A 57,671-nucleotide genomic window follows, 5' to 3' on the forward strand; every position below is an offset into this window, starting at 1 on the left:
ACAAACTGCCGCCGAACCAGGGCGCGGTTGACCTGCCGGGGCTGATGCGCGTCTGCCGTCAGCACGGCCTGCGTACCCTGGCCATTCGCGCCAGCCGCATCGAAGACATCGCCGCTGCCATCGCCATCGACATCCCTGTGCTACCGCCCTCGGGTGCCCGCGAGCGTCCGCTGGAGACGCCGGAAGTCGAAGTCAAAAAGAAGCCGGAAAAGCCGCCTGAGCCGAGCGTCAAACCGACCCGCGTAATCACCACGCCAGTACGTGGTGGCCAGCAGATATATGCCCAGGGTGGCGATCTGGTCGTGGTCTCATCGGTCAGTCCGGGGGCGGAACTTCTTGCCGATGGCAACATCCATGTATACGGCCCGATGCGCGGCCGTGCGCTGGCCGGCGTCAAAGGTGACACCAAGGCACGGATTTTCTGTCAGCAATTGAGCGCTGAACTGATCTCCATCGCCGGTCATTACAAGGTCTCCGAGGATTTGCGTCGCGATCCGATGTGGGGCTCGGGCGTCCAGGTCAGCCTGTCAGGCGACGTGTTGAACATCATTCGGCTTTAACGGATACTGCCGCATTTTCCAAGCATCTCTAAAACGTAGCGAAAACGGCTCAAACGAAGTAGGAAAAAGGCCTAAAGCCAAATTCCAGCCAAGGCTGTCCGACTGCAGTAGTTTTCAAGAGATGTTTTTCAGGGGCTGAACAGTCCTTCTTCCTTAGGGGTGAAACACCTTGGCCAAGATTCTCGTGGTTACATCCGGCAAGGGTGGTGTGGGTAAGACCACCACCAGCGCCGCTATCGGTACCGGTCTCGCTCTGCGCGGCCACAAAACAGTAATCGTCGACTTCGACGTGGGCTTGCGTAACCTTGACCTGATCATGGGTTGCGAGCGCCGCGTGGTGTATGACTTCGTCAACGTGGTAAACGGCGAAGCCAACCTGCAACAGGCACTGATCAAAGACAAGCGCCTGGAAAACCTCTACGTACTGGCGGCCAGCCAGACCCGCGACAAAGACGCGCTGACCGTCGAAGGCGTGGAAAAAGTCCTGATGGAGCTCAAGGAACAATTCGAGTTCGTCGTCTGCGACTCCCCGGCGGGCATCGAGAAAGGTGCGCACTTGGCCATGTACTTCGCCGATGAAGCGATCGTCGTGACCAACCCGGAAGTGTCCTCGGTACGTGACTCGGACCGCATGCTCGGCCTGCTGGCGAGCAAATCGCGCCGCGCCGAACGTGGCGAAGACCCGATCAAGGAACACCTGCTGATCACCCGCTACCACCCGGAGCGTGTTGAAAAGGGCGAGATGCTCGGCGTTGAAGACGTCAAGGAAATCCTCTCGGTGACCCTGCTCGGCGTCATCCCGGAATCCCAGGCGGTGCTCAAGGCTTCCAACCAGGGCGTGCCGGTCATCCTCGACGACCAGAGCGATGCCGGTCAGGCTTACAGCGATACCGTCGACCGCCTGCTGGGCAAAGAAAAAGCCCACCGATTCCTCGATGTCGAGAAGAAGGGATTCTTCGAGCGCCTGTTTGGAGGTAGGTAATGAACCTTTTTGACTTCTTTCGTGCCAACAAAAAGCCAAGTACCGCCTCGGTAGCGAAAGAGCGTCTACAGATCATCGTGGCGCATGAGCGCGGCCAGCGCAGCACGCCGGATTACCTGCCAGCCTTGCAGAAGGAACTGGTCGACGTGATCCGCAAGTACGTCAACATCGGCAACGACGACGTACATGTTGCACTGGAAAGCCAGGGCAGTTGCTCGATTCTGGAACTCAACATCACCCTGCCCGATCGCTGAGTCGATCCGGCAGTCGCTACGGCGGCTCGGACTGTTGATGCTCGTGTAGGAGCTGCCGAAGGCTGCGATCTTTTGATCTTCAAAGTCAAAAGATCGCAGCCTTCGGCAGCTCCTACAGGGTTATCAGCAGCTCCGAGCCGCCGTTGGCATTTGTTACGAGGCTGTTTTAATGCCGCTGTCCAACATCCGCATCATCCATCAGGACGCCGCCGTACTGGTGGTCGACAAACCGACCCTGCTGCTCTCGGTGCCCGGTCGCGCTGACGACAACAAGGACTGCCTGATTACCCGCTTGCAGGAAAACGGCTACCCGGAAGCGCGCATCGTCCATCGTCTGGACTGGGAAACCTCCGGTATCATCCTGCTGGCCCGGGATGCCGACACCCATCGCGAGCTGTCGCGGCAGTTTCATGACCGCGAAACCGAAAAGGCCTACACCGCTTTGGCGTGGGGTCAGCCGGAACTGGACAGCGGGAGCATCGACCTGCCCCTGCGCTACGATCCACCGACCAAGCCACGGCACGTGGTCGATCACGAATTCGGCAAGCACGCGCTGACCTTCTGGAAAGTCCTTGAGCGTTGCGGAGAATGGTGCCGCGTCGAACTGACACCGATCACCGGCCGCTCGCATCAACTGCGGGTACACATGTTGTCGATCGGCCACCCGCTGCTCGGTGACGGCCTCTATGCCCACGAGCAAGCGCTGGCAGCCTGGCCACGTCTGTGCCTGCACGCGAGCATGCTCAGTTTCACTCATCCGCAAAGCGGCGAACGCCTGCGCTTCGAGTGCCCGGCGCCATTCTGAAATGCGTGAATACTTTGAAAGCCCTTCCTTGCGAAGGGCTTTTTTTGTCCTGCCAGAATTCCACCGGCAATACATTGACGTAAAGAACTGTCATAAAATTGTAATCAAATATAAAATCATGGCACTTCGATATCAGGCAGGAGGCCTCTTCCGTGTTCTGCAACAAAACACTTCAATCCGAATACCCCATCGTGTGCGCATTCGGTAACACCACCCTGCACCTGAGCGAAGCACCCAGCATCCAGGCCCGCCAAGCCCTCGAGCAACTGATAAAAAAACGTCGCGCGCGCAAACTGACCCGGGCCAGCGCACCGTTGTCGTACTGTGAAACACCACTTTTCGCCAAAGTCCAGCCACTGGACACGTTCAAGGCAAAGGTGCGGGTGAGCCTGAACAAACCGCAACGCAACGGGCGCTTCGACTGGCCGCTCGAAGAACTGATGAATTGCCTCGAAGCTCAGCGCCGGGGCGTGGAGATGCCTCCACTGAAAGGCTATGGCTATACCCGCAGCCGACTTGGCCTGACCGAGGAATTTTTCCTCCTGACTCACCTGCTCGAAGGCCATATCGACGGCGCCGAATGCATCAGACGCAATCCCGAAAACATCGAAGCTTTCATCCTCGACGCGTTCCAACTGCTCAGCTCGCTCGCCAGCAAGAACATCACTCACATGGATTTCTGGGTGGGCAACATCATGCTGCCCGAGCAAACGCAAAGGCCACTCAAAGCCATCGACTTTGAAAACTGCTTCGCCGGCCCGACCGCGCACGCAAGTGAAACACTCGGTTTTCAACTCGGCTTCTTCTATCGTCGGGATATCTACAAGTTCATTACTGAAGCCGCCTACGATCGCCTGGTCGATCAATACATCGGTGCGCTGCCGGATTTGTCGAAAGACAAGTTCGAGACCGTCTACCAGTTGAGCAAACATGAATACGTCGGTCGCAAGCAGCGGCGTGAAGTCTTCCTCACGGGCAGATTGATCGTCGGTTGATACCCTCTCCGGCAACACTTCGAAGCAAGTGTCTGGCCTGCAAATCAGCGAAGCAATACGGTAAACTCGCGCCCCCGCCGTATGGAGCCGCTTATGCGCGAAGCCTTCCCCCCCATGGAAAAAGTACCGCACCAGTTGCTCTACCTGATCTATGGCGACAAAGACGTTTATCGGCGCGAGGCGAAATTCAGCATCCTCACGGCCCTGTCACAGCTGCAACAAGGCGAATCATTGTGCATCCGAGTCCTGACCGATCGTCCGCAGGACTATGCCGGCTGGCCGGTCGATACCGTCACTTTGAGCGAGCAGACCCTGATCCAGTGGCAGGGCGACAACGGCTACCACCACCGCCGCAAAGCGTGCGCCATTGCACTGGGCCTGACACTCGCCGAAAAGACCCTGTTCGTCGATACCGACACGCTGTTTCTCGGTTCACCGCACCGGCTGTTCAGCATGATCACGCCCGGGCGTTACGTGATGGACCGCTTCGAATACGACTGGAGTTACGTCTGTAACCGGGCAGACTACGAAAAACTCGCGCGCTGCCTGCAAGTCCACGGGATTTCGTCGGCGAACAGCTTCAAGCTCTACAACAGTGGCTTGTGCGGCGTCACCGATGGCGATTCAGCGCTGCTGCAAACGTCGATCCGGCTGATCGATGAGTGGACGCAGGATTCGTTCGACATCCATACGATCGAACAGATTGCACTGTCGTTTGCCATGCGCGACCAGCCGATCCAGGAAGCGAAGAAATTCGTCTATCACTACTTCGCCGACAAAAATTTCTTCCACGCCATGCAGAAACACTTTTTCGCCCGCCATGGCGAGGCCTTCCACCCCGAACTGCCAGCGCTGTGCTCCGAGGTTCCGCGCAGCAAGCCCGTTCCATCGACCTGGGAGCGCCTGCGCATCAAGTGGAAGCTGCGCAAAAAGCGCGGCGGCATGAAGAAAGTCGGCCGGGCATTGCTGTTCGGCAGCGCTGCACCTGCCCACCCGTATTACGAGATCTGCCGTCACGAATGGTGGGAATCGGCGTCGCGGGAGATCCTTCGCTGGGACAGTGTCGCGCAAAAAGCCTTCTTCGGCAGCGGCAAGGGCTGGCCGAAGCACCTGCCGAAACCCGCCAGAAAGGATGATCAACAAGCGATCATTGCCTACCTGCGCAAGCGCATCGATCAGCACTCCTGAGCGTGCTTGCGCAAACCACTTGCCCAATGGCGCCGAGTGATGCGTTAAACTGCCGCCCATTGCTGTCTGGAGTTTCTTATGCGCGCAGAGTTGAACCAGGGCCTGATCGACTTTCTCAAGGCCTCCCCTACCCCGTTCCACGCCACCGCCAGTCTTGTTCAGCGTCTGGAGGCCGCCGGTTATGTGCGCCTCGACGAGCGCGAGCCATGGTCCACCGAGGCCAACGGCCGCTATTACGTCACCCGTAACGACTCCTCGATCGTCGCGATCAAAATGGGCCGCAACTCGCCACTGCACGACGGTATCCGTCTGGTCGGCGCCCACACCGACAGCCCTTGCCTGCGGGTCAAGCCGCAACCGGAACTGCAGCGTCAGGGCTTCTGGCAACTGGGCGTTGAAGTCTACGGCGGCGCGCTGCTGGCGCCGTGGTTCGACCGCGATCTGTCGCTCGCCGGCCGCGTGACCTTCCGCCGTGACGGCAAGGTCGAGAGCCAGTTGATCGACTTCAAGGCACCGATCGCGATCATTCCCAACCTGGCCATTCACCTCAACCGTGAAGCCAATCAGGGCTGGGCGATCAATGCACAGACCGAACTGCCGCCGATCCTCGCCCAGTTCGCCGGTGACGAGCGCGTCGATTTCCGCGCCGTGCTCACCGACCAACTGGCCCGCGAACACGGCTTGAATGCCGACGTGGTGCTGGATTACGAGCTGAGTTTCTACGACACGCAAAGCGCTGCGGTGATCGGCTTGAACGGTGATTTCATCGCCGGTGCACGCCTGGATAACCTGCTGTCCTGCTACGCCGGCCTGCAAGCGTTGCTCACCGCCGAGACCGACGAAACCTGTGTGCTGGTCTGTAATGACCACGAAGAAGTCGGCTCGTGTTCGGCGTGCGGTGCCGACGGCCCGATGCTCGAACAGACCCTGCGCCGCCTGTTGCCGGAAGGTGACGAGTTCGTCCGCACCATTCAGAAATCCCTGCTGGTGTCGGCCGACAACGCCCACGGCGTGCATCCCAACTACGCGGACAAGCACGATGCCAACCATGGCCCGAAACTCAACGCCGGCCCGGTGATCAAGGTCAACAGCAACCAGCGCTACGCCACCAACAGCGAAACCGCCGGTTTCTTCCGCCACCTGTGCATGGCCGAAGAAGTCCCGGTGCAAAGCTTCGTGGTGCGCAGCGACATGGGCTGCGGCTCGACCATCGGCCCGATCACCGCCAGCCATCTGGGCGTGCGCACCGTCGACATCGGCCTGCCGACCTTTGCCATGCACTCGATTCGCGAACTGTGCGGCAGCCATGACCTGGCGCATCTGGTCAAAGTGCTCAGCGCGTTTTATGCCAGTCGTGAATTGCCGTAACGGCTGACAAGCTTCGCGAGCAGGCTCGCTCCCACAATTGAACTGCATTTCATTGTGGGAGCCAGTCATCTCCCCTTGGAATGCCAATCAACCCGTGGGAGCGAGCCTGCTCGCGAAAGCGCCTGTGCAGACAGCAGAATCCTCTCGGCCTGTTGCATTCCTGAGCTACATCACACCCTGCCTCGAAAACCCGCCTAGACTGCAAGAATCCTCTACAGACAAGGCAGTCTTCATGATCTCGATGTCCTCCTTCCACGCCATGCTCATTCCCATCCTCAGCGGAATGATCCTGCTGGCCATCGGCTTCAACTTCCGCGACAAGAACGCCGGGGTGTTCGCCATGTGGATCGGCATGCTGATGATCCTCGCCACGGTGGTCTACAAGATCCTCGCCAAACTGAACGAATGACCGAGCCCGGCTCGCATTGCGCCAAGGGGCCTCGTACACTCCAGCGCATCCGCCTATCGCGAGGTTGTCTTCTGGTGTTTGCTCGTCTTTCTGCTTTGCCCGGTCTGTTGCTTGTCTGCCTGATGACACTGCTGCCGCTGGCGCCCGCCGAGGCAGTCGGTCTGCCCGGCCTGCTCAACACTTCCAAGCCGCAGCCTGAAGCCGTGGAACCCCTCGGCCAGTCGCTGGACGAAGTGATCAAGTCGCTGGAAAACGACAAGCAACGCGCGCAGCTGCTCAGTGATCTGAAGAAGCTGCGCGACGCCACGAAGAAAGCTCAGACCACCCCCGAAGAAGGCGTGCTGGGCCTGATCGGCGGCACCCTCGCCAACTTCGAAAAGCAGTTTTCCGGCGCCGACAGCCCGATTACCCGCTGGTCCAACGAATTCGATCTGGCCAAGGACGAACTGACCAGCAAGCTGCTGCCGGCCAATGAATGGCTGCCGATCATCTTCGGTTTCGCGGTGATCCTGATGGTCTGGAGCCTGCTCGCCGCCGCGCTGATCTGGCTTGGCCACCGCGTGCGCATGCGCTTTGGCCTCACCGAAGAATTGCCGCAACACCCCAAGGCCCTCGACATGCTGCGTTTTGCCCTGCGCAAGCTTGGACCGTGGCTGATCGCGTTGGTGATCACGGTGTACATGAGCTACGTGCTGCCGTCGTCACTGGGCAAAAGCCTGGCGATGGTGCTGGCCTATGCCTTGGTGGTCGGCACCTGTTTTTCGGCGATCTGCGTGATTGCCTTCTCCCTGCTCGACGGCCCGCACCGCCATCGTGCGCTGTACATTCTGCGTCATCAGGCGTTTCGGCCGCTGTGGCTGATCGGCAGTTTCGCCGCGTTTGGTGAAGCGCTGAGCGATCCGCGTCTGGTCGAGAGCCTCGGCGTGCATCTGGCGCACACCGCCGCGACCACTGCCAATGTGCTCGCGGCGCTGTCGACCGGCCTGTTCATTCTGCGATTCCGCCGACCGATCGCGCACCTGATCCGCAACCAACCGCTGTCACGCCGCCTGACCCGCCGCGCCCTCAGCGACACCATCGAAATCCTCGGCACCTTCTGGTACGTGCCGGCACTGGTGCTGGTCGGCATCTCGCTGTTCGCCACCTTCGTCTCCGCCGGCGACACCAGCACCGCGCTGCGCCAATCGCTGATCTGCACGGTTCTGCTGGTGTTGTGCATGGTCATCAACGGCCTGGTGCGCCGTCATTCGCTGAAACCACAACGCGGGCCGAAACGCCATGCGCTGTACTCGGAGCGACTGAAAAACTTCTTCTATACCCTGACGCATTTGCTGGTGTGGCTGATCTTCATCGAACTGGGCCTGCGCGTCTGGGGCCATTCGCTGATCGCGTTCGCCGAAGGCGATGGCCATGACATCAGCGTCAAACTGTTCAGCCTGATCGGCACGCTGATTTTCTCCTGGCTGATCTGGATCCTCGCCGACACCGCCGTGCACCACGCCCTCACCCGCTCGCGCAAAGGCCTGGCCAACGCCCGGGCACAGACGATGATGCCGCTGATCCGCAACGTGCTGTTCGTGGCGATTTTCATCATTGCGCTGATCGTCGCGCTGGCGAACATGGGCATGAACGTCACGCCATTGCTGGCCGGTGCCGGTGTGATCGGTCTGGCCATCGGTTTCGGTGCGCAGTCGCTGGTCGCTGACCTGATCACCGGCCTGTTCATCATCATCGAAGACTCGCTGGCCATCGACGATTACGTCGACGTCGGCGGCCACCTCGGCACCGTCGAAGGCCTGACCATCCGCACCGTACGCCTGCGCGATATCGACGGCATCGTCCACACCATCCCGTTCAGCGAAATCAAAAGCATCAAGAACTACTCGCGGGAATTCGGCTACGCCATCTTCCGCGTGGCCGTGCCGTACAACATGGAAATCGACGACGCGATCAAACTGATGCGCGACGTCGGCCAGAAGATGCGCAGCGATCCGTTGCAGCGCCGCAACATCTGGTCACCGCTGGAGATTCAGGGTGTGGAAAGTTTCGAGTCCGGCAGCGCGATTCTGCGGGCACGGTTCAAGACTGCGCCGATCAAACAGTGGGAGGTTTCCCGGGCGTTCAATTTGTCGCTGAAGCGGCAACTGGATGAGGCGGGGCTGGACCTGGCGACGCCGCGGATGAGTGTGCAGGTGATTACTGCCGGTGGCGGTCAGCCGAAGGAATAGCACTCAGGAGCACGGTTGCAGTCACAGGCAAGGAAGCCAACAACAATAAATCAAGGAGAAGCCCATGCAACTGACGCGCATTGCCCAGACCCTTTTGCTCACCGTGGTCGCCAGCCACGCCAGCGCCGCGACGATGGACAGCGCCCGCACGCGCATCGCCGAGCAGGCGCAGAAGCTCGAACCGGAGCTGCTGGAAACCCGCCGCGACCTTCACGCTCATCCAGAACTTGGCAACACTGAAAAACACACCGCTGAACTGGTCGCCAAACAGCTGCAAGCCATGGGCCTGGAAGTGAAAACCGGCGTCGCCCGCACCGGCGTTGTCGCCATTCTCAAAGGCGCCCTGCCCGGCCCGACCGTGGCCCTGCGCGCCGACATGGATGCGCTGCCGGTCAAGGAAGTCTCGGACCTGCCGTTCGCTTCGAAAGCCAAAGGCACGTATCTCGACAAGGAAGTCGACGTCATGCACGCCTGCGGCCACGACGCCCACACCGCGATCCTGCTCAGCGCAGCGAAAATTCTGACGGGCATGCGCGACACCCTGCCCGGCACCGTAGTGTTCTACTTCCAGCCCGCCGAGGAAGGTCCGAGTGATTTTATTCCCGACGGCAAAAACACCTGGGGCGCGAAGATGATGGTCGAGGAAGGCGTGATGAAATCGCCGAAACCCGACGCGGTATTTGGCCTGCACGTCTGGGCCGGCGTCCCCGCCGGCCAGATCGCCTACCGCCCCGGCCCGACCCTGGCCAGCTCCGACGACCTGCGCATCAAGATCCACGGCAAACAAACCCATGCCGGCCGCCCGTGGGACGGCATCGATCCGATCACCGTCGGCGCACAAACCATCGTCGGCCTGCAAACCGTGGTCAGCCGCCGCACCGACATCTCGTCCTTCCCGTCGGTGGTCAGCATCGGCACCATCAACGGCGGCACCCGCTACAACATCATCCCCGAATCACTCGACATGACCGGCACCATCCGCTCCTACGACTACGGCATCCGCCAGAAACTGCACAGCGACGTGCGCCAGACCATCGAGAAAATCGCGGAAAGCGGCGGCGCCAAGGCCGACGTCACCATCATCGAAAAATACGACCCGACCATTAACAACCCGGCACTGACCGAAAAAATGCTGCCGACGTTGAAGTGGGCTGCCAAGGATGACGTGGTGCAGGGACCGCTGGTGGGTGGGGCGGAAGATTTCTCGTTCTTTGCCAAAGAAGCACCGGGGTTGTTTGTATTTCTTGGCGTGACCCCGAGGGACCAGGACATGAGCAAAGCTGCGCCGAATCATAATCCGGGGTTCTTTGTCGATGAGTCGGCGTTGGTGGTTGGGGTCAGGACATTGGCGTCGTTGGCGACGGATTATTTGTATGGGAATGCGGCGGTAGGCAAGTAGAGAGGGGTTGACTGTGGGGGCGCTTTCGCGAGCAGGCTCGCTCCCACAGAAAAGCGAAAGCAAAAGCAAAAGATCGCAGCCTTCGGCAGCTCCTACACACGATGAGCGTTAGCTCGAGCACCGCTTTTGATCTTGATCTCGGAGCCCATCGGCAGGCTGAGCGAAGGGATTGATCCGGGCGTGGGAGCGCAGCGACCGTACGACGCAGTCGTACACAGCGAGTGTAGGTGCAGCGAAGCAAACCGGAGCCGCTGCGCCAGGATCGATCCCGGAGCGAAGGAACCCCGAGCCCCAGCGAGCGGGCCGAACGTCAGTGCGCAGACCTTTGGTTACTTTGGGGCGTTTGCCAAAGTGACCCGCTGTAAGAGCGGAACCGTAACCAGCAACACCCGCAGAAACGGATATTCACGCAAAACCCAACCAACCTGGTCGGCCCAGAGGCCGCCAAGGTCAAACCACATCAACCCCTACGTGAATCGCATCATGCCGCCAAAACTCCAGATCACAATCAATCAACCGCCCATGCTGATCATAATTGACCCGAGCAATCCTCAGTCCCGGACTCCCCACCGACACCCGTAAAGCCGCCGCCGCATCGACAGATAAAGACGTAGGCACGATCTCAAACCGCACCCGCCCATAGTGCAAATCGAAATGCCGCGCATACAGCTCGGTGATCGACTGATTCAAATCAAACTCGAGGATCCCCGGAAAAAACTGCGGATTCAGATAATGCTCCACATACAACACCAGTCGCCCATCAATGCGCCGAGAGCGGCAAATCTGAATCACGCTCGACAAGGCCGGCAACTGCAACCACGCACACACCGCCGCCGAAGCCGGCTGCAACCGCGCCGAAATCACCTCGGTCGACGGCTCACGCCCCTGCGCACTGACCATCGCGTGAAAGTGACTGCGCTGCATCAGGTTGTACGCCAGACGCGGCGGCGACACGAACCAGCCGCGCCGCTCTTCACGGTAAATCTGCCCCTGCGCCTCCAGTTGCAACAACGCCTCTCGCACGGTGATCCGCGTCGTCCCGAACAACTCGCTGAGCTTGCGTTCAGCGGGCAACTTGCTCCCGGCCGCCAGCAAACCATGATCGATCTGCTCCTGCAGCACCTGGCCAATCGCTGTCACCGCTTTCGTTGCCTCATCGCGCATCAACGTTACCTATCTGGACTAGACCAGCACTGTTTCGGGGCAAGTTCGGACGCCATTTCAAGCGCTTTCGCATGTTGCAAGCCTAGGCAGTGCAGATGACCGACAGATGACAAAACTACCGAACGGTCGCGCTCATGGCTTGCAATACATCGGCCAAGTCCCATGCCCCTCGGGCCTTTGGGCATGGTCTACGCTTGTCTGGCACCTGCCCAACACGGGCAGATAAAAGACCTGCCAGAAGGCCATCGACATCAAAATGTCATCCAGCCCGCCTAAATTGGCTCAGGTATTGCTGACCTAGACCAACACAAACCGCAATCGCAGCGTTGAACACGACCAAGGAGCTTCGGAATGAAACAGCTTTTCCTGGCAACACTGTTAGGCTCGACCATTGCTATGTGCACCGCCGCCATGGCGGCCGACACCGATCTGAAAACCCTCGAAGCCGCTGCGAAAGCGGAAGGCGCGGTCAATAGCGTCGGCATGCCCGACAACTGGGCCAACTGGAAAGGCACGTGGGATGACCTGGCTGCGAATTACGGCTTGAAGCACATCGACACCGACATGAGTTCGGCTCAGGAAATCGCCAAGTTCGCCGCCGAGAAAGATAACGCCACCGCCGACATCGGCGACGTCGGTGCCGCCTTCGGCCCGATCGCGGTCAAGCAAGGCGTGGTGCAACCGTACAAACCAAGCACCTGGGATCAGATTCCGGACTGGGCCAAGGACAAGGACGGCAACTGGGCGCTGGCCTACACCGGTACCATCGCCTTCATCGTCAACAAGAAGCTACTGAACGGCTCCGACGTGCCGACCAAATGGGCTGACCTGAAGACCGGCAAATACAAGGTTTCCATCGGCGACGTGAGCACTGCAGCGCAGGCCGCCAACGGCGTTCTCGCCGCCGCACTGGCCAATGGCGGTGACGAGAAAAACATCAAGCCTGCCCTGCTGCTGTTCGCCGACCTCGCCAAACAGGGTCGTCTGTCGATGGCCAACCCGACCATCGCCACCATGGAAAAAGGCGAGATCGAAGTCGGCGTGGTCTGGGATTTCAACGGCCTCAGCTACAAAGCCAAGATGGCCAATCCGGATGACTACGTGGTGCTGATCCCGTCTGACGGCTCGGTGATTTCCGGCTACACCACGATCATCAACAAGTACGCGAAAAACCCCAACGCCGCCAAGCTGACCCGCGAATACATCTTCAGCGACGCCGGCCAGACCAACCTCGCCCGCGGCAACGCCCGGCCGATCCGCGCCGAACACCTGCAACTGCCGGAAGACGTGAAAGCCCAACTGCTGCCGAACGAGCAGTACAAGAAGGTCACGCCGGTCAAGGACGCCGAGGCGTGGGAAAAGACCTCCAAAGCCCTGCCACAACAGTGGAACGAAGAAGTCATCGTCGAGATGAAGTAATCCTTCATCTGTAGGAGCTGCCGGAGGCTGCGATCTTTTGATCTTGCCCTTTAAAGCAACATCAAAAGATCGCAGCCTCCGGCAGCTCCTACACAGATTGGTTCCAGATTTGTTTTCGGAGTTCTTGCCCCTATGAAGCACACCGTCATCCTTGTCGTGCTCGACGGCCTCAACTACGAGGTTGCGTGTCACGCCATGGGGCATCTGCAGGCTTATGTTGGCGCAGGACGCGCGGCGCTCTATCAGCTGGAGTGCGAATTGCCGGCCCTGTCCCGACCGCTTTACGAATGTATTCTCACCGGCGTGCCGCCGATCGACAGCGGCATTGTCCACAACAATGTCTCGCGCTTGTCCAACCAGCGCAGCATCTATCACTACGCCCGCGATGCCGGGTTGAAAACAGCCGCTGCGGCGTATCACTGGGTCAGCGAGCTGTACAACCGCTCACCGTTCGTGGCGGCGCGCGACCGCCACACCAATGATCCGACGCTGCCGATCCAGTACGGCCACTTCTACTGGAACGATCATTATCCGGATTCGCACCTGTTCGCCGACGCCGAAAGCCTGCGCCTGCGCCACGCGCCGGATTTCCTCCTGATCCACCCGATGAACATCGACGACGCCGGACACAAGCACGGCCTCGACAGCTCGCAATACCGCAACAGCGCACGTTCAGCTGACGTCATCCTTGCCGATTATCTGCAGAGCTGGCTCGACGCTGGTTATCAGGTATTGGTGACCGCCGACCACGGCATGAACAACGATCGTTCGCACAACGGCCTGCTGGCGGAAGAACGTCAGGTGCCGCTGTTCGTCCTCGGCGAGGTCTTCAGCCTGAACCCTGACGTCACACCGAAGCAGACCGAGCTCTGCGGCACGGTTTGCGAACTGCTCGGCGTGCCCCACGACAAACCTGTGTGCCGGGAGCTGCTCAAGTGAATGCCATGAATCGCGGCAAATGGCTCGCGGCGCTGTGTCTGGTGCCCTTCGCGCTGTTCTTCATCGTCTTCGAAATTGCCCCGCTGGTCTGGGTGATGATCAACAGCCTGCAATCGGAAGAGTCCGGCTGGGGCCTGGCCAACTTCAGCAAGATCTTCGGTTCGAAGTTCTATCGGCAGGCGATCCAGTACAGCCTGGAGATCAGTTTCTGGTCGAGCGTATTCGGCATCATCATCGCCGTGCTGGGTGCGTATTCACTACGCCGCGTCGATTCGAAGCTGCGCAACTTCGTGAATGCCTTCGCCAACATGACCAGCAATTTTGCCGGCGTGCCGCTGGCGTTCGCCTTCATCATCCTGCTCGGTTTCAACGGCAGCATTACCATCATGCTCAAGCAGTCGGGGATCATTCAGGACTTCAACCTGTACTCGAAAACCGGCCTGATCATCCTCTACACCTACTTCCAGATTCCCCTCGGCGTGCTGCTCCTCTACCCGGCTTTCGACGCTCTGCGGGAAGACTGGCGCGAGTCCGCCGCACTGCTCGGCGCCAACGGCTGGCAGTTCTGGCGGCACATCGGCCTGCCGGTGTTGACCCCGGCGCTGCTCGGCACGTTCGTGATCCTGCTGGCCAACGCCCTCGGCGCCTACGCCACGGTTTATGCGCTGACCACCGGCAACTTCAACGTTCTACCGATCCGTATTGCGGCGATGGTCTCCGGCGACATTTCCCTTGACCCGAACCTGGCCAGCGCCCTGGCCGTGGTGCTCGTGGCGCTGATGACCATCGTCACCGTCGTGCATCAACTGCTGTTGAAGAGGAGCTACCATGTCTCGCGCTGAATCCGGCCCGGCCGGCCTCTACCACCGCGTCGTGGTTTATCTGCTGTTCGCCATCCTGTTGTTGCCGCTGCTGGGCACGCTGGTCTACTCGATCGCCAGCAGTTGGTCGGCAACGATTCTGCCGAGTGGCTTCACCTTCAAGTGGTACATCCAGTTGTGGAGCGATCCGCGCTTTCTGCATGCATTCGGTCAGTCGCTGATTGTCTGTGTCGGCGCGCTGGTGCTGTCGGTGCTGCTGATCCTGCCGCTGCTGTTCGTCGTGCATTACTACTTCCCGAAACTCGATGCACTGATGAACATCCTAATCCTGCTGCCCTTCGCGGTGCCGCCAGTGGTGTCCTCGGTGGGGCTGTTGCAGCTCTACGGTTCCGGGCCGATGGCGATGGTCGGTACGCCATGGATTCTGATCGGCTGCTACTTCACCGTGGCGCTGCCGTTCATGTACCGCGCGATCACCAACAACCTGCAAGCGATCAACCTGCGCGACCTGATGGACGCCGCGCAACTGCTCGGCGCCAGCACCTTTCAAGCGGCGTTTCTGGTGGTGCTCCCGAACCTGCGCAAGGGCCTGATGGTGGCGCTGCTGCTGTCGTTCTCGTTCCTCTTCGGTGAGTTCGTGTTCGCCAACATCCTCGTCGGCACGCGCTACGAAACCCTGCAGGTGTACCTGAACAACATGCGTAACAGCAGCGGCCACTTCACCAGTGCGCTGGTCATTTCGTATTTCTTTTTCGTGCTGGTCCTGACCTGGATCGCCAACATCTTGAACAAGGACAAAAGCGAATGAGCTACGTCAGCGTCCAACACCTGCAGAAAAGTTATGCCGGCACCACGGTGTTCAGCGACATCGATTGCGAGATCAACAAAGGTGAGTTCGTCACCCTGCTCGGCCCGTCCGGGTGCGGCAAGTCGACTTTGCTGCGTTGCATCGCCGGGCTGACCCCGGTGGACGGCGGCAAGATCCTCCTCGAGGGCGTCGACATCGTGCCGTTGAGCCCGCAGAAACGCGGAATCGGCATGGTCTTTCAAAGCTATGCGCTGTTCCCAAACATGACCGTCGAACAGAACGTCGCCTTCGGCCTGCGTATGCAAAAGGTCAACGCCGATGACAGCCACAAACGCGTGGCAGAAGTGTTGAAACTGGTTGAGCTGCACGACTTCGCCAGCCGCTATCCGCATCAGCTTTCAGGTGGCCAATGCCAACGAGTCGCCCTCGCCCGCTCACTGGTAACCCGCCCGCGCTTGTTGCTGCTGGATGAGCCTTTGTCAGCCCTCGACGCACGGATACGCAAACACCTGCGCGAACAGATTCGCCAGATTCAGCGCGAACTTGGCCTGACCACGATCTTCGTCACCCACGATCAGGAAGAAGCGCTGACCATGTCGGACCGGATATTCCTGATGAATCAGGGCAAGATCGTTCAGAGCGGCGATGCCGAAACCCTCTATACCGCGCCGGTCGATGTGTTCGCCGCCGGCTTCATCGGCAACTACAACCTGCTCGATGCCGCTGCCGCCTCAAAGCTGTTGCAACGGACGATCAGCCACCGCATCGCCATCCGCCCGGAAGCCATCGAACTGAGCCTCGACGGCGAACTCGACGCGCAGATCCGCAGCCACAGCCTGCTCGGTAACGTCATTCGCTATCGCGTCGAAGCACGCGGCGTGGAATTGGTGGTCGATGTGCTCAACCGTTCCGCCGCCGATCTGCATCCCGACGGACAGCGCCTGGCAATTTCCATCGATCCAACGGCCTTGTGCCAAGTAGCTTAAAAGCAGCTGCAAGCTTCGAGCTACAAGCTTCAGGTTGTAGACTGCGGCGTACTTGATTCCAATTTCTTGCAGCTTGAAGCTCATGGCTTGAAGCTGTTCTCGGAGAGAACCGATGGCTTTGGCAATTTTTGATCTGGACGAAACGTTGATTCACGGTGACTGTTCCTCGCTATGGAGTGAGCAGATGGTCCGCCTCGGCTGGGTCGATGGCGAGTCGTTCATGCAGCGTGACAAGGAACTGATGGATGCCTACGGCCGCGGACATCTGGCGATGGAAGACTATATGGCCTTCAGTCTCGAACCGCTGATTGGCCGCACCCCTGAGGAAATCGAGCACTTGGTTGGCCCGTGGGTGGAGGATTTCATCGAACCGATCATCTTCAGCGACGCGACCAAAACCATCGCCGCCCACCGCAAGGCCGGTGACCGGATTCTGGTGATCTCGGCGTCGGGTATCCATCTGGTCAAGCCGATCGGCGAACGATTAGGTATTGATGAGGTTCTCGCCATCGAACTGGAAGTAGCCCACGGCGCATACAGCGGTAAAACCGTCGGCACCCTGACTTACCGCGAAGGCAAAATCACCCGCTTGCTGGAATGGCTGGACGCCGAAGAAGAAAACCTCGAAGGCGCGAGTTTTTATTCCGATTCGCGCAACGATCTGCCGTTGTTGCTTAAAGTGGACTTCCCCCACGTGGTCAATCCGGATCCGGTGCTGCTTGAGCACGCCGAAAAGGCCGGCTGGCCGATCCATCTCTGGAAATAAAAGCAAAAGATCGCAGCCTTCGGCAGCTCCTACTTTTGCAATGCGTGCCTCTGTAGGAGCTGCCGGAGGCTGCGATCTTTTGACCTTGCTTTGCTGTCAGCTCAAACCCTCATTGATCACCAACACTAACTTGCCCGCCACCGTATTGCTCGCCAGTTCGGCAAACGCCGCCTCGGCATCCTTCACCGCAAACGCTTTGGCCAGTTGCGGACGCAAGCGCCCCTCGGCAAACAGCGGCCACACATGCTGGCCCAGATCGCTGAGCAGATCGGCCTTGAACTGATCGTCACGGCTGCGCAACGTCGAACCGAGCAGTTGCACACGCTTGGCCAACACCTGCGCCAGATCCAGTTTCGCCTCGCGACCGCCCATCAAACCGATCAACACCCAACGCCCGTCCAGCGCCATCAGCTTGAGGTTCAATGCTGAATAATTGCCGCCCACCGGGTCGAGAATCACGTCGAACGGCCCGAAGTCGCGCAGGCTCTCCAAATCATCGGTACGCACCACACCGCCCTGAGCCCCCAGTGCTTCGCAGTAAGCCAGGCGTTCGGCGGTACCGACGCTGACCCAGCACGGGTTACCAAACGCCTTGCACAGCTGAATGGCGGCTGAACCGATTCCACTTGCGCCGGCGTGCAGGAGAATTTTCTCACCGGGCTTCAACGCTGCAAGTTGAAACACATTCAGCCAGACGGTGGCGTACACCTCGGGCAATGCCGCCGCCTCGATCAGCGAAACACCTTCGGGCACCGGCAGCACGTGCCGTCCGTCGACGACCACCTCTTCAGCCATGCCGCCCCCGGCCAGCAAGGCGCAAACCCGGTCGCCGACTTGCCAGGACGAGCCCGCACCGACTTCGCTGATCACCCCGGAGCACTCAAGACCGAGCACGTGGCTGGCCCCGGGCGGGGGCGGATAAAGTCCTGCTTTCTGTAATAAATCGGCGCGATTGAGGCCGGCTGCCGCCACCCGGATGCGGACTTGTCCTACATCGCAGGTAGGACTCGGCTCTTCAACCCATGCCACTTGACCTTCAACGCCTTGCAATGCCTTCACACTGCCTCCATAGTGAGTCTGGACTGAGCCCGAAGCTGTAGCGCCGGGCTTTTTGCATTATGCGACCGGCTCTCAAAGAACCGGCGACTTCAAAGACGGCCTAATATGCGTTATCAATTGTCCCCGCGTCGAATCAGCATGAAGCATCTGCTCCCCAGCACCGCCCTCGCTCTTTTCATCGGTATCGGCCTGTTGCCGGTGTCGGGCACCACATTCGCAGCCAACAGCTGGGACAAGTTGCAGCCTGATCGCGATGAAGTCATCGCCAGCCTGAACGTCGTCGAGTTGCTCAAGCGTCACCACTACAGCAAGCCGCCGCTCGACGATGCGCGCTCGGTGATCATCTACGACAGCTACATCAAGCTGCTCGACCCATCGCGCAGCTATTTCATGGCCAGCGATATCGCCGAATTCGACAAGTGGAAGACGCAGTTCGACGACTTCCTCAAAAGCGGCGACCTCAACGCCGGGTTCACCATCTACAAGCGCTACCTGGACCGCGTGAAAGCGCGTCTGGACTTCGCCCTTGCCGAGCTGAACAAAGGCGTCGACAAAATGGACTTCAACACCAAGGAGACCTTGCTGATCGATCGCAAGGACGCGCCTTGGCTCAAGTCCACCGCGGAACTCGACGACCTGTGGCGCAAACGCGTCAAGGACGAAGTGCTGCGCCAGAAGATCGCCGGCAAAGAGCCGAAGCAGATCCAGGAAACCCTGACCAAGCGCTACAAGAATCAGTTGGCGCGTCTGGACCAGACCCGTGCCGAGGACATCTTCCAGGCGTACATCAACACCTTCGCCATGTCCTACGACCCGCACACCAACTATCTGTCGCCGGATAACGCGGAAAACTTCGACATCAACATGAGCCTGTCCCTCGAGGGCATCGGCGCCGTGTTGCAGAGCGACAACGATCAAGTGAAAGTCGTGCGTCTGGTGCCGGCAGGCCCGGCGGACAAGACCAAGCAGGTCGCTCCGGCCGACAAGATCATCGGCGTTGCCCAAGGCAATAAAGAGATGGTCGACGTGGTCGGCTGGCGCCTGGACGAAGTGGTCAAGTTGATTCGCGGTCCGAAAGGCACCGTGGTGCGCCTGGAAGTGATCCCGGCGAGCAATGCGCCGAACGATCAGACCACCAAGATCGTGCCGATCACCCGTGAAGCGGTGAAGCTCGAAGACCAGGCCGTGAAGAAGTCGATCCTCAGCCTGAAACAGGACGGCAAGGACTACAAACTTGGCGTCATCGAGATCCCGGCCTTCTACCTCGATTTCAAGGCATTCCGTGCCGGCGATCCGGATTACAAGAGCACCACTCGCGACGTCAAGAAGCTGCTCACCGAGTTGCAGAAGGACAAAGTCGACGGCGTAGTCATCGACCTGCGTAACAACGGCGGCGGCTCCCTGCAGGAAGCCACCGAGCTGACCAGCCTGTTTATCGACAAAGGTCCGACCGTACTCGTGCGTAACGCCGACGGCCGTGTCGACGTGCTCGAAGATGAAAACCCGGGCGCGTTCTACAAAGGCCCGATGGCGCTGCTGGTCAACCGCCTGTCCGCTTCGGCCTCGGAAATCTTCGCCGGCGCCATGCAGGACTACCACCGCGCGCTGATCATCGGTGGCCAGACCTTCGGCAAAGGCACCGTGCAGACCATTCAGCCGCTGAACCATGGCGAACTGAAACTGACCCTGGCCAAGTTCTACCGTGTCTCCGGGCAGAGCACCCAGCATCAGGGCGTGCTGCCGGACATCGACTACCCGTCGCTGATCGACACCAAGGAAATCGGCGAGAGCGCTCTGCCGGAAGCCATGCCGTGGGACACCATACGCGCGGCGATCAAACCGGCGGCCGATCCGTTCAAGCCGTTCCTCGCCCAGCTGAAGTCCGAACATGACGCGCGCACCAACAAGGATGCCGAGTTCGTGTTCATCCGCGACAAGCTGGCCCTGGCGCAGAAACTGATGGAAGAAAAAACCGTCAGCCTCAACGAAGCCGATCGTCGTGCCCAGCACGCCGACATCGACGCCAAGCAACTGGCGATGGAGAACATCCGTCGCAAGGCCAAAGGCGAAGAACCGCTCAAAGAGCTGAAGAAAGAAGACGAAGACGCACTGGCCGCTGCCGAGCCGGACAAGGTCAAACCGGAAGACGATGCCTATCTGAGCGAAACCGGGCGCGTGCTGCTGGATTACCTGAAACTGAGCAATCAGGTGGCCAAGAAGTAAGTGATGGCAATTTAGTGCTGACGATCCCCGGATCGTCATCAAACAGTCATCATTCTGTCGTGCAATAAAGGACCGGGAGCAAGCGCTCCCGGTCCTTTTTTTATCGCCAGAGACTGCCATGACCACGACCGAACAGCTGAGCGCCTTGAGCTCGATCCTGACTCAAAGCGGTTTACACAGCCTGTTCCAGCCGATCATCTGCCTCTCCGAGCGACGTATTCTCGGCTACGAAGCCCTGACCCGTGGCCCGTCCAACAGCCCTCTTCACTCGCCGATTGCCCTGTTCGCCGTGGCGCGACAGGCTGGCCGATTGAGCGAACTGGAGATCGCCTGCCGACAAAGCGCCTGTCGCCGGTTCAATGAGCAGCAGTTGCCGGGCAAACTGTTCCTCAACGTTTCGCCGGAATCCTTGCTTGAGGCCGCGCACCAACCCGGACGAACGTTGCAGCTGTTGCAGGACTTGGGCATTGCGCCGAGCCAAGTGGTAATCGAGCTCACCGAGCAGACCCCGATCGATGACTTTCAGTTGCTGCAAACCGCTCTGCATCACTACCGGGCGATGGGCTTTTCCATTGCGCTGGACGACTTGGGCGCGGGGTATTCGAGCCTGCGCCTGTGGTCGGAATTGCGTCCGGATTACGTGAAGATCGACCGGCACTTCATCGACGGTATTCATCAGGATGCATTGAAAAGAGAGTTTGTCGGTTCGATTCTGCAAATCGCCAAAGCGTCCCGCGCGCAGGTGATTGCCGAGGGGATCGAGTTGCCGGAAGAACTCGCGGTGCTGACTGAAATGGGCGTCGACCTGGTGCAGGGCTACCTGCTCGGCCGCCCTCAGGAACATCCGTCCCGCGACGCTCGCGCCTTGATGCCCAAACACGATAGCAGCGCTGTCGCGCTGAATGACGAAGGCAGCGACCTCAGCGCCCTGCTCAACGACCAGCCCGCCGTGCAACGCGATACGCCCACCGCGACGGTACTGGAAGCCTTCCGCCGCCAGGCCAACCTCAATTCGCTCGCGGTACTCGACGAACAAGGCCAGCCCTGCGGCATCGTCCATCGCCACTCGCTGTCGGACGCGCTGCTCAAACCGTTTGCCACCGACCTGTTTGCGCGCAAACCGATCAGCCGTCTGATGAACGATGATTTCCTCGCCGTGGAAATAAGCCAGTCACTGCAGCAAGTCAGCCGCCTGATCACCAGCCGCGCCCGCCAGCGCATCGAAGAAGACTTCATCATCACCCTCAACGGCGGCTATCTAGGCCTCGGCCGGGTCATCGACGTGCTGAAGCTGATCACCGAACTGAAAATCCAGCAGGCACGCTACGCCAACCCCCTCACCCTGCTCCCAGGCAACGTACCGATCCAGCAATGCCTCACGCGCCTGCTGCAACAGGCCCGCGAGTCCATTATCTGCTACGTCGACATCGACAGCTTCAAACCCTTCAACGACATCTACGGCTACGGCCGTGGCGACGAAGTCCTGCTCTGCCTGGCCCAATGCCTCAACGAACGCATCGACCCCACCCGCGACTTCGTCGGCCACATCGGCGGCGACGACTTCCTTCTCGTCCTCGGCCCCGAAGACTGGCGCAAACGCCTAAACCAACTGCTCGACGACTTCCAAAACCAATGCCGCCGCTTCTACCGTCCCGAGCATGTGGAGGCCGGCTGCTTCGTTGCACCCAATCGCCAAGGCGTGCGGCAGGAGTTTGCGTTGTTGTCGTTATCGATTGGGGTGGTGCATCTGCGGCCTGAGGCTTGTGCAGCGCTTGATGCCAGCCAGCTTGCGGAGATGGCTTCGCAGGCTAAGCATCATGCGAAGGGGGTTGTGGGGTTTAGTGTGTATTTGCTCGATGCTATAGCGCCTCCGGCCCAGACATCACAGCTAGTTGGTTAAACCCCAGCACAGTAGCGCATCATGAACTCCATGTAGTTCACAATCATAATCTAGCGATCACATGCCCCTCTTTTCAAGACACGGAAGGGTAGTAAGTAGTCACGACTAATTCTCAATCTATCGGACTACTCAAATCGGATACCCGCACCGCCATGGAGGGCAGAATAATTCCGGATCGATCGCGAGCCGTTCCAAAACCGTATAGATATCCTCCTCAGAATTAACGGGCACAAAGTTTAATATCACGATATCCCGATCATCAATACCATCGCTGGAGCCAATTTCTTCAATAGCCACAGTAAACACTACAATCGAAAACCTAAACCCTTTCGATTTATGAATGAAATCGTAATATTGATGCGGATCGCCTGAGAAAGAATATTTGTAATTAGCATATATTGAGACCCATTTTCGACTTGAGTGATCTTTGCACGGAAGTTCTTGTGCAATATTGTCGTAGCTCGTCCCTTCGAGTCCATACCATACGCTACGAGCGATTTTCTTCTGCTGTTTCATTTTTGACCTGCAAATGAGTTTGGCCAGTAAATTCGGATTACTTTGCCGTCCTTTGGATGCAATTGTAGATGAGGCATGACAGCATGCGGATCGTCAGGACTATGATTTGCCATGTAAACTTTTCGATTCACAACATTAGATACAGCTGTGTCATCCCAGTGATAGTACGATTCTTTCCCAAAGGGCGTTTGGAAATAGTCTTTGGCGGTAACGGAATTGAACTCTTCAGCATTCCTATATCCTTGACCTAAATATTTCCCTCTGAACAATTCTTCAGCCTCAGCTCGACTGTTAACAGTAACGTCCTTAGCACCTTGATCCAGCAGCGCAGAAGCTCGTTTAACGCTAGGACTCGACCATTCTATATCCGGTGGAAGAGGTTCTCTGGTATCAACCTTTGCATTCCCGCATGGTGCCGTTGGATTCCCTTTTCCGTCGCCATCTGGCGGGCATCCGTTCAACCCCAACGGATCCACCCACCCCGTCGGATTCGGCACGTACTGGTACTGATTCAACCCACCCGCGAGCTTCACCGGGTCCGGGGTCAGATACCGCCCAAGCCTCGGGTCGTAATACCGATGGCGGTTGTAATGCAGCCCGCTTTCAACGTCGAAATACTGCCCCTGAAAACGCAGCGGTTGGTCGAGGTAGTCTTCGCCGGCGAGGGTGACGGCGGCGACTTTGCCGTAGGCGTCGTATTGCGCGGACCAGACGATTTCGCCGCTGTAGTCGGTGAGTTCCTGCGGGGTGCCGAGGTGGTCGAGTTGGTAGTAGAACGGGCAGGCCTTTTTCGGGCCTTTGCCGTCGAGCATCGCCAGTGGGCGGAAGGTGCCGGGTTCGTAGAGGAAGCTGCGGTATTGGCTGGTGCTGCTTTCGGCGACGAGGTGTTCGCCTTGCCAGAAAAATTCGGTGACGGCGCCGTCGACGGTTTTGCGGATGCGCCGGCCGAAGGCGTCGTATTGATAAGTGGCGGTCTGGCCGTCCGGGCGGGTCAGGCCGATCAGGCGGTGCTGGCAGTCGTAGCGGTATTCGGTGACCAGGGTCTGGCCGTGGCCTCGGCGTTCGCGGATCAGGTTGCCGAAGGCGTCGTAGTCGTAATGGCGGTCGCCTTGCATCAGCAGGCGATTGCCTTTGATTTGCGCGGGACCGGGGCGGTCCTGCATCAGCAGGTTGCCGGCCGGGTCGTGGGCGAAGGATTCGGGCAGTTCGTCGCGCGAGTGGCGGACGCGAATCAATCGGTCGAGGGCGTCGTAGCCGTAGGTGCGCTGGCCGTGGCGGCTGTCGGCAATGTGCTCGAGATTGCCGTTGGCGCTGTAGGCATAATCGCGGCGGTACAGCGAGGCGTGGCGATGGCCTACAGCATGGGCAAGCAAGCGGCCCTGATCGTCGTAGGCATATTCGCTGAGCAGCAAGCCTTGCTGGCGTTGCTGTTCGCGACCGGACTGATACACATGCCGGGTCAGCGGCGTGCCGTTGAGGTCGATGGCGCTCAGCGCACCGCCCTTGGCATAGTGGTAATCGAGCTTGCTGTTGTCCGGCAGGCGCAGACGCTTGAGCTGACCGCAGGCGTCATAGGCGTAGCGCAAGGTGCCCCAGCCCTGATGCTCGGTGATCAGCCGATCCTGACGGTCGTACTCGAAGGCCAGCGGATGGTTCTGGCCGTCATCGACACCGATCAACCGACCCAGGCGGTCGTAGTCGTAGCGAACTTTGAGCCCATCTGGCAGGGTTTTGACTCGCAACCTTCCAGCCGCGTCGCGCTCATAGTGGGTGACCAGACTGGGGCCGAAATCCCCAAACTCGGTCTTCTCCAGCAGGTGCCCATTGAGATCGTAGGCATAAGCCGTGCGCCGTCCATCAAACCCGGTTTCCTGTCGGATCAATCCGGTCGGCGTGTAATCCAGTCGGTACTTTTCGCCCGATTCGTTTTCAATCTCGGTCAGCAACAACCGCGCATGGTCGTAGCGGTACTGCACGCGGGTGCCGTCGGGGTTGATCCGCCGCGAGACCAGGTGCAAATCATCGTCATATTCATAGCGGGTGATGCGCCCGAGTTCATCGCGTTCGGCGGTGATCTGGCCGTAGGCGCCGTAGCTGTAGGCGCGCGTGCTGCCCGTAGGAGAAGTCGTCAGGATCAGTCGGCCGGCGGCGTCCCACTGCTGACGACTGACAACACCAAATTCGTCCTGGGTGGTAATCCGCCGGCCCAGCGCATCGTAGGAAAAGCGCCGCACGCCGCCATCGGGCAGGGTTTCTTCGATGAGCTGACCGAGCTCGTTCCACACCCAGCGATGGCGGCTGCTGTCCGGATAACGCAGCGACAGCAATTGCCCGCGCAGGTTGTAGTAGTAATGGGTGACCTGGCCGTCGGGATCGACCGCTTCGGTGACGGCGCCTTCAGCGTTGCGTCGATAGATCCACACCGCATCACCACGGCAACGCTTGTAGAGAAACCCGTTGCGGTACTCGTAGGACGTTGGTGCATCGTCCGGTGGAATCAGCGCGATCAGCCGTCCGAGTTCGTCGTAGCGGTATTCGGTGACCGCGCCCAATGCATCCTGCTCGGCGATCAACCGGCCCTGCTGGTCATAAGCCTTGAGCTGCTCGCCGCCATCCGCCGCGACCTGGCGCACCAGCCGTGCGCGTTCGTCGTGGACGTAGACTTCTTCGGTGCCGTCGACGTAATGCACGGTCACGCTGGCGTCGTCATCGTTCCAGACGTAACGGGTGTTCATCTGCGAGAACGACGCCCAATGCCTCACGCAGCGCGCCGCTTTGCCTTCGCGCTGCCACTCCCAGAAAAAGCTCGCGCCGCCGGTCAACTGGCGCTGGAGGATGACGTGGTGGTCGTCGTAGTCGTAGCGCTCGCTGTCGCCGACTGCGTTGGTCGCGATCAACAGGCGTTGCCGCGCATCGAAGCTGTAGGTGGCGAGGTTCTGCTCGGTGGTCCACTCGCCCTGAACAAAAACTTGGTAATCGACCGCCACCAGTTGCGTGCGGTCATAACGCAACAGCAATGAGCGGCCGGCGCCATTGTCCAGACGCTGAATGCGGTCGGAGCGATCGCGTTGCAGGGTCAGACGATTGCCGTAGACATCGCTGATTGCGGTCAGCCGGCCAGCGCGAAAGTGGTAAAACCGCGCGCTGTCACCGGCCAACGCCAGAATCAGTTCTTCCGGCTCATCGCCGAGAAAGATCGCCGCCCGCGACAGGCTGTTGTGGATCGCCGGGCGCGCGACGTTGGGCAGGGGAAAGCGGGTGCGGCGGTTCTCGTGGTCGAACCAGATCACGCCATCGCCGTCGAAGGCCAGGCGATGCGCGAGCGTATGGCTCCAGCCGAAACCCAGGCCGATGTCGATCTCGACCGCGCTGCTGCGGTACAAGCGGGTGAACTCGAAGGGCAGCACGCCGTCGAGCACCGCGTCGGTCAGGGTCAGCAGTTCTTCGCCGGTGACCATCGACACCGGGCAGCCGTTCTTGCAGGTGTTGGGTACGCAATCGGCGGCATCGCCGTTGGGGTTTTTTGCCTGGTCGGGGACGTCGTCGTGGGGCTCGTCTTTCTTCAACATGGCGTTGCGCTTGGCATCCCAGCGCAATTGCATCCGGCCGTTTTTCACCCCGGCGGCAATGCCTCGCGCGGCAACGGCTTTGTAACGATCGACGTATTCAATAAACGTGCTGACGATGCCAAACAGCGCTTTGACCAGACGCTTGGCAACGCTGAACAACTGGGCTGCACGATCGGCCAGACGTAGCGTCAGATAAGCGATCCCCGCCCCCGCTCCGACAAACGTCAGCACCACGCTGATCAACACATCGATGATCAGTTGCACGATCATCATCGACGCCACTTCAGCGGACTTGCCGGCAATCGCGCTGGGCGGCAGCATGTCCAGCCACAGGCTCGCCGACCGTAGCAGCAAGCACATCGCCGCCTCGTCACTGACCAGCAACTGCAGCTTTTCCATGAGATCCGGAGCGGTCTGTGCCAGCTCGATCAGATCAGCCGCGCCGCTGCCTAGACGCTCGGCAAACTTGCCGGGGTTCTGGAGGATTTCCGAGAGCAGACCGAGGCTGTCCCATACCCCTTCGATGGCCGCCCAACTGCCGGCGAGCATGCCGTTGCTGGCTGCCGTCGCCACCGACTGTGACCACAGCGGCTTGAAACCTTGCCACTCGCTACGCAGCCAGCGCTCAAGTTCGCCGGTCAAACCGTCGTAGGATTTGAACAGCTCGTCGACTTGACTGGAGGTGACAGCGCTGTGGACCAGAACGCGGTAGAACTTGCCCTCTTCGCCTCTGAATTCAGCCTTGCCCTGCTGATCAAGGGTGACCGCGCTGGTCTTGCCGCTATCCACGTCGACCACATCGACGGAAATGTTGCCCAGCGGGATGTCATAGACCGATTCGAATTTGCTCTCGATCTGCATCAGCCCGCCCTGCGGGCACTGGACGACACTGGAGGAAAACTCGTCGTCGCTGCTGCTGACCGCCGTACTGCTATCGCCGAAGCGGATGATCCGCTCCATACCCACCAGCGACGGCAGGTCTGCTGCCTCGCTGATCTGGTCCGCCCTGCGACTGAGCCAGTGATCAAGCTGTTTGCGGTAGAGGCTGAGCGTTTGCGGAAAGCTGTCGAGTTCCTGCTCGATGCGCGCGATGGCTTCCATCAACACACGCGAGCAAACAAGGTGGACTGAAAAACGGGCTGAAGCATGAGCGGTCCCTCGCGCAAGAAATTAGTCGCGGGAACTGTGCGGGGGATCAAAGAGGAAAGAAGTCAGGCGAGTAGGCAAAGGATGTAGGACTAATCTGCAATCCAGCATCAAGCGAAAAACGTGCAGGCAGAAACGTAAACGCGGCGTGAGGAAAACCTCACGCCGCGTTTATTTAGAAGACATACATGGAATTACTGCGTTGAATCACCAGCCCTCAGCTGTTGCAGCTTCAGCTCGGCCAACGGGTGGCCGGCCTTGGCGGCCATGCTCCACCAACGAGCGGCCTCAACGGGATCCGGCGCCTTGCTCGGCGTACCGGCGAGGCTGATCACGCCGACTTGATAAGCGGCTTTACCGTCGCCGGCCAACGCCGCCAGACGCAGCAGACGCACGCCTTCTTCACGCGCGCCTAGCCCAACGCCGCGAAAAGTCAGAATGTGCCCATAAAAGCTTTGAGCATCGACATCGCCGAGGTTGGCCATGCGCGCAAACTGGCCCTCAAGCCAGCGCCAGCCACGCGGCTGGCGAACGAACCACGACCAATGAAACAGCCTGCGGGCCAGCCAGTAACCGGCCCGCGCCTTGAGCCACAGAAACACTCAGGCCTCCGCCGATTCCGGGTACTCGTATTCGAAGACGCGCACCACTTCAGACGCATGCCAGGAGGCCGCCGCGACGCCATCCGACGGCCCGGAAAAACGCCCCAGACGCTCGACACATTCAAAGAACCCGGTACGCGGCAAACGACTCGCGCCCTGACTGATGACCAGCGAACTGCGCAACGGCTGCTCGGCTTTGGCATCCAGTGCGGCCAGATGCTCCAGCGCAGCCGTCAGCGTCTGCATCGCCGGCGTCGGCAGCTGCAAACGCTCAAGCAAGGCTCGATAGGTCAGAAGATGGCGCTGACGGCGCGCCTGGTCCAGTTCCCCCAGCAATCCGTCCCAATGTTGACGGCTGATGCGTACGCTCACGATTCATCCCTCCAACCCGGCACCGTCAGTTCCCAGGCCAGGCTGCGGCGAATCGCGGCGTCGGGCTGACGCTCACCATTTTCGATCATGGCCAGGTAAGACGGGCTGATGCCTACCGTGCGGGCCAGCGCCTCGATGGCGATGCCCTTCCCTTCGCGCAAACTGCGTAATTGATCCAGACCCGGAAGAATCGGCTCCGGCGAGGTGGCGAGCGGCGCTGCTGGCTGCTGCACCGGTGCTGCGTTGATCCCTGCTGCTTTCAGTAAAGCCTGATATTGAGCCCACGGCAGAACCGCGTATTCGGGTTCGCCATCGCGTGCAATTATCTGAATATCCATGACTACCCCGTAGGACAACACCACTTAGCGAGTCGGCACTTTTCCCTAGAAGTGTAATCCTAACAGCGGCTAAGGTCGCGAGTGGTATCTATCTGTAGGCAGTCTTGGTCAGTCAGGGCTTTTTCGGGCCTTGCAGCTGCAATTGTTCAGGGGTATCAGGGAGGCGTTCAACCACCGCCAGCTTTTCGGGTTGCTGGCGTTTGCGCCACAGGCGGAAGGCGTTGAGTTCGTCATCGAGGGTTTTCATCAGCCAGGCGAGGACAGCGATGTCATCGAGCATGCCGAACATGGGAATGAAATCCGGAATGGCATCCACCGGGCTGAGGAAATACATCAGGCCCGCCACCACCGAAATCAGCGACTTGGCACTGATCGCGCGATACTCGCCACGCCAGTAGGCCAGGCATAACGACTGCAGCAAGCGCAGATCATCCTGGAGTTTGCCCAGACGGTTGCCTTGCGCGGCGCCTTTGCTGGCCACGGCAAACAATAGGGTCGGCAGGCGCCCACGGGCCAGCAGGCGACCGGCCAACGGCAGGAATCGAGCGAAATTCCACGGAGCTTTCATCTATTCTTCCCGTTGAAATGTTATCCACACAAATTGTGGATAACCTTGTGAACAGAGCTGCATTTCAGCGCTGAGAGCCCCGTTTCATAAGGGCTGCGCTCAGATCGGGCGTTTTTTACTCACATAAAAAAGCCCAATATTTCATTGACTTGGCAGCTCAGGGCGTCTAGCGCGGGCAGCCTCAAAGCTATGACTGTGTTGAACGGCGTCAGTTCGCTCTGTTTACCTTTCCCAACCTGCAGATGCAACAACGCCCCGCATTAGCGAGGCGTTGTTTTCGAGCCGTTGCGTGTTACTTGGCAGCGGCTTCTTCTTTGGCTGGATCCTTGATGGCCAGCAGTTCCAGGTCGAAGACCAGAACCGAGTTGGCCGGGATTGCCGGGCTTGGCGACTGAGCGCCGTAAGCCAGATCGCTAGGGATGTACAGTTTGTACTTCTCGCCAACGTGCATCAGTTGCAGACCTTCAACCCAACCCGGGATCACGCCACTGACTGGCAGATCGATCGGGCTGCCGCGCTCGACGGAGCTGTCGAATACGGTGCCGTTGGTCAGCTTGCCGGTGTAGTGAACAGTGACGACGTCGGTCGGCTTAGGCTGTGGGCCATCGGCTTTCTTCACTACTTCGTACTGCAGGCCGGAGGCGGTTGTGGTTACACCAGCCTTCTTGCCGTTTTCTTCGAGGAATTTCTTGCCGGCGGCTGCCGACTCTTCGCTCATCTTGGCCATACGCTCTTCAGCACGCTTTTGCAGCGAGGCGAAGGCTTCGACCAGTTCTTCATCTTTCAGCTTCTGTTCTTTCTTGCCAACGGCATCTTCGATGCCCTGGGCTACCGCTTTGGAGTCCAGATCATCCATGCCTTCCTGGGCAAGGCTTTTGCCCATGTTCAGGCCGATGCCGTAGGAAGCTTTTTGCGCCGGGGTTTTCAGCTCTACGCTGGTCTGCGAGTCACAACCCGCGAGTACCAGGCTAACCAGGGCTACCGCCGCCGCCAACCGATGCTGTTTCATGCTATTTCCTTGTTCATGCGCCGAATGGGCAATCGAGTAAAGCCGCGAGCTTATCAGGCCGCCACGACCAATGGCTACCGGCATGAGAGCAGGAATCTTCCGATAAGTTCAGGGATTAAAACGCATTTGGACGATGGCTGGATGAAGCTTCTGTCATCCGTGGACGACAAGGCTCGTCGGCTCATGGCTCAACATCTGGCGTAATGGCCACTTGCCCAGCCAGCGCCGCTCAGGCATAACAGCGCAACAATTCGACAAGGATGTTCAACTTGCGCCTCTTATTCCGCGTTATCAGTGTGGTGATAGTGCTGGCGTTAATCGCCGTTGCGGTGATTGTCTATTACGTCGCCAACCCGAAATTGCCCTTCTACACCCCGCCGCAACAGGTACGTTATCTGGATCAGTGGAGCGAAGAGCAACGGCAGACCTACTACTTCACCCCCCAAGGTACGCAAGTCAAGGGCCTGCGTTACGAGTGGTTCCAGGCACTGGAATTGCCCTTCTCCGAGCAGCGCTTCGCCTCCCCTGAATACCTCGCCCGTTTCGGCTTCCTGGTCGACCCGCAGCAGAAAGCGAGCGCGAACAATCCCGGCAACCTCCCCGTCGGTTTTGCCCGGCACCAGAATCCCGGTAACGCCTCCGAGCACTATCTGGACATCACCTGCGCCGCTTGCCACACCGGCGAGTTGCGCTTCAAAGGCCAGGCCGTGCGCATCGATGGCGGTACCGCGCAACATGTGTTGCCTTCCAGCGTTCCTACATTGCGCGGTGGCAGTTTCGGACAGGCCCTGGTCGCAAGTCTGGCCTCGACCTATTACAACCCATGGAAATTCGAGCGCTTCGCCAGAACCGTTTTGGGTGATGAATACGACACTCGTCACGAGCAATTGCGCAAAGACTTCAAAACCTCGCTGAATACTTTCCTCAGAGTGGCCTGGAACGACACCCATCGCGGCCTCTATCCGACCGAAGAAGGCCCGGGCCGCACCGACGCGTTCGGCCGAATAGCCAACGCCACGTTCGGTGATGCGATTTCCCCTGCCAACTACCGAGTGGCCGATGCCCCGGTGGATTACCCGCAGCTATGGGACATGTGGACGTTCGATTGGGTGCAATGGAACGGCTCTGCCCAGCAGCCGATGGCGCGTAATATCGGCGAGGCGCTCGGCGTCGGTGCCACGCTGAATTTCTTCGACGCCAACGGTCAGCCGCTGCAAGGCGCTGCGCGCTATCCCTCCAGCGTGCGCGTGCGCGATCTGCACGCCATCGAAAAAACCTTGCAGCAGCTGAAGCCGCCGACCTGGCCGGAAGATCTGTTCGGTGCGATCGACAAGCCGCTGGCCGCCAGAGGCCGCGCGCTGTTCGCGGAAAACTGCGCCGGCTGCCATGTCCCGCGCCAATCGCAGGAAGGCGAACGCTGGGTGCAGCACTTGCACATGATTCCCGTGGAGGTGATCGGCACCGATCCGAATGCGGCCAACAACATTGCCAGTCACCGTTTCGACCTGAGCGCACTGCAATGGGATGTCAATGAGCTGGAAAAGATGGACGTCAAACTGCACCCCGAACCCAAGGAGCGGCTTGATCTGAGCCAATTGTCGGTGGCCAAGGGCCTGGCTTACGTCACCGCGTTCGTGGAAAACCGGGCCTATCAAGAAGCGAAGATCACGCCGGAAGAAAAACCGCGCATGGACGGTTTCGGCCTGCCGATCGGCGTGCGCGAAAAAGTCGCTTATAAGGCTCGACCGCTGGCAGGCGTGTGGGCGACTGCGCCGTTTCTGCACAACGGTTCGGTGCCGAGCATCTATCAGTTGCTGTCACCGCAGGATGAGCGCGCCACTACTTTCTATAAAGGCACGCTCGAATACTATCCGCGCCACCTCGGCTATCGCACCGAGCCTTTCACCAACGGTTTTCTGTTCGACACGCGCATCAGCGGCAACCACAACAGCGGCCACGAATTCCGCGCCGGCGCGCGCGGCAACGGGGTGATCGGCCGCCTCCTGCAACCCGAGGAGCGCTGGGCGCTGCTCGAATACCTGAAAGTACTGGGCGGTCCACTGGAGGCGCAGTTGCCATGATCATGCCGACATTCAAAATAGAACTGCCGCCACTCGCGCGCTTCTGGCTCTGGTTGGGGCGCTTGCTTGGCAAGACGCTGCTGGTGCTGCTGATCATCGGCCTGCTCGGCTGGGCCATCGCCGCCGCGTGGTTCGCTTGGCAGCATCGTGGGCCGGTGTCGGCGCAGGAACAGATTCCAGCAGGCGAAGCGGCGATGACCCAGGACATCATTCAAACCGCAGTGCGCATCGTCGACCAGCACCGCGAACCCACGCGTTATCTGCGCGATGCTCACGCCAAAGCGCATGGCTGCGTGAAGGCGCAAGTGCAGGTGTTACCGGAACTGGCGCAATCGCTGCGACGGGGTGTGTTCAGCGAGCCGGGCAAGACCTGGCAGGCGTTGATCCGGTTGTCCAACGGCAATGCCTATCCACAATTCGACAGCATTCGCGACGCGCGCGGAATGGCGATCAAGTTGCTTGAGGTTCCTGGCACGCAACTGCTCGGCAACCGCCAGGACCAGCATGAACAGGATTTCGTGATGTTCAGCCATCCGAATTTCTTTGTCAGCAATGTCTCAGAGTATCGTCAGAATGTGGCGGCGCAGGCTGACGGCAAGAGGGTCATGGCGTTTTTTCCGACATGGGATCCGCGCACCTGGCAGGTCCGTCATCCATTCATCGCGTTGGCAACCCTGTCAGCGCCGCCGGACAGTCCGACCGAGACCACATATTTCTCGGTATCGCCCTACAAGTTCGGTGAGGCCAATGCGAAATTCCGCGTCGTGCCGGATCCGGACAGTTGCCCGGCGTATACGCTGCCCAAACAGAATCACGACTTGCCGAATTTCCTGCGCAGTGCACTGAATCAACAGTTGTCGACGGATCGGGTGCCGGCGTGTTTTGCCTTGCAGATCCAGCGCCAGGACGAGAACAAATACATGCCGATCGAGGACACGAGCATTGAGTGGCGTGAGCAGGATGCACCGTTTGAAACCGTGGCGCGGATCACCCTGCCCGCTCAGGACTTCGATACGCCGGCGCTGAATCTGCAATGCGACAACCTGTCGTTCAATCCGTGGTTCGGCATCGAGGCGCATCGGCCGATTGGCGGGATCAATCGCTTGCGCAAGGCAGTGTACGAGGCGGTGAGCGATTATCGACACAGTCAGAATGCCTCTGCACATCCCATGTAGGAGCTGACGAGTGCAACGAGGCTGCGATCTTTTGATCTTGTTTGAAAAAAGCCAAAAGATCGCAGCCTCGTTGCACTCGTCAGCTCCTACAGAAATCGCAGACAGCAAAAAGCCCGCGCAAGGCGGGCTTTTTGTGGTGTCTGGCGTTCAGTTCCAGATACCGAATATGGCGCAGCGGACGGGACTCGAACCCGCGACCCCCGGCGTGACAGGCCGGTATTCTAACCGACTGAACTACCGCTGCGCGAAACGCTTGAAACGAATGGTGGGTGATGACGGGATCGAACCGCCGACATTCTGCTTGTAAGGCAGACGCTCTCCCAGCTGAGCTAATCACCCTTCGCTTCGTTACGGGGTGCATTATGCCACAAGTTTTCGTAAAGTGTTGATTTAATTGAATATTTTTCAAAAAAATCTGAAAACCGGTGAAACGATACATCCCGCGGGTACAACCTTGAGACAGAAAAAAACCCGCTTCAGCGGGTTTTTCCGTGGCGACCTGGCGTTCAGTGGTCCAGGTTACCGAATATGGCGCAGCGGACGGGACTCGAACCCGCGACCCCCGGCGTGACAGGCCGGTATTCTAACCGACTGAACTACCGCTGCGCTAAACACTTGAAACGAATGGTGGGTGATGACGGGATCGAACCGCCGACATTCTGCTTGTAAGGCAGACGCTCTCCCAGCTGAGCTAATCACCCTTCGCTTCGGTGTGGCGCGCATTCTACGGAGCACCCCAACCTCTGGCAAGCACTTTTTTAAATAATTTTCCGAGGCCTTCCAAAGGCTTAGAGAAGGGTTGGCCTATGCCCCGGCGAAGACAATAATGCCCCCCTTTGTATAAAGGAGTGACTCACCCCATGTGGTTCAAGAACCTGCTGATCTATCGCCTGACCCAAGACCTGCCTGTCGATGCCGAGGCGCTGGAAACTGCACTGGCGACCAAACTGGCGCGGCCGTGTGCAAGCCAGGAGTTGACCACTTACGGTTTCGTCGCGCCGTTCGGCAAGGGCGAAGATGCGCCGCTGGTACACGTCAGCGGCGATTTCCTGCTGATCTCTGCGCGCAAGGAAGAACGTATTCTCCCGGGCAGCGTCGTGCGTGACGCGGTCAAGGAAAAGGTCGAAGAGATCGAAGCCGAGCAGATGCGCAAGGTCTATAAGAAGGAACGCGATCAGATCAAGGATGAGATCATCCAGGCGTTCCTGCCGCGCGCGTTCATTCGTCGCTCGTCGACCTTCGCTGCGATCGCGCCGAAACAGGGGCTGATCCTGGTCAACTCGGCCAGCCCGAAACGCGCCGAAGACCTGCTGTCGACCCTGCGCGAAGTGATCGGCACCCTGCCCGTGCGTCCGCTCACCGTGAAAATGGCACCGACTGCGGTGATGACCGAGTGGGTCACCACGCAGAAAGCCGCCGACGATTTCTATGTGCTGGACGAGTGCGAACTGCGCGACACCCACGAAGACGGCGGCATCGTCCGTTGCAAGCGTCAGGACCTGACCAGCGAAGAAATCCAGCTGCACCTGAGCACCGGCAAAGTCGTCACTCAGCTGTCGCTGGCCTGGCAGGACAAACTGTCGTTCATGCTCGACGACAAGATGACCGTCAAACGCCTGAAATTCGAGGATCTGTTGCAGGATCAGGCGGAACAGGACGGTGGCGACGAAGCCCTGGGCCAACTGGATGCCAGTTTCACCCTGATGATGCTGACATTCGGCGACTTCCTGCCGGCACTGGTTGAAGCGTTGGGTGGGGAAGAGATGCCGCAGGGGATCTGACTCTGACGAGTATCTAACCTGTGGGAGCGAGCCTGCTCGCGAATGCGGTGTGCCAGTCAACATTATTGTGTCTGGCTCACCGCATTCGCGAGCAGGCTCGCTCCCACAATGTTTTGTGGTGTAACCAAAAATAAGGATCAAGCCATGCGCGCACTGGCTGCACTCAGCCGCTTTGTCGGCAATACCTTCGCTTACTGGGTTCTGATATTCGCCGTCGTGGCCTTCCTGCAACCGGCGTGGTTCATCGGCCTGAAAAGCGCGATCGTACCGCTGCTGGGTCTGGTGATGTTCGGCATGGGCCTGACCCTCAAACTCGACGACTTCGCCGCCGTCGCTCGCCACCCATGGCGGGTGGCGCTGGGCGTGGTTGCGCATTTCGTGATCATGCCCGGTGTGGCGTGGTTGCTCTGCCAGGTGTTTCACCTGCCGCCGGAAATCGCCGTCGGGGTGATTCTGGTCGGTTGCTGCCCGAGCGGCACCTCTTCGAACGTGATGACCTGGCTGGCGCGCGGTGATCTGGCGCTTTCCGTGGCGATTGCCGCGGTCACCACCCTCCTCGCCCCACTGTTGACCCCGGCACTGATCTGGCTGCTCGCCTCGGCGTGGTTGCCGGTATCGTTCATGGAGCTGTTCTGGTCGATCCTGCAAGTGGTGCTGTTGCCGATCGTTCTCGGCGTGGTCGCGCAGCGGCTGCTCGGCGACAAGGTGCGGCATGCGGTGGATGTGTTGCCGCTGGTGTCGGTGGTCAGCATCGTGATTATCGTCACCGCCGTGGTGGCGGCGAGTCAGGCGAAAATCGCCGAGTCCGGCCTGCTGATCATGGCCGTGGTCATGCTGCACAACAGCTTCGGTTATCTGCTCGGCTACTTCACCGGGCGCCTGTTCGGCTTGCCGCTGGCGCAGCGCAAGTCGCTGGCACTGGAAGTCGGCATGCAGAATTCGGGACTGGGCGCGGCATTGGCCAGTGCGCACTTCTCGCCATTGGCGGCGGTGCCGAGCGCGCTGTTCAGCGTCTGGCACAATATTTCCGGAGCACTGCTGTCGACGTACTTCCGGCGCATGAGCGAGAAGGAAGACCGCGACAACCTCGCGCAACGGGCTGCCGATTGAGGCTGAAAACTTGATCCCCGGGTTAATGCTCGTCAGTATATTGCGCAACGCGGGGACGACCCTGCGGCTCGATCGAGTCATTCATCTGGGGACGACCCCGTCAATCGATGGAGGTCCTGCATGTCCTGGATCATTCTGTTTTGCGCCGGCCTGTTCGAAGTCGGCTGGGCCGTCGGCCTGAAATACACCGACGGCTTCACCCGCCCGCTCCCCACCGCCCTCACCGTTGCCGCCATGGCCATCAGCCTTGGTTTGCTCGGTCTGGCGATGAAGGAATTGCCGTTGGGTACGGCCTATGCGATCTGGACCGGTGTCGGTGCGGTGGGCACGGTGATCGCCGGGATCATTTTGTTCGGCGAGTCGATGGCATTGATTCGGCTGGTCAGTGTGGCGTTGATCGTCACGGGTTTGATAGGCCTTAAAGTCAGCGCTTAAGCCACTACTGTCTTCGCGAGCAGGCTCGCTCCCACATTCAACCGCGTTCCGTCATTGGAACAGGGTCAACTGTGGGAGCGAGCCTGCTCGCGAAGGGGCCTTTTGATACACCGACTATCTAACAGCCCCGCGCAACTCCCCCACCAACACCTGCAACTTCGCTGGCTCGGCCCCTTCGGTAATCGCCGGTCCGGCCACCAGCGTCACCCGCGACCACAAGCGATGGAACAAGCCCTTGTTCGGATCGCGACTGAAGAAACTCCCCCACAATCCTTGCAGCGCCAGCGGAATCACCGGTACCGGGGTCTCTTCGAGAATCCGCGTCACGCCGCCACGAAACTCGTTGATCTCGCCATCGGCGGTCAACTTGCCTTCCGGGAAAATGCACACCAGTTCGCCGTCCTTCAGATACTGAGCGATGCGAGTGAAGGCTTTTTCGTAGATCTGGATATCTTCCTGGCGTCCGGCGATAGGAATCGCGCCCGCCGTGCGAAAAATGAAGTTCAGCACGGGCAGGTTGTAGATCTTGTAGTACATGACAAAGCGAATCGGCCTACGCACCGCCCCGCCGATGAGCAAGGCATCAACGAACGACACGTGGTTGCACACCAGCAGCGCCGCGCCCTCGTCCGGGATCGCTTCAAGGTTGCGGTGCTCGACGCGGTACATGGAATGGCTGAGCAGCCAGATCATGAAGCGCATGCTGAATTCCGGAACGATCTTGAAGATGTAGGCGTTGACGCCGATGTTCAGCAGCGACACCACCAGGAACAGTTGCGGGATCGACAGCTTGGCGACGCTCAACAAGACGATCGAAACAATCGCCGACACCACCATAAACAGCGCGTTGAGAATGTTGTTGGCGGCAATCACCCGCGCCCGTTCGTTTTCAGCTGTGCGTGACTGGATCAGCGCGTACAGCGGCACAATATAGAAACCACCGAAAATGCCTAGGCCAAGGATGTCGATCAATACCGCCCAGGTGTGCACGAAGCCCAGCACGGCAATCCAGCTATGGCCGGTGACGCTGTCCGGGATCCCACCGGAATGCCACCACAGCAACAGGCCGAACACGGTCAGGCCAAACGAGCCAAACGGCACCAGTCCGATCTCGACTTTGCGCCCGGAGAGCTTTTCGCAGAGCATCGAACCCAGCGCGATGCCCACCGAAAACACCGTCAAAATCAACGTGACCACGGTTTCGTCACCGTGCATCCATTCCTTGGCGTAGGCCGGGATCTGCGTCAGGTAAATCGCCCCGACAAACCAGAACCACGAGTTACCGACAATCGAGCGCGACACCGCAGGCGTCTGGCCCAGACCGAGTTTCAGGGTCGCCCAGGACTGGCTGAAGATATTCCAGTTCAGGCGCATTTCCGGCGACGAGGCCGCCGCGCGCGGAATGCTGCGGCTGGCCAGATAACCCAGCACGGCAATGCCGACGATCGCTGCGGAGACTACCGGCGCGTAGTGCTCGGACGACATCATGATCCCGGCGCCGATGGTCCCGGCGAGAATCGCCAGAAACGTGCCCATTTCCACCAGACCGTTGCCGCCGACCAGTTCATCGTCGCGCAAGGCCTGCGGCAGGATCGAATACTTCACCGGGCCGAACAACGCCGAGTGAGTGCCCATGGCGAACAGTGCCACCAGCATCAGCGACAGATGATCGAAGAGGAAGCCGATCGATCCTACGGCCATGATGGCGATTTCCGCGAGCTTGATCAGACGGATCAGCGCGTCCTTGGCGAATTTTTCCCCGAACTGCCCGGCCAGCGCCGAGAACAGGAAAAACGGCAGGATAAACAGCAGCGCGCAGAGGTTGACCCAGATCGAGCGATCGCCCTCGATGGTCAACCGATAGAGGATGGCGAGGATCAACGACTGCTTGAACACGTTGTCGTTGAACGCGCCGAGCGACTGGGTAATAAAGAAGGGCAAAAAGCGCCGGGTGCGCAACAGGTTGAACTGTGAGGGGTGACTCATCTTCCGTGTTTCCTGATGTTAGGTAGTGAGGCCTGGGTGCTTGTTATTGGAATCCCGCACCACGATCCAGGCCACACCTTACCTAAACTTTTCGGATTATTTCTTCAAACCTGCAATACACGGCGAGACAAACAGCTCGCCACGCCACGCGCCCTGCACGGTGCGCTTGCCGACGATCAGCCACATTACCGCCAGCAAAATCACCAGCGCCGTACCGAACACACTGAAAAATGTCAGGTTGAGGATACTTGCCAGTTTCAGCGTCGCCAGCGAATACACGCCCAATGGGAAGGTGAAGCCCCACCAGCCGAGGTTGAACGGAATGCCGTCGCGTAGATAACGTACGGTGATCAAAAGTGCCATCAACATCCACCACAGACCAAAACCCCACAGCGTAATCCCCGCCACCAGGCCCAGCCCCAAGGCGATTTCGCCGACACCGGGCAGACTATTCGCAGCAAAAATCGCTGGCGCCTCACCGCCCAACAGCAACATGCCCAACGCACCGGTGCCGATCGGCCCCAGCGCCAGCCAGCTCGACGCAGCCATGTTTTCGTGGGGCAGTTTGTGCAAGGCCATGCGCAACAACAGGATGGTCAGGATGCTGAACGCCACTGGCAGGGAAAAAGCCCAGAGCACATAGCTGGTGGTCAATACGATGAGCTGCCCATGGGCGTCGGTCAGATGCGGGGCGAGCAAGCCGCCGCTGGCCGCTGCCACTTCCGCCGCCACTACCGGCAGCAACCAGACGGCGGTCATCTGATCGATGCTGTGTTCCTGGCGGGTAAACATCATGTACGGAATCAGCACGCCACAGGCCAGCGACATCGCCACATCAATCCACCACAACACTTCAACGAGCTGGATGACACCGTCGCCCCAGCGCGGCAGGCCGAACAACAGAAAACCGTTGATGATCGTCGCCAGGCCCATGGGAATGGTGCCGAAGAACATTGACACGGTGGAATGGCCGAAAATCCGCCGCGCCTCGTCAAAGAACAAAATCCAGCGCGCGGCGTAGGCAGCGGTAAACAGGCTGAACAAGAGAATGTTGAACAGCCACAGCCCCTCGGCCACGGCGCGCAATCCGGGAATGGCCAGCGGCAACTGAGCAATTGCCAATGCCAGCACACCGGTGCCCATGGTTGCGGCGAACCAGTTCGGCGTGAATTGGCGAATCACTTCACGAGGATGTTGAAGCTGACTGAAAGGTTTGTAGCCGGGGGTGACACTGTTGGGGCAAATCATCATGAACTCCTGTCCTCTGGTGAGGTTGAGTCCATGGTAGATCCGAATCGAATATCGATATAACGGGTAATATCTCTAACTGTTATCTGTTTCCCCGATAAACAGCTAAACGCTACCCTCCGATTCGATTACCAGAATCCGCGCCTCGCCTTGCGGATGGGCAACATGCTCAGTGCCCACCGAGGCGTAGAAAATGTCGCCTGCGTCCAACACAACCTGCCGCTCTTCGCCGCCTTCGCGGTAGTGCATCTGCACCCGACCATCGAGCACCACGAACACTTCTTCTCCGTCGTTGACGTGCCATTTGTATGGCTGATCGGTCCAGTGCAGGCGCGTGGTGATGCCGTTCATGTTGGCGATGTCCAGCGCACCCCAGGCGCGTTCGGCGGTAAACGATTTGCTGCGGATAATCTTCATGAGTCGATCCGTGAGAGAAGTTTGCCAAGGCTAACCGAAACAGCGGCGCTCAAGGAGCGCGGCAGACTTTGCCCGCCTGTGCACGCAGACTGAGCAGCAGCGCAGCCACGGCCAGCACGATCAGCACAACGCCGTAGCCATCAGTGGTCGCCAGCAGCCCGAAACTGCGCGCCAGTTGCCCGGCCAGCAGCGCCGGCAAACAGAACGCCAGATAACTGAGCACGTAATACGCCGACATCAGCCCGGCTCGCTCGTGGGGCAAGGCCAGCGGCACCAGACTGCGCACCGCACCGAGGAATCCCGAGCCGAAGCCGCATCCGGCGACCAGTGTGCCGAAAAAAAACAGCGACAGACTGGCGCCATGCACGCCGAGCAGAATCAGCATCAGCCCGATCGGCAGCAGACTCGCGCCCAGCCGCAGCGCCTGAGCGGCCGGACGATCGCGCATCGTGAAAATCATCAACGCGCCGGTTACGGTGAGCGCCGCGACCGTCGCGCCGCCGATCAGATTGGAGGTAGAGCCAGTGGCCGTGCGCACCAACGACGGTGCCAACGAGGCGTAAAAACCACCGAGCGCCCAGGTTGCGGTGTTCAGTGGCAGCACTCGCCACAACGTTGAACGCGCTTGCACCGGCACGTGCAGGGTCGGCCGCAACGACGCCAGCGCCCCGCCTTGCCGCGAGACACTTTCCGGCAAGCGCCAGACATACACGCCTTGCAACACAAACAGTGCCAACAGTAACCAGTAAGTCAGCTGTAACGGCGCCGGCGCGAATTCCGCCAGCAAGCCACAACCCAAACCGCCCAGAGCCATACCCAGTAACGGCGCGACGCTGTTAACCAGCGGCCCCTGCTGCCGGTCGGTGTCGAGCAGCGTTGCGCTCAAAACGGCAGTGGCCATGCCAGTGGCGAATCCTTGCAACACCCGCGCGCCAATCAACCATGCGACGCTGTCGGCATAAATGAACAGCAACATTGCCAGCGCATTGAGCGCCACGGCGGTGAAGATCACCGGTTTGCGTCCGAGGTGGTCGGAAAGCGAACCGACCGTCAGTAACGCGGCCAACAGACTCAGCGCATAAACCGCGAAAATCAGCGTCAGCATCGCCGCCGAGAAGTGCAACTGATCCTGATACAAGTGATACAACGGCGTCGGAGCGGTGGAAGCGGCGAGAAAACTGAGTAAGGTGATCGCCAGAAACCACAAGCTGGACCGGTGGGAAGCGACATTATTCAAGGGGCTGGTCATGGGCACACTCCGCAAAAGCTAATTTTTTGCTTTTGCGGAGTGTGCTACCGCCCAGCGCTTAAAGCAAATTCTTTGTGTTAAGGTCTGCCGCATGGCTATTAAAGAAGGTTTACGCCCCGGTGGCCGCAGTGCCCGGGTGCAGGAGTCGATTCATTCGGCGGTCAATGCGCTGCTGCAAGAGCAGGAACGTTCCACCGTGACCGTCCCGCAGATTGCCGCCCGCGCGGGGGTAACGCCGTCGACGATTTATCGACGCTGGGGTGATCTGGCGGCGTTGCTGGCGGACGTCGCCCTCGCCCGCATGCGCCCGGACAGCGAGCCGGCGAACACTGGCAGCCTGCGCGGCGATATCCGCGCCTGGGCCGAGCAATATCTCGACGAGATGAGTTCAGAGGTCGGGCGCAACATGATGCGCGACGTGCAAGCGAGCGCGACGCCGGGCTATTGCGTAGCGATCATTGGTGCGCAGTTGCAGACCATTGTCGATCGCTATCCGAATGAAAAGACACCGAGTGTTGATCGCTTGATCAATCTGGTGGTGGCGCCGGTGGTGTTCCGGATTCTGTTTTCGGCCACGGCGCTGGAGGTTGATGAGCTCCATCGCCTGATCGATATTGCGCTGCGCCTGGACTGACGCCTTCGCGAGCAGGCTCGCTCCCACAAGGGAATGCATTCCAGAACGTGGGAGCGAGCCTGCTCGCGAAGAGGCCCGCCCGGTCACCACAAAAACCACCCGGTACCCCGCCTGCGACACCCCGCCACGCCACGACCTTGGTCGACACTGACTAACCGCCGCGCGCGTGCGAGACTGTCCGCCCGGGCAGGAGTGCCGGGGAGTCTTTTGTCGGGAGTGCTGCATGTCGTTGTCCACCGGGCTGATCGCCGTCGTTGCCCTGGCCTACATGGCCATCATGTTCGCAATCGCCTTCTACGGCGACCGTCGCAGCACGCCGTTGCCGCCACGGGTGCGCGCCTGGGTGTACAGCCTGTCACTGGCGGTTTACTGCACCAGTTGGACATTCTTTGGCGCGGTCGGTCAGGCGGCGGAACAACTGTGGTCATTCCTGCCGATCTACCTCGGGCCGATCCTGCTGCTGGTGGGCGCGCCGTGGGTCCTGCAGAAAATGGTGATGATCAGCAAACAGGAGAACATCACCTCCATCGCCGACTTCATCGCCGCGCGCTACGGCAAGTCACAATCGCTGGCGGTGGTTGTGGCGCTGATCTGTCTGGTCGGCGTGCTGCCCTATATTGCCCTGCAACTCAAAGGCATTGTCCTTGGCGTGAACCTGCTGATCGGCGCCGGCGCCGGCGCCGATGCCATGGGCACCCGCGCTCAAGACACGGCGCTGATCGTGTCGCTGGTGCTGGCGTTGTTCACCATCGTTTTCGGTACGCGCAACCTCGACGCCACCGAACACCACCGTGGCATGGTGCTGGCGATCGCGTTCGAATCGCTGGTCAAGCTGTTCGCCTTTCTCGCCGTCGGCGCCTTCGTCACGTACGGCCTGTATGACGGTTTCGACGACCTGTTCAATCAGGCAATGCTCGCCCCGCGCCTTGAGGCGTACTGGAAGGAAACCATCAACTGGCCATCGATGGTGGTGCAGACCGGCGTGGCGATGATGGCGATCATTTGCCTGCCCCGGCAATTTCACGTGACCGTGGTGGAGAACATCGACCCGCAGGATCTGCGCCTGGCGAAATGGGTGTTCCCCGCCTATCTGGCATTGGCCGCACTGTTTGTAGTCCCTATCGCCCTTGCCGGTCAGATGATGCTGCCCAGCCACGTGTTGCCCGACTCGTTCGTGATCAGCCTGCCGCTGGCTCAGGCCCACCCGGCGCTGGCGATGCTGGCGTTTATCGGTGGCGCATCGGCAGCGACCGGCATGGTGATTGTCGCCAGCGTCGCCCTATCGACCATGGTCTCCAACGACATGCTGTTGCCGTGGCTGTTGCGCCGCAACAACGCCGAGCGCCCGTTCGAAGTGTTCCGCCAGTGGATGCTCTCGGTGCGCCGCGTGAGCATCGTGGTGATTCTGCTGCTGGCCTACGTCAGTTATCGCTTGCTTGGCTCGACCGCAAGCCTGGCGACCATCGGCCAGATCGCCTTCGCCGCGGTGACGCAACTGGCGCCGGCCATGCTCGGCGCGCTGTACTGGAAACAGGCCAACCGCCGGGGCGTGTTCGCCGGCCTCGCCACCGGCACGTTCCTCTGGTTCTACACACTGGTGCTGCCGATTGCCGCGCACAGTCTCGGCTGGTCACTGGCGAGCTTCCCCGGCTTGGCGTGGCTGCACAGCAATCCACTGAACCTGCCGATCACCCCGCTGACTCAAGGCGTGGTGCTGTCGCTGGCGGGTAACTTCACCCTCTTCGCCTGGGTCTCGGTGCTGTCGCGCACGCGGGTTTCCGAGCACTGGCAGGCCGGGCGTTTCATCGGCCAGGAAATCAGTGCGCGCCCGAATGCCCGTTCGATGCTGGCGGTGCAGATCGACGATTTGCTGCAACTGGCGGCGCGTTTCGTCGGCGAAGAACGCGCGCGGCAGAGCTTCATTCGCTTCGCCTACCGCCAGGGCAAGGGCTTCAACCCCAACCAGAACGCCGACAGCGAATGGATCGCCCACACCGAACGCTTGCTCGCCGGTGTCCTTGGCGCCTCTTCGACGCGTGCTGTAGTAAAAGCCGCCATCGAAGGTCGGGAAATGCAGTTGGAGGACGTAGTCCGAATCGCTGACGAAGCCTCGGAAGTGCTGCAGTTCAACCGCGCCCTGCTGCAAGGCGCGATCGAGAACATCACCCAGGGCATCAGCGTGGTCGACCAGTCGCTGAAACTGGTGGCGTGGAACCGTCGTTATCTGGAGCTGTTCAACTACCCCGACGGCCTGATCAGCGTCGGCCGGCCGATTGCCGACATCATTCGCTACAACGCCGAACGCGGCTTGTGCGGCCCCGGCGAAGCGGAAGTGCACGTCGCGCGACGCTTGCACTGGATGCGTCAGGGCCGCGCGCACACTTCCGAACGGCTGTTCCCCAATGGCCGGGTGATCGAGCTGATCGGCAACCCGATGCCCGGCGGCGGATTTGTCATGAGCTTCACCGACATTACCGCGTTCCGCGAAGCCGAACAGGCGCTGACCGAGGCGAACGAAGGGCTCGAGCAACGGGTCAGCGAGCGCACCCAGGAACTGTCGCAACTCAACGTCGCGCTCACCGAAGCCAAGGGCAATGCCGAGGCGGCCAACCAGTCGAAAACCCGCTTCCTCGCCGCCGTCAGCCACGACTTGATGCAACCGCTGAACGCCGCGCGACTGTTCTCCGCCGCCCTCTCCCACCAAAACGAAGGCTTGAGCCCGGAGGCGCAGCAGCTGGTGCAACACCTCGACAGCTCGCTGCGTTCGGCGGAAGACCTGATCAGCGATCTGCTGGACATCTCGCGCCTGGAAAACGGCAAGATCAACCCGGATCGCAAAGCCTTCGCCGTCAACGAACTGTTCGACACCCTCGGCGCAGAATTCAAGGCGTTGGCTCAAGAGCAAAAGCTCACGTTCCGGGTGCGTGGCAGTCAATTGCGCATCGACAGCGACATCAAACTGCTGCGGCGGATTCTGCAAAACTTCCTCACCAACGCGTTCCGATACGCCAAAGGCCCGGTGCTGCTGGGCGTGCGTCGGCGCGGTGGCGAGCTGTGTCTGGAAGTCTGGGATCGCGGCCCGGGTATTCCGGAAGACAAGCAGCAAGTGATTTTCGAAGAATTCAAACGCCTCGACAGCCACCAGACCCGCGCCGAAAAAGGCCTGGGCCTGGGCCTGGCGATCGCCGATGGCTTGTGCCGCGTGCTCGGGCACACCCTGCGCGTTCGCTCCTGGCCGGGGCGCGGCAGTGTGTTCAGCGTGACGGTGCCCATCGCCCGCACACAAACGCCTCCAGTTAGCGCCACGGTGGAACTGAACGGAAAACTGCTCAGCGGCGCGCAGGTACTGTGCATCGATAACGAAGACAGCATCCTGATCGGCATGAACAGCCTGCTGAGCCGCTGGGGCTGCCAAGTGTGGACGGCGCGCAATCGCGAAGAATGCGCAGCGATATTGAAAGAAGGTGTGCGGCCACAACTGGCGCTGGTCGACTATCACCTCGACCACGGCGACACCGGCACAGAGCTGATGGCCTGGTTGCGCACGCGCCTGGGTGAACCCGTGCCCGGCGTGGTCATCAGCGCGGATGGACGCCCGGAGACCGTGGCGCAAGTGCATGCGGCGGGCCTGGATTACCTGGCCAAACCGGTGAAGCCGGCAGCGTTGCGGGCACTGTTGAGTCGATATTTGCCGTTGTAGAAGGTGATCTAGCAGACGTCTTCGCGAGCAGGCTCGCTCCCACGGAAAAGCAAAAGCAAGATCAAAAGATCGCAGCCTTCGGCAGCTCCTACAGGTGAATCGCGTGAATTCGATGGAAATGGGTTGACCAGCAGGTCGCCTTGGCGAGCAGGCTCACTCGGAAAAGCAAAAGCAAGATCAAAAGATCGCAGCCTTCGGCAGCTCCTACAGGTGAATCGTGTGAATTCGATGGAAATGGGTTGACCAGCAGGTCGCCTTGGCGAGCAGGCTCGCTCGGAAAGGCAAAAGCAAGATCAAAAGATCGCAGCCTTCGGCAGCTCCTACAGTTGGGTTGCGTGAATTCGATAGGAATTGGTTGACCTTGAGATCGCTATCGCGAGCAGGCTCGCTCCCACAGAAAAGCAAAGCAGCGAAGCTGCCCGCGGCGAAGCCGCACCATTCAACAATGAGCGCAAGCTCGAGTGCTTTTGATCTTGATCCACCGGCGACGTCGGAAGGCTGAGCGCAGGGATTGATCCGGGCGTGGGAGCGCAGCGACCGTCTGGCGCAGCCAGACACAGCGGAAGGAGGTGCAGCGAAGCAAACCGGAGCCGCTGCGCCCGGATCAGTCCCGGAGCGAAGGAACCCGAGCTTGCGAGGGCCGAACGTCGGAGCAAGCGTTTTTTTGCTTACTTTTTTTAGGCGTTTGTAAAAAAAGTGAGTCGCCGTAAGGGCGAAACCGCCAGCCGCCACGACCGCAGCAACGGATATGCCCCCAAAATCAGCCCAAAAAACGACGCCTACTCAGGCAACTCAACCAACCCATCAACATCAGTCATCGCCCGCTCGAGCAAATCCGCCGGCAAACTCTTGCTCGCCCGTGCACCGAGCAACTTCAACTGCTCACTGCGGCTGACCAGATTACCGCGCCCCTCTGTCAGTTTGTTACGCGCTGAGCTGTAAGCCTTGTCCAGTTGCAGCAGACGATTGCCCACTTCGTCCAGATCCTGAATAAACAACACGAACTTGTCGTACAGCCAGCCCGCGCGCTCGGCAATTTCCCGGGCGTTCTGGCTCTGCCGTTCCTGCTTCCACAGACTGTCGATCACCCGCAACGTGGCCAGCAGCGTAGTCGGGCTGACGATCACGATATTGCGGTCGAAAGCGTCCTGAAACAGCGACGGCTCAGCCTGCAATGCCGCAGAAAACGCCGCCTCGATCGGCACGAACAGCAAAACGAAATCGAGGCTGTGCAAGCCTTCCAGACGCTTGTAATCCTTGCCGGCCAAGCCTTTGACATGGTTGCGCAGCGACAACACGTGCTGCTTGATCGCGATCTGTCCCAACGTGTCGTCATCAGCCGCAACATATTGTTGATAGGCCGTGAGACTGACTTTCGAGTCGACCACCACCTGCTTGTCGCCGGGCAGGTAAATGATCACATCAGGCTGGAAGCGCTCACCGTCCGGGCCTTTGAGATTGACCTGAGTCTGATACTCGCGGCCCTTCTCCAGACCCGCGTGCTCAAGAACGCGCTCGAGGATCAATTCGCCCCAATTGCCCTGGGTTTTCTGGCCCTTGAGCGCGCGAGTCAGATTGGTGGCTTCGTCGCTCAGACGCAGGTTCAACGCCTGCAAACGCTCCAGCTCCTTGGCCAGCGAGAAGCGCTCGCGGGCTTCGGCCTGATAGCTTTCTTCAACGCGTTTTTCAAAGGACTGGATGCGCTCTTTCAACGGATCAAGCAACTGCCCGAGCCGCTGCTGGCTGGTTTCGGCAAAGCGCTGCTCACGCTCATCGAAGATCTTGCCGGCCAGCTCGGCGAATTGCGCGCGCAGCTCATCACGCGAGCCTTGCAGATCGCTGAGGCGTTGTTGATGGCTTTCCTGCTGCTCGCGCAACTCGGCGCTCAGCGAGGCAGCATGGGCGTCGAGGCGACGCAGTTCAGCGTCCTTGTTTGCGCGCTCGAGATTCCAGGCGTGGGAAGCATCGCGAGCGTCATCGCGCTCGATCTGCAGCAATTCGACTTCACGACGAAGTGCTGCGAGGTCTGCCTGTTTGGCGGCATTGGCCTGGCCGAGATCGGCGATTTCATCGCGGCTCGCTTCAAGCTGCGCGGTGAGGCCGTCCTGAGCCAGTTGCGCCATGGCCAGGCGCTCCTCGAGCAAGGCCAGATCGGCCTGGGCGTTGCTGGCCCGGCGTTGCAGTTGCCAGGCGAGTGCCAGCAGCGGCAATCCTGCCGCCGCGAGACCGAGCAAGATGCTGGTCAAGTCCATAGCCATAGCGACTCCTGCCAATCGGATAAAGCCTGAAGGTTAACCAAGGTGTCTGGGCTTGGACAGCTCAGTCTTCGATCAGACCGAGTTCCTGCTGCGCGCGACGGTCGCCGGCGCGGGCGGCCTGACGCAGCAGCTCCTGGCCGATACGCCGGTCACGGGCATTGCCGCACTCCCGGCAAATCAATTGGCCGAGACGGCTTTGCGCAGCGACTACACCTTCACGGGCCGGTTGCTTGAGTAGGCGGCCGGCGAGGTGCTTGGCGCTGGGGCTGTCGCTCAGGCGCGGTGCATCGAGCAGCCATTCAGCCACGCGTACGGAAAAACGCTTGGGAGCGGTAACAGAGGTCGGATTGGAGGTAACAGAGTCTGATACTGAGCGAAACTTCATAAAGCACTGCGGGACAGATCGGAAGGCGCGCCACTTTACTCTCTTTTTCTTACAGGTAAAGTCGAAAAAAACCCGGCACGCCCGTGCTAGAGCAAGCGCTAGGGACAATCCACAGAAGCTGTGGATAAGTCAGTGGACAACCGCTCTACGATCCCCGCAAAGCCTTATGGAATGGGGCTCGCAGTCAAACTGACGATTTTTTCACCAACAAAAAAAGACGATATTTTTCATTGACTTAAACTTTTGATACAGGCAGCGACTGGAGTCAGGATCGATGTGACAGTTGCGTTACGCTCTGCGCAACTAATGTGCACAAGTACCTGCGACACGGTTATATGCATGCGCTTTTTCGGGTCATTTTGCGCAACTGCGAACGATCCAAAGGCTCCGCGAAAAGCCTGCACGCCGACGGACGGTGCGACACGACCTTTCCCTGTGATCCCTTTTTTTGGTCATGGGGTTTGCTTCGCCGGAACGGATCCGTTACTATCCGCGGCGTTAGTACCAAGCTGAAAGTCAATTCCGGTCGAATATCTCCCCACGGTCAACTTCCAACAGGAAGCCACTGCCGAAAAAAGCGGGAACGACCCCTCGATGGTTTCCAGGTAAATCTTGCGACGACGCTGCCTTTGAACGAAAACAAAGGGCGTAGCGAAGAACACTTACTCTGACCGAACCAACCTGCAAATTGATCAGGATCTTCACCCCGGGCCCAGAACCTTTGCCCTCGCTGTGATGCCTGTCCTCCTAAGTACCTACCTGCCAGCCCAAGCGCGCTCATTTATCAGCGCTTCAAACTGGCTGCTTTGTTCCAGTCGGGTTCTTCGTTCGATCAATGGTGATCAACGTTACTGGAACGTTTTAACGTTGCACGGTTCTTATCCGTGTCATTTGTAGGAACACCTAATAACTATGTCTACTCAAATCCAGACTCAGGATGCCATTCGCACCCTAACCAACGCTTTTGCTCCAATGAACTGCCTGATCATGGCCGCTCGCAAAGGCTGCTTCAGCTTCACCGTGGTCAATGAACACGGGATCGCTCGTCACAGCGAGCGCTTGTACCCCGATCAATACTCCAGCGCCGAGCCGCTGCAGGCCGTGATCGAGCGTACCCGTCAGGCACTGGTTGCCTGAAAGCCGAACAGGCTGCAAAAGCAAAGCCCTGCTGAAAAGCGGGGCTTTTTATTGCCTGATATTTCACTGTTAACGCTGCGCTTCTAAGCATATTCCGATCTAACGTTTGGAATGCGATGGCAGAAATATTTTAAAAACAGACCTTTACACGCTGAATATGACACTACACTTCAACTCAAGCGGCGTGACCCGCTTGCGGCGAGCCTGATTCGATCCACTGCTGCCAAAGCCCCTTCAGGACTCGCCCTCAATAACAAGAACCGAGGGTGTTATGGGTATCGCTGCCAGCGAACTGTGCCGCTATGTGATCCGTCCCACACTGATTTATCTGGGACGCCACGGCGCAACCGCCGAATCCCTGCTGCTGGGCATCGCTGCCAGCCAGTCCGCCCTCGGCTCTGCCCTGCATGACCGCCGTGGCCACGGCCTCTATCGGATCGCCGAGCACCGCCACCAGGCGCTCTGGGATGATTACCTGGCGCTTGATCCGGAGCGCGCCAGCCTGGTGCGCGGCCTCGCCAGCCAGCACGCATTCCTCAGCGGCCCGCATCTGGAACTGACCGTCAACCTGCGTTACGCCACGGCCATCGCCTGGCTGCTGGTGGAAGAACAAAACCCCACCCTCCCCGCTCCGACCGACCTGCTCGGCATGGCGCGTATCTGGCGCCAGACCTTTCAACCGCAAGGCCGTTTGCGCGACTTCACCTATGCGTGGCAAACCTGTGTTTCACCGCTGAATCAGGTCGCTTGCTGACCGGGCGGTTTCACAAGTTCTCCCATCAGGTCGCCATTTTGGTCGGATTGTCCTACAAAACCGCTCTAACTCAAGGCATACAGGCTATAGCGCTGGGACGAAAATGTTGGTAATTTTCGCCCCGGTGATCACCAGGAGTTCTAATAATGAAAAAAGTCATGCTCAAAACCACCCTTAGCCTCGCCGTTACCCTTGCCTCTACACAAATCTTCGCGGCAGGTTTTGCCCTCAACGAACAAAGCATCAGTGGGATGGGGACTGGTTTTGCCGGGCGATCTTCTTCTGCCGACGACGCAAGCACTGTTTATGGCAACCCGGCAGGCATGGCGCGCATCAAGCGCGAACAAGTCACCGGCGGCGTCGCCCTGGTCGACGCGCATACCGATATCAGCGATACCAGCTCCAGCCCTAATGGCGGCAGCAACAAGGGCGACATGGTGCCCCTCACCGCCGTACCGATGGGCTTCTATGTAAAACCGATCGATGATCACTGGGCATTCGGTCTCGGTGTATATGTGCCATTCGGCCTGATCACGGATTATGAAAACGGCTTCGCCGGTCGTTACTTCGGCAGCAAGTCCGAAGTGCAAGTCATCACCTTCCAGCCAACCGTCAGCTATGCCTTCAACGACAAGGTGTCGATCGGTTTCGGCCCGACCATCAACCGCATCGACGGCTCGCTGGAATCCAACCTGTCGATCACCCAGGCACTGCCGGACGGCAAGGTCAAGATCAAGGGTGACGACACCGCGCTGGGTTACAACGTCGGCTTGCTGGTCCAGGCCACCGACACCACCCGTGTCGGCCTGACCTACCACTCCAAGGTCGACTACAAGCTTGAAGGCGACACCAAGGTCAACTACAACGCTCTGGCGCTGGTGGGCGTTGGCGCCAACCAGAAGTACGACGCTTCGTTGAAGATCACCACGCCGGAATCCGTGGACCTGTCGGTCACCCAGGCGATCAACGATCGCTGGAACGTCTACGCCGGCACCACCTGGACCCGCTGGAGCCAGCTGGACAAGATCACCGTGAAGAACTCCGGCGTGCAGCCTCTACTGGCCGGTCAGTTCGGTTCGATCAACGAAGACCAGAACTGGCATGACTCCTGGGCCTATGCCGTGGGTACCTCGTACCAGTTGAACAAGGAATGGGTCCTGCGTACCGGTCTGACCTTCGACCAATCGCCAACCAATAACGAAGACCGCTCGCCACGTATCCCGACTGGCGACCGCACCATCTTCAGTATCGGTGCCGGCTGGAGCCCGACCGACGACCTGACCATCGACGTCGCGTACTCGTACCTGAAAGAAGAGTCGGTCAACATCCGCAACGAAAACGCTCGTGGCCAGACCTACGATGCCAAGTATGAAAACTCGGCAAACGGCTTCGGTGTCGGCGCGACTTACCGCTTCTGATGCACCGTGGCGAGGCTAACCCCTCTCCCACGAAAAAGCCCCGCTCTCTTTACAGAGGCGGGGCTTTTTCACGCCTGAAAATTTGTACAAACCGTAGGAGCTGACGAGTGCAACGAGGCTGCGATCTTTTGATCTTGAATTCGAGGATCAAAAGATCGCAGCCTCGTTGCACTCGTCAGCTCCTACAGGATCATCACAAGGCATCAGGGCTTCAGCGGTTTGGAGGCAATCGCCTTCTCGATCGCGGCGATAAACTCGGGGTCATCCGGTTTGGTCAAACTGGAAAAGCTCGCCACCACCTTGCCCTGCCGGTCGACCACGTACTTGTAGAAATTCCACTTCGGCGCATTGCTCTGCGCGGCCAATACCTGGAACAGGTGCGTGGCGTCATCGCCGCGAACCTTCTGCGGCTCGGTCATGTTGAACGTCACGCCATAATTGGCGTAGCAGACCTTGGCGGTTTCCGCGCTGTCCTTGGACTCCTGCTTGAAGTCATTCGACGGCACACCAAGCATCTCCAACCCTTGCGCCTTGTAGCGCTTGTTGAGCGCCTCGAGGCCTTCGAACTGCGGGGCGAAACCGCAGAAGCTGGCGGTATTGACCACCACCAGCGGCTTGTCGGCGTACTGCTTGCACAGATCGATGGATTCCTTGGCGCGCAGCTTGGGCAGCGAGCCTTGCAGCAGCTCAGGACAATCGGCGGCCTGGGCCAGGCCAGTCAACGCCATCAGCAACGCGGGAACAGCACACCAGCGCATCAACATGTCGAACTTCCTTGGGCAGTCATCAGGCTTCGACGTTACTCGCCGCGCTGCCATCTAGCAAATGCTCATGCCCAACTGCATCAGCGCCAGACCGCCGCGTTGCCAGCCCCACCACACCAGCGCCAACAGCGCAGCAGCCAGTGCGGCAACAACGACCCGCGCGCAGATCCGGCTCATGCTGCGCTCGCCGCAGCTTGCAGGCGCGCCACCGGACGCTCGCGCACCGGCCAGTTCAGCGCCGCTGCCAGCAGGCTCAAGAGAACCGCCACTTGCCAGATCAAGTCATAACTCCCGGTTCGGTCGTACACCACCCCGCCCAGCCAGCCGCCAAGGAACGAGCCGAGCTGATGGAACAGAAAGACAATGCCACCGAGCATGGACAAATTGCGCACGCCGAACAAGGTCGCCACCGTACCGTTGGTCAACGGTACCGTCGATAGCCACAGGAAGCCCATGGCCATTCCGAACAGATACGCCGTGGTGGTGGTCACCGGCAACCACAGGAACAGCACGATCACCACTGCGCGCAACAGATACAGCGCAGTCAACAGACGCGGTTTCGACATGCGGCCACCGAGCCAGCCGGCGGTGTAAGTGCCGAAGATATTGAACAGTCCGATCAACGCCAGCACCGTAGTGCCGACGGTCGCCGGCAGATGCTGATCGACCAGATACGCTGGCAAGTGCACGCCAATGAACACCACCTGAAAACCGCAGACAAAAAAGCCGAACGCCAGCAGCCAGAAACCGGAGTGCGAGCAGGCCTCACGCAGCGCTTCGGAAAGAGTCTGTTCATGGCCAAGCACCGGCAGTGGCTTGTCCTTGAGCATGCTCACCAGCGGCACGATCATCGCCACCAACAGGCCCAGCACCAGCAGTGCAGCGGACCAGCCCAGCCAGCCAATCAAACCGAGCGTGCCCGGCAACATGGCGAACTGGCCGAACGAACCGGCGGCGCTGGCGATACCCATGCCCATGCTGCGTTTCTCTGGCGGCACAGCGCGACCCACAACACCAAGAATGACCGAAAACGAAGTGCCCGAAAGACCGATACCGATCAGCAGACCGGCACTGAGTGACAGAGTCACTGCCGAATCAGACAGGCCCATGCACACCAGGCCCGCCGCGTAGAGGATCCCACCGACCAGCACCACTTTCGCCGCGCCGAAGCGATCCGCCAGCGCGCCGGTGAACGGTTGCGCCAGGCCCCAGATCAGGTTTTGCAGAGCGATGGCGAAGGCAAACACTTCGCGACCCCAGCCGAACTGCGCGCTCATTGGCGACAGGAACAGACCGAACCCGTGGCGCACGCCCAATGACAACGCCAGGATCAGCGCACTCCCCAGCAACACCCAACCGCACGTACGCCACATCGATGTCATTGTTATTCTCCAGTCGCGGGTATATACCCGCTTGAGCGCGAAAAAACCGGCGTCAGGCCAGTTCGTCGAGCAGTTTGAGCAAGGTTTCGCGCTTCTCGGCACCGAGCCGGTCGATCAGCCGCTGTTGCGCCGCTTCCCACGCCGGCAATGCCGCTGCCAGCCGCTGCACGCCGGTTTCGGTGAGGCGCACGATACGGTTGCGCATGTCCTCGCCTTCGGCCAGCGCCACCAGACCTTCGCCCTCGAGCACGCGCAAGTTGCGCCCCAAGGTGCTGCGATCCAGCCCCATGGCCTCTGCCAGTTCGGAAATGCTCGGTTGCTCCAGTCGCTGCAGATTGCACAGCAGAGAATACTGGGCAACGTTGATCCCGAAGCCGTCGAGAGCGCCGTCGTAATGCCTGCTGACGCCACGCGCGGCGCGACGCAGGTTGGTGCACAAACACTGAGAAGGAAGCATGATGCGTGTATATACCCGCGAGTGTGTTAAATCAAGTTACAGATGAGTTTACTCTGAACATCATTGTTGCCGGTGAGGCCGCCTTCGCGAGCAGGCTCGCTCTCACAGGGGATTGCATTTCGAAGGTGGGAGCGAGCCTGCTCGCGAAGGGGCCGGCATCATCTCCGCAAATCCTTCAGACCAAAGCGAGCCCCACCAACACCCCCATCTCCAGCAATTCCAGCAACGCCCCCGCCGTATCCCCGGTAGTCCCACCCAACCGCCGCATCATCAAACGCCGCAGCCAGACAAACCCGACCAGCGAAATCAGCACCACGCCGAAACCGGCGATAAACACGCAGCCCAAGGTACTCAACCCCAGCACCCACCACCCCGCTTTGCGCGGCAGATGATCGGCCAGCGCCTGACCCAAGCCACCCGCACGCACATACGGCGTAGTCAGAAACAACCCCAACAGCGCCGCTCGCCCGAGCACCGGGACGATGATCAGCGCCAGGGTATGCCCTTGTTCGATCAACGTCAGCAGCGCGGCAAATTTGAGCAACAGGACCAGCACCAGCGTGACCACCGCAATCGGCCCGCTGCGCGGATCTTTCATGATCGTCAGCGTGCGCTCGCGATCACCAAAACCGCCGAGCCAGGCATCGGCGCTGTCGGCCAGGCCATCGAGATGCAGCGCGCCGCTGAGCAATACCCACACGGTCAGCAACAGCGCCGCATGCAGCAACAACGGCGCGCCGGCCAACAACAGATTCAACGCGAAGAGGATCAGCCCGAACAGCAATCCCACCAGCGGATAAAACAGCAGCGAACGGCCGAGCTGTTGCGGCTCGGGCATGCCCGGCAGGCGAATCGGCAGGCTGCTGAGAAACTGCAAGGCGATCCACAGCGGCAACATCTCAGTGACCTTCCTTGAGCGCGCCATCAGCCTCGACCGTCAGCGCAAACAGCGCGCCGTGGCCGACCTCGACATTGAGCAACTGTTCGCGCGGCAGCCCTCGCGCCTGCGCCAGCAACAAGCGCATCACACCGCCGTGGCTGACCAGCAAAATCCGTTCGCTGGCGTAAGCCGCGTGCAATCGCGCGACCGCCGCCAACACCCGCGCGGAAAACCTGCTGACCGGCTCACCTTGCGGGGGCGTGAAGCCATAGGGATCGGCCCAGAACAGCCCCAGCGCTTCGGCGTCCGTTTCCATCAACGCCGCCGCGCTTTGCCCTTCCCACGCGCCGAAATGCAGTTCCTGCAGATCCTTGTCCAGATGCACGGACAGGTTCAATTGCTCGCCGAGTTCAGCGGCGAAGCGCGCGCAACGCTGCAGTGGCGAACTGACAATGCGATCCCACGGCCCGCCTTCGACCACCGCAGCACGCATCTGCGTCCAGCCGTTTGCGGTCAGTGCATCGTCGAGGCTGCCGCGCAAACCGCCGCCGAGTTCCGTTTCGCCGTGGCGCAGCAGATCCAGACGCAGACTCATGCCGGGCGATCCGCGACAGCCGCTTCGGCGAACGTCGCCATTTGCCCGTGCAGGTCACAGGCCAGACGCAACAACGGCACCGCCAACGCTGCGCCACTGCCTTCGCCCAAGCGCAGGTCGAGTTCCAGCAACGGTTCGGCACTCAGGGTTTCCAGCACATGGCGATGGCCCGGCTCGGCACCGCGATGGCCGAACAACAGCCACTCGCGACAGGCCGGATTCAAGCGCACCGCGACCAGCGCCGCGACAGTGCAGATGAAGCCGTCGACCAGCACCGCAATGCCTTCCTGCGCGCAGGCCAGATAGGCGCCGACCAACGCGGCAATCTCGAAGCCGCCGAGATTGAACAGCGTCTGCAAGGCATCGCCACGCTGCGCGGCATGCAGCGCCAGAGCGCGTTCGATGACGTGCGCCTTGTGGCTGACGCCAGCGGCATTCAGCCCGGTGCCGGGACCAGTCAGGTGCGCCACCGGGCAATCGAGCAAGGCACAGGCCAGCGCACTGGCCGCGGTGGTATTGCCGATGCCCATCTCGCCGCCGATGAACAACTGGGTGCCGGCGGCTTTCGCGCGCAAGACGCTGTCGCGACCGGCCTGCAAGGCCGATTCGCCCTGCGCCTGAGTCATCGCTGCGCCCTGAGCGAAGTTCGCCGTTCCCGCGCCGATGTTCAGATGGCGCACGCCGGGCAGATTCAGCGCCGGATTCACCGTGCCCAGATCGACCACTTCCAGCTGCGCGCCGAGCTGACGCGCCAGCACGCTGATCGCCGCGCCGCCGCTGACAAAGTTGAGCAGCATCTGCCCGGTAACTTCTTGCGGATAAGCCGATACGCCTTCGGCTACCACGCCATGGTCGCCAGCGAAAATCGCGATCCAGACTTGATCCAGCGTTGGCTTGAGCTGACCTTGCAGACCGGCCAGTTGCACGGCCACCGATTCAAGGCGCCCCAGCGAACCGGCCGGTTTGGTCAGTTGCTGCTGGCGCTCGGTCGCTTGCGCGATGATGTCCGAGTTCACGGTGTTGCACGGGTTCAGCCACCAGGTCGGGCTCATAACGCAGGTCCTTTCAAAGTCAGGGGCAGGCCGGCAACAGTCAGGACAACTCGCTGACAACGCTCGGCCAGAGCTTGATGCAGCCAACCGGCTTCATCGACATAGCGGCGGGTCAATTCGCCCAGCGGCACGACACCCATTCCGGTCTCGTTGCTGACAAAAATGATTTCACCCGGCAACGACGCCAGGCAATCGAGCAAGGCTTCACGCTCGGCGGCGAGACGTTCGGCGTCGTCGAGCATCAGCAGATTGGTCAGCCACAGGGTCAGGCAATCGACCAGCAGGCAGCGCTCGGCGCCGGCGGATTCGCGCAGCACGCGGGCCAGTTCCAGCGGCTCTTCGATCAACGCCCATTCGACCGGGCGACGTGCGCGATGATG

The 57,671-nt window shown here is 59.9% G+C and carries 51 protein-coding genes and 4 tRNA genes (2 of these 55 only partly in view); 28 read left to right on the forward strand and 27 right to left on the reverse strand.

Going from position 1 to position 57,671, the window contains the following annotated elements; all coding sequences use genetic code 11:
* The 10 genes from minC to ND528_RS03765 form a co-directional block, all read left to right on the forward strand.
* On the forward strand, positions 1–560 hold the 3' portion of the coding sequence (gene minC, locus ND528_RS03720; RefSeq protein WP_263469726.1) for a septum site-determining protein MinC. Its footprint begins 178 nt before the window's first position; the window shows 560 of its 738 coding nt (coding positions 179–738); the start codon falls outside the window, past its left edge; the stop codon is at positions 558–560.
* 169 nt (positions 561–729) lie between these two features.
* Positions 730–1,542: a septum site-determining protein MinD gene (gene minD, locus ND528_RS03725; RefSeq protein ID WP_007913953.1), complete on the forward strand. Its 813-nt coding sequence runs from the start codon at positions 730–732 to the stop codon at positions 1,540–1,542.
* Complete coding sequence (gene minE, locus ND528_RS03730) at positions 1,542–1,796, forward strand: cell division topological specificity factor MinE (RefSeq protein ID WP_003223146.1); 255 nt, start codon at positions 1,542–1,544, stop codon at positions 1,794–1,796. The genes minD and minE overlap by 1 nt, the downstream gene beginning before the upstream one ends.
* Positions 1,797–1,965: 169 nt before the next feature.
* Positions 1,966–2,601 carry an RluA family pseudouridine synthase gene (locus ND528_RS03735; protein WP_263469727.1) on the forward strand — a complete coding sequence of 212 codons (636 nt, stop codon included), beginning with the start codon at positions 1,966–1,968 and terminating at the stop codon, positions 2,599–2,601.
* A gap of 152 nt (positions 2,602–2,753) precedes the next feature.
* Positions 2,754–3,596: a protein kinase family protein gene (locus tag ND528_RS03740; protein ID WP_212615650.1), complete on the forward strand. Its 843-nt coding sequence runs from the start codon at positions 2,754–2,756 to the stop codon at positions 3,594–3,596.
* Between the two features lie 93 nt (positions 3,597–3,689).
* Positions 3,690–4,784, forward strand: a complete 1,095-nt coding sequence (locus ND528_RS03745; protein WP_263469728.1) for a hypothetical protein — start codon at positions 3,690–3,692, stop codon at positions 4,782–4,784.
* Positions 4,785–4,862: 78 nt separating this feature from the next.
* Positions 4,863–6,152 carry a M18 family aminopeptidase gene (locus tag ND528_RS03750; RefSeq protein WP_016773748.1) on the forward strand — a complete coding sequence of 430 codons (1,290 nt, stop codon included), beginning with the start codon at positions 4,863–4,865 and terminating at the stop codon, positions 6,150–6,152.
* 232 nt (positions 6,153–6,384) lie between these two features.
* Positions 6,385–6,561: a hypothetical protein gene (locus tag ND528_RS03755; protein ID WP_016773747.1), complete on the forward strand. Its 177-nt coding sequence runs from the start codon at positions 6,385–6,387 to the stop codon at positions 6,559–6,561.
* 74 nt (positions 6,562–6,635) lie between these two features.
* Positions 6,636–8,789, forward strand: coding sequence for a mechanosensitive ion channel family protein (locus ND528_RS03760; protein ID WP_212615648.1), 2,154 nt, complete (start codon positions 6,636–6,638; stop codon positions 8,787–8,789).
* A gap of 64 nt (positions 8,790–8,853) precedes the next feature.
* Positions 8,854–10,188 (forward strand): amidohydrolase, encoded by a 1,335-nt coding sequence (locus tag ND528_RS03765; protein ID WP_263469729.1) that lies wholly within the window; start codon positions 8,854–8,856, stop codon positions 10,186–10,188.
* Positions 10,189–10,638: 450 nt separating this feature from the next.
* Here ND528_RS03765 and phnR read toward each other — a convergent pair whose 3' ends face one another.
* Entirely contained in the window at positions 10,639–11,352 is a 714-nt protein-coding gene (gene phnR / locus ND528_RS03770; protein ID WP_016773745.1) for a phosphonate utilization transcriptional regulator PhnR, read from the reverse strand.
* A 351-nt stretch (positions 11,353–11,703) separates the two neighbouring features.
* On the opposite strand from phnR, the gene ND528_RS03775 reads away from it, so the two are divergent.
* The 6 genes from ND528_RS03775 (at position 11,704) to ND528_RS03800 (ending at position 17,091) form a co-directional block, all read left to right on the forward strand.
* Complete coding sequence (locus ND528_RS03775) at positions 11,704–12,771, forward strand: ABC transporter substrate-binding protein (protein ID WP_137216188.1); 1,068 nt, start codon at positions 11,704–11,706, stop codon at positions 12,769–12,771.
* A gap of 132 nt (positions 12,772–12,903) precedes the next feature.
* Positions 12,904–13,710 carry an alkaline phosphatase family protein gene (locus ND528_RS03780; protein ID WP_263469730.1) on the forward strand — a complete coding sequence of 269 codons (807 nt, stop codon included), beginning with the start codon at positions 12,904–12,906 and terminating at the stop codon, positions 13,708–13,710.
* 5 nt (positions 13,711–13,715) lie between these two features.
* Complete coding sequence (locus ND528_RS03785; protein ID WP_161984092.1) at positions 13,716–14,552, forward strand: ABC transporter permease; 837 nt, start codon at positions 13,716–13,718, stop codon at positions 14,550–14,552.
* Complete coding sequence (locus ND528_RS03790) at positions 14,539–15,339, forward strand: ABC transporter permease (protein ID WP_123443861.1); 801 nt, start codon at positions 14,539–14,541, stop codon at positions 15,337–15,339. Before ND528_RS03785 ends, ND528_RS03790 begins: the two co-directional genes overlap by 14 nt.
* Positions 15,336–16,325, forward strand: a complete 990-nt coding sequence (locus ND528_RS03795) for an ABC transporter ATP-binding protein (RefSeq protein WP_130909697.1) — start codon at positions 15,336–15,338, stop codon at positions 16,323–16,325. The genes ND528_RS03790 and ND528_RS03795 overlap by 4 nt, the downstream gene beginning before the upstream one ends.
* 112 nt (positions 16,326–16,437) lie before the next feature.
* On the forward strand, positions 16,438–17,091 hold the full coding sequence (locus ND528_RS03800; RefSeq protein ID WP_130888605.1) for an HAD family hydrolase: 654 nt from the start codon (positions 16,438–16,440) through the stop codon (positions 17,089–17,091).
* 96 nt (positions 17,092–17,187) lie between these two features.
* Here the strand turns inward: ND528_RS03800 and ND528_RS03805 are convergent, their stop codons facing one another.
* On the reverse strand, positions 17,188–18,150 hold the full coding sequence (locus ND528_RS03805) for a zinc-binding dehydrogenase (protein ID WP_130909696.1): 963 nt from the start codon (positions 18,148–18,150) through the stop codon (positions 17,188–17,190).
* Between the two features lie 138 nt (positions 18,151–18,288).
* Here ND528_RS03805 and ND528_RS03810 point away from each other — a divergent pair, with 138 nt between their 5' ends.
* Together ND528_RS03810 and ND528_RS03815 are read left to right on the forward strand one after the other, a co-directional pair.
* On the forward strand, positions 18,289–20,373 hold the full coding sequence (locus ND528_RS03810) for a carboxy terminal-processing peptidase (protein ID WP_161806099.1): 2,085 nt from the start codon (positions 18,289–18,291) through the stop codon (positions 20,371–20,373).
* A gap of 118 nt (positions 20,374–20,491) precedes the next feature.
* The gene (locus tag ND528_RS03815; RefSeq protein WP_263469731.1) at positions 20,492–22,273 is read left to right on the forward strand and encodes a bifunctional diguanylate cyclase/phosphodiesterase; all 1,782 of its coding nucleotides are present in this window, start codon (positions 20,492–20,494) and stop codon (positions 22,271–22,273) included.
* Positions 22,274–22,402: 129 nt separating this feature from the next.
* On the opposite strand, the gene ND528_RS03820 is transcribed toward ND528_RS03815, so the two are convergent.
* The 7 genes from ND528_RS03820 to ND528_RS03850 form a co-directional block, all read right to left on the reverse strand.
* Positions 22,403–22,789 carry a hypothetical protein gene (locus tag ND528_RS03820; RefSeq protein WP_263469732.1) on the reverse strand — a complete coding sequence of 129 codons (387 nt, stop codon included), beginning with the start codon at positions 22,787–22,789 and terminating at the stop codon, positions 22,403–22,405.
* Complete coding sequence (locus tag ND528_RS03825) at positions 22,786–27,459, reverse strand: RHS repeat protein (protein ID WP_263469733.1); 4,674 nt, start codon at positions 27,457–27,459, stop codon at positions 22,786–22,788. The genes ND528_RS03820 and ND528_RS03825 overlap by 4 nt, the downstream gene beginning before the upstream one ends.
* Before the next feature lie 239 nt (positions 27,460–27,698).
* Positions 27,699–28,106, reverse strand: coding sequence for an SEL1-like repeat protein (locus ND528_RS03830; protein WP_130912016.1), 408 nt, complete (start codon positions 28,104–28,106; stop codon positions 27,699–27,701).
* Positions 28,107–28,478, reverse strand: coding sequence for a hypothetical protein (locus tag ND528_RS03835; protein WP_003223109.1), 372 nt, complete (start codon positions 28,476–28,478; stop codon positions 28,107–28,109). It abuts the gene before it with no gap.
* Positions 28,475–28,816, reverse strand: a complete 342-nt coding sequence (locus ND528_RS03840; protein ID WP_263469734.1) for a helix-turn-helix domain-containing protein — start codon at positions 28,814–28,816, stop codon at positions 28,475–28,477. The genes ND528_RS03835 and ND528_RS03840 overlap by 4 nt, the downstream gene beginning before the upstream one ends.
* A gap of 112 nt (positions 28,817–28,928) precedes the next feature.
* Complete coding sequence (locus ND528_RS03845) at positions 28,929–29,384, reverse strand: YkvA family protein (protein ID WP_263469735.1); 456 nt, start codon at positions 29,382–29,384, stop codon at positions 28,929–28,931.
* Positions 29,385–29,676: 292 nt separating this feature from the next.
* The gene (locus ND528_RS03850) at positions 29,677–30,393 is read right to left on the reverse strand and encodes an FKBP-type peptidyl-prolyl cis-trans isomerase (protein WP_076566750.1); all 717 of its coding nucleotides are present in this window, start codon (positions 30,391–30,393) and stop codon (positions 29,677–29,679) included.
* Between the two features lie 260 nt (positions 30,394–30,653).
* Between ND528_RS03850 and ND528_RS03855 the strand changes: the two genes are divergently transcribed.
* Positions 30,654–32,474 (forward strand): di-heme-cytochrome C peroxidase, encoded by a 1,821-nt coding sequence (locus ND528_RS03855; RefSeq protein WP_408005024.1) that lies wholly within the window; start codon positions 30,654–30,656, stop codon positions 32,472–32,474.
* Positions 32,471–33,649, forward strand: a complete 1,179-nt coding sequence (locus tag ND528_RS03860) for a catalase family protein (protein WP_263469737.1) — start codon at positions 32,471–32,473, stop codon at positions 33,647–33,649. The genes ND528_RS03855 and ND528_RS03860 overlap by 4 nt, the downstream gene beginning before the upstream one ends.
* Positions 33,650–33,816: 167 nt before the next feature.
* On the opposite strand, the gene ND528_RS03865 is transcribed toward ND528_RS03860, so the two are convergent.
* From ND528_RS03865 to ND528_RS03880, 4 genes are all read right to left on the reverse strand, one after another.
* A tRNA-Asp gene (locus ND528_RS03865) sits at positions 33,817–33,893 on the reverse strand.
* 19 nt (positions 33,894–33,912) lie between these two features.
* Positions 33,913–33,988 (reverse strand) — tRNA-Val (locus tag ND528_RS03870).
* A 190-nt stretch (positions 33,989–34,178) separates the two neighbouring features.
* Positions 34,179–34,255, reverse strand: a tRNA-Asp gene (locus tag ND528_RS03875).
* A 19-nt stretch (positions 34,256–34,274) separates the two neighbouring features.
* A tRNA-Val gene (locus ND528_RS03880) sits at positions 34,275–34,350 on the reverse strand.
* 159 nt (positions 34,351–34,509) lie between these two features.
* On the opposite strand from ND528_RS03880, the gene rdgC reads away from it, so the two are divergent.
* From rdgC to sugE, 3 genes are all read left to right on the forward strand, one after another.
* The gene (rdgC, locus tag ND528_RS03885; RefSeq protein WP_024012190.1) at positions 34,510–35,430 is read left to right on the forward strand and encodes a recombination-associated protein RdgC; all 921 of its coding nucleotides are present in this window, start codon (positions 34,510–34,512) and stop codon (positions 35,428–35,430) included.
* Between the two features lie 144 nt (positions 35,431–35,574).
* Positions 35,575–36,540 (forward strand): bile acid:sodium symporter family protein, encoded by a 966-nt coding sequence (locus tag ND528_RS03890; RefSeq protein ID WP_041479525.1) that lies wholly within the window; start codon positions 35,575–35,577, stop codon positions 36,538–36,540.
* Between the two features lie 120 nt (positions 36,541–36,660).
* Positions 36,661–36,975, forward strand: a complete 315-nt coding sequence (gene sugE / locus ND528_RS03895) for a quaternary ammonium compound efflux SMR transporter SugE (protein WP_024012188.1) — start codon at positions 36,661–36,663, stop codon at positions 36,973–36,975.
* A gap of 114 nt (positions 36,976–37,089) precedes the next feature.
* Here sugE and ND528_RS03900 read toward each other — a convergent pair whose 3' ends face one another.
* From ND528_RS03900 to ND528_RS03915, 4 genes are all read right to left on the reverse strand, one after another.
* A complete protein-coding gene (locus ND528_RS03900) occupies positions 37,090–38,961 on the reverse strand; it encodes an MFS transporter (RefSeq protein ID WP_263469738.1) in 1,872 nt (623 codons plus the stop codon).
* A gap of 96 nt (positions 38,962–39,057) precedes the next feature.
* Positions 39,058–40,209: a TDT family transporter gene (locus ND528_RS03905; protein WP_263469739.1), complete on the reverse strand. Its 1,152-nt coding sequence runs from the start codon at positions 40,207–40,209 to the stop codon at positions 39,058–39,060.
* A gap of 105 nt (positions 40,210–40,314) precedes the next feature.
* Entirely contained in the window at positions 40,315–40,626 is a 312-nt protein-coding gene (locus ND528_RS03910) for a cupin domain-containing protein (RefSeq protein ID WP_263469740.1), read from the reverse strand.
* Positions 40,627–40,675: 49 nt separating this feature from the next.
* Positions 40,676–41,875, reverse strand: a complete 1,200-nt coding sequence (locus ND528_RS03915; RefSeq protein ID WP_408005025.1) for an MFS transporter — start codon at positions 41,873–41,875, stop codon at positions 40,676–40,678.
* Between the two features lie 91 nt (positions 41,876–41,966).
* Here ND528_RS03915 and ND528_RS03920 point away from each other — a divergent pair, with 91 nt between their 5' ends.
* Positions 41,967–42,509: a TetR/AcrR family transcriptional regulator gene (locus ND528_RS03920; RefSeq protein ID WP_130909587.1), complete on the forward strand. Its 543-nt coding sequence runs from the start codon at positions 41,967–41,969 to the stop codon at positions 42,507–42,509.
* Between the two features lie 223 nt (positions 42,510–42,732).
* Positions 42,733–46,209, forward strand: a complete 3,477-nt coding sequence (locus ND528_RS03925) for a hybrid sensor histidine kinase/response regulator (protein WP_263469741.1) — start codon at positions 42,733–42,735, stop codon at positions 46,207–46,209.
* A gap of 779 nt (positions 46,210–46,988) precedes the next feature.
* Here ND528_RS03925 and rmuC read toward each other — a convergent pair.
* Together rmuC and ND528_RS03935 are read right to left on the reverse strand one after the other, a co-directional pair.
* Entirely contained in the window at positions 46,989–48,353 is a 1,365-nt protein-coding gene (gene rmuC, locus ND528_RS03930; RefSeq protein ID WP_263469809.1) for a DNA recombination protein RmuC, read from the reverse strand.
* Positions 48,354–48,528: 175 nt separating this feature from the next.
* Positions 48,529–48,852 (reverse strand): SEL1-like repeat protein, encoded by a 324-nt coding sequence (locus ND528_RS03935; protein ID WP_024012181.1) that lies wholly within the window; start codon positions 48,850–48,852, stop codon positions 48,529–48,531.
* Between the two features lie 912 nt (positions 48,853–49,764).
* Between ND528_RS03935 and ND528_RS03940 the strand changes: the two genes are divergently transcribed.
* The 3 genes from ND528_RS03940 (at position 49,765) to ND528_RS03950 (ending at position 52,161) form a co-directional block, all read left to right on the forward strand.
* A complete protein-coding gene (locus tag ND528_RS03940) occupies positions 49,765–49,989 on the forward strand; it encodes a hypothetical protein (protein WP_016773719.1) in 225 nt (74 codons plus the stop codon).
* Between the two features lie 271 nt (positions 49,990–50,260).
* The gene (locus tag ND528_RS03945) at positions 50,261–50,743 is read left to right on the forward strand and encodes a hypothetical protein (protein WP_263469742.1); all 483 of its coding nucleotides are present in this window, start codon (positions 50,261–50,263) and stop codon (positions 50,741–50,743) included.
* 146 nt (positions 50,744–50,889) lie between these two features.
* Positions 50,890–52,161 (forward strand): OmpP1/FadL family transporter, encoded by a 1,272-nt coding sequence (locus tag ND528_RS03950; protein WP_056783953.1) that lies wholly within the window; start codon positions 50,890–50,892, stop codon positions 52,159–52,161.
* A gap of 203 nt (positions 52,162–52,364) precedes the next feature.
* On the opposite strand, the gene ND528_RS03955 is transcribed toward ND528_RS03950, so the two are convergent.
* The 8 genes from ND528_RS03955 to cobU form a co-directional block, all read right to left on the reverse strand.
* The gene (locus tag ND528_RS03955; protein WP_071171497.1) at positions 52,365–52,925 is read right to left on the reverse strand and encodes a glutathione peroxidase; all 561 of its coding nucleotides are present in this window, start codon (positions 52,923–52,925) and stop codon (positions 52,365–52,367) included.
* A gap of 54 nt (positions 52,926–52,979) precedes the next feature.
* A complete protein-coding gene (locus ND528_RS03960; RefSeq protein WP_016773715.1) occupies positions 52,980–53,102 on the reverse strand; it encodes a hypothetical protein in 123 nt (40 codons plus the stop codon).
* Positions 53,099–54,307, reverse strand: a complete 1,209-nt coding sequence (locus tag ND528_RS03965; RefSeq protein WP_130912546.1) for an MFS transporter — start codon at positions 54,305–54,307, stop codon at positions 53,099–53,101. The genes ND528_RS03960 and ND528_RS03965 overlap by 4 nt, the downstream gene beginning before the upstream one ends.
* Positions 54,308–54,359: 52 nt before the next feature.
* On the reverse strand, positions 54,360–54,764 hold the full coding sequence (locus tag ND528_RS03970) for a MarR family winged helix-turn-helix transcriptional regulator (protein ID WP_016773714.1): 405 nt from the start codon (positions 54,762–54,764) through the stop codon (positions 54,360–54,362).
* A gap of 175 nt (positions 54,765–54,939) precedes the next feature.
* Positions 54,940–55,662, reverse strand: a complete 723-nt coding sequence (locus ND528_RS03975) for an adenosylcobinamide-GDP ribazoletransferase (RefSeq protein ID WP_263469743.1) — start codon at positions 55,660–55,662, stop codon at positions 54,940–54,942.
* A 1-nt stretch (position 55,663) separates the two neighbouring features.
* On the reverse strand, positions 55,664–56,239 hold the full coding sequence (gene cobC / locus ND528_RS03980; RefSeq protein WP_263469744.1) for an alpha-ribazole phosphatase family protein: 576 nt from the start codon (positions 56,237–56,239) through the stop codon (positions 55,664–55,666).
* Positions 56,236–57,291, reverse strand: coding sequence for a nicotinate-nucleotide--dimethylbenzimidazole phosphoribosyltransferase (gene cobT / locus ND528_RS03985; RefSeq protein WP_263469745.1), 1,056 nt, complete (start codon positions 57,289–57,291; stop codon positions 56,236–56,238). The genes cobC and cobT overlap by 4 nt, the downstream gene beginning before the upstream one ends.
* Positions 57,288–57,671: the 3' portion of a bifunctional adenosylcobinamide kinase/adenosylcobinamide-phosphate guanylyltransferase gene (gene cobU, locus ND528_RS03990; protein ID WP_263469746.1), read on the reverse strand. It continues 138 nt past the right edge of the window; only the last 384 of its 522 coding nucleotides appear in the window; the start codon falls outside the window, past its right edge — the gene reads right to left on this strand; it ends in the stop codon at positions 57,288–57,290. The genes cobT and cobU overlap by 4 nt, the downstream gene beginning before the upstream one ends.

Source organism: Pseudomonas mercuritolerans (assembly GCF_025706525.1).
Classification (GTDB): Bacteria; Pseudomonadota; Gammaproteobacteria; order Pseudomonadales; family Pseudomonadaceae; genus Aquipseudomonas; species Aquipseudomonas mercuritolerans.

Excerpts from the sequence above, each read along its gene's own strand:
- ND528_RS03860 (WP_263469737.1), top strand. The coding sequence starts at position 32,471 with ATGATCATGCCGACATTCAAAATAGAACTGCCGCCACTCGCGCGCTTC.
- ND528_RS03920 (WP_130909587.1), top strand. The coding sequence starts at position 41,967 with ATGGCTATTAAAGAAGGTTTACGCCCCGGTGGCCGCAGTGCCCGGGTG.
- ND528_RS03955 (WP_071171497.1), bottom strand. The coding sequence starts at position 52,925 with ATGTTGATGCGCTGGTGTGCTGTTCCCGCGTTGCTGATGGCGTTGACT.
- ND528_RS03755 (WP_016773747.1), top strand. The coding sequence starts at position 6,385 with ATGATCTCGATGTCCTCCTTCCACGCCATGCTCATTCCCATCCTCAGC.
- ND528_RS03940 (WP_016773719.1), top strand. The coding sequence starts at position 49,765 with ATGTCTACTCAAATCCAGACTCAGGATGCCATTCGCACCCTAACCAAC.
- ND528_RS03825 (WP_263469733.1), bottom strand. The coding sequence starts at position 27,459 with ATGGAAGCCATCGCGCGCATCGAGCAGGAACTCGACAGCTTTCCGCAA.
- ND528_RS03840 (WP_263469734.1), bottom strand. The coding sequence starts at position 28,816 with ATGGATATTCAGATAATTGCACGCGATGGCGAACCCGAATACGCGGTT.
- ND528_RS03820 (WP_263469732.1), bottom strand. The coding sequence starts at position 22,789 with ATGAAACAGCAGAAGAAAATCGCTCGTAGCGTATGGTATGGACTCGAA.
- ND528_RS03775 (WP_137216188.1), top strand. The coding sequence starts at position 11,704 with ATGAAACAGCTTTTCCTGGCAACACTGTTAGGCTCGACCATTGCTATG.
- ND528_RS03765 (WP_263469729.1), top strand. The coding sequence starts at position 8,854 with ATGCAACTGACGCGCATTGCCCAGACCCTTTTGCTCACCGTGGTCGCC.
- ND528_RS03780 (WP_263469730.1), top strand. The coding sequence starts at position 12,904 with ATGAAGCACACCGTCATCCTTGTCGTGCTCGACGGCCTCAACTACGAG.
- ND528_RS03970 (WP_016773714.1), bottom strand. The coding sequence starts at position 54,764 with ATGCTTCCTTCTCAGTGTTTGTGCACCAACCTGCGTCGCGCCGCGCGT.
- cobT (WP_263469745.1), bottom strand. The coding sequence starts at position 57,291 with ATGAGCCCGACCTGGTGGCTGAACCCGTGCAACACCGTGAACTCGGAC.
- ND528_RS03850 (WP_076566750.1), bottom strand. The coding sequence starts at position 30,393 with ATGAAACAGCATCGGTTGGCGGCGGCGGTAGCCCTGGTTAGCCTGGTA.
- ND528_RS03915 (WP_408005025.1), bottom strand. The coding sequence starts at position 41,875 with ATGACCAGCCCCTTGAATAATGTCGCTTCCCACCGGTCCAGCTTGTGG.
- sugE (WP_024012188.1), top strand. The coding sequence starts at position 36,661 with ATGTCCTGGATCATTCTGTTTTGCGCCGGCCTGTTCGAAGTCGGCTGG.
- ND528_RS03900 (WP_263469738.1), bottom strand. The coding sequence starts at position 38,961 with ATGAGTCACCCCTCACAGTTCAACCTGTTGCGCACCCGGCGCTTTTTG.
- ND528_RS03945 (WP_263469742.1), top strand. The coding sequence starts at position 50,261 with ATGGGTATCGCTGCCAGCGAACTGTGCCGCTATGTGATCCGTCCCACA.
- ND528_RS03935 (WP_024012181.1), bottom strand. The coding sequence starts at position 48,852 with ATGAAGTTTCGCTCAGTATCAGACTCTGTTACCTCCAATCCGACCTCT.
- ND528_RS03975 (WP_263469743.1), bottom strand. The coding sequence starts at position 55,662 with ATGTTGCCGCTGTGGATCGCCTTGCAGTTTCTCAGCAGCCTGCCGATT.
- ND528_RS03845 (WP_263469735.1), bottom strand. The coding sequence starts at position 29,384 with ATGAAAGCTCCGTGGAATTTCGCTCGATTCCTGCCGTTGGCCGGTCGC.
- ND528_RS03965 (WP_130912546.1), bottom strand. The coding sequence starts at position 54,307 with ATGACATCGATGTGGCGTACGTGCGGTTGGGTGTTGCTGGGGAGTGCG.
- ND528_RS03790 (WP_123443861.1), top strand. The coding sequence starts at position 14,539 with ATGTCTCGCGCTGAATCCGGCCCGGCCGGCCTCTACCACCGCGTCGTG.
- ND528_RS03855 (WP_408005024.1), top strand. The coding sequence starts at position 30,654 with ATGTTCAACTTGCGCCTCTTATTCCGCGTTATCAGTGTGGTGATAGTG.
- minE (WP_003223146.1), top strand. The coding sequence starts at position 1,542 with ATGAACCTTTTTGACTTCTTTCGTGCCAACAAAAAGCCAAGTACCGCC.
- ND528_RS03735 (WP_263469727.1), top strand. The coding sequence starts at position 1,966 with ATGCCGCTGTCCAACATCCGCATCATCCATCAGGACGCCGCCGTACTG.
- ND528_RS03925 (WP_263469741.1), top strand. The coding sequence starts at position 42,733 with ATGTCGTTGTCCACCGGGCTGATCGCCGTCGTTGCCCTGGCCTACATG.
- ND528_RS03785 (WP_161984092.1), top strand. The coding sequence starts at position 13,716 with ATGAATCGCGGCAAATGGCTCGCGGCGCTGTGTCTGGTGCCCTTCGCG.
- ND528_RS03750 (WP_016773748.1), top strand. The coding sequence starts at position 4,863 with ATGCGCGCAGAGTTGAACCAGGGCCTGATCGACTTTCTCAAGGCCTCC.
- ND528_RS03960 (WP_016773715.1), bottom strand. The coding sequence starts at position 53,102 with ATGAGCCGGATCTGCGCGCGGGTCGTTGTTGCCGCACTGGCTGCTGCG.
- ND528_RS03800 (WP_130888605.1), top strand. The coding sequence starts at position 16,438 with ATGGCTTTGGCAATTTTTGATCTGGACGAAACGTTGATTCACGGTGAC.
- ND528_RS03890 (WP_041479525.1), top strand. The coding sequence starts at position 35,575 with ATGCGCGCACTGGCTGCACTCAGCCGCTTTGTCGGCAATACCTTCGCT.
- ND528_RS03905 (WP_263469739.1), bottom strand. The coding sequence starts at position 40,209 with ATGATTTGCCCCAACAGTGTCACCCCCGGCTACAAACCTTTCAGTCAG.
- ND528_RS03795 (WP_130909697.1), top strand. The coding sequence starts at position 15,336 with ATGAGCTACGTCAGCGTCCAACACCTGCAGAAAAGTTATGCCGGCACC.
- cobC (WP_263469744.1), bottom strand. The coding sequence starts at position 56,239 with ATGAGTCTGCGTCTGGATCTGCTGCGCCACGGCGAAACGGAACTCGGC.
- ND528_RS03910 (WP_263469740.1), bottom strand. The coding sequence starts at position 40,626 with ATGAAGATTATCCGCAGCAAATCGTTTACCGCCGAACGCGCCTGGGGT.
- ND528_RS03815 (WP_263469731.1), top strand. The coding sequence starts at position 20,492 with ATGACCACGACCGAACAGCTGAGCGCCTTGAGCTCGATCCTGACTCAA.
- ND528_RS03950 (WP_056783953.1), top strand. The coding sequence starts at position 50,890 with ATGAAAAAAGTCATGCTCAAAACCACCCTTAGCCTCGCCGTTACCCTT.
- ND528_RS03810 (WP_161806099.1), top strand. The coding sequence starts at position 18,289 with ATGAAGCATCTGCTCCCCAGCACCGCCCTCGCTCTTTTCATCGGTATC.
- ND528_RS03745 (WP_263469728.1), top strand. The coding sequence starts at position 3,690 with ATGCGCGAAGCCTTCCCCCCCATGGAAAAAGTACCGCACCAGTTGCTC.
- phnR (WP_016773745.1), bottom strand. The coding sequence starts at position 11,352 with ATGCGCGATGAGGCAACGAAAGCGGTGACAGCGATTGGCCAGGTGCTG.
- rdgC (WP_024012190.1), top strand. The coding sequence starts at position 34,510 with ATGTGGTTCAAGAACCTGCTGATCTATCGCCTGACCCAAGACCTGCCT.